This window comes from Pantoea stewartii (assembly GCF_011044475.1).
Taxonomy (GTDB): Bacteria; Pseudomonadota; Gammaproteobacteria; order Enterobacterales; family Enterobacteriaceae; genus Pantoea; species Pantoea stewartii.
This window is the reverse complement of the sequence record NZ_CP049115.1, coordinates 3,788,708-3,845,336: the sequence shown is the minus strand read 5'-3', so window position 1 is coordinate 3,845,336 and position 56,629 is coordinate 3,788,708. Positions and strand designations below refer to the sequence as shown.

Sequence of the window (56,629 nt, the reverse complement as noted above, 5' to 3'; positions counted from 1 at the left end):
ATGTCAGGACTGCACGACCTACGATTTTAAGTACGTCTTCATGCAAGATCTGCGGGATATTATTCAATGAAAAAATCCTCTGCCAGTAGTGATATCGATGTATCCTCCTCAATATAAAGGCGTTTACAAGTCGTTTTCATCTTCTCTTCTGGCGATACTTTTGCATTATTAATGCGTTAATTCCGTCGCAAATGCGGAATAATCTGATTAACTTTAAATTGTGTATTACAAAGAAAATATTAGAAAAAACATTCTTAATCTTAATGGCTTAGTCCATGTAAGCGGTTTCACATCTGACGTTTTAATTGATTAAAATTTCCCAACTAATCTTTTTCATCTTCAGTTTATTCTTAGATAAAAGCGCCGCCCGGCGCAGGGTTTGCAGGTTAACATTGCTGTTGTGTACGCTTTCTGACAGACTTGCGCTCGCAATGATGCCCCAACTTACAGCCGCAGAGGCCGCACCCGTGACCGCTTTTTCCTCGCTTAATTCTCTTCCCGATAGTCAGCTCGATAACCTGCGCGAGATGGGCTATACCCGCATGACGCCGGTCCAGGCCGCCTCACTGCCCGCTATCTTAGCCGGACGCGACGTTCGTGCGCAGGCAAAAACCGGCAGCGGCAAAACGGCCGCATTTGGTATTGGCCTGTTGCATCATATCGACAGTGCGCGTTTTCAGACTCAGGCGCTGATTTTATGTCCGACGCGAGAACTGGCCGATCAGGTCAGCAACGTTCTGCGGCAGTTAGCGCGCTTCACGCGCAATATCAAAATCCTGACCTTATGCGGCGGCCAGCCCATGAGTGCGCAGCGCGATTCGCTGGTGCATCCGCCGCAGATTGTGGTCGGTACGCCGGGCCGTATTCTTGACCATCTCAAGCGCGAAACGCTGCAGCTCGACAGTCTGCGCACGCTGGTGCTGGACGAAGCCGATCGGATGCTGGAAATGGGCTTTCGTGACGATATGGAAACCATTATCGCCGCCACGCCCGCCGCGCGTCAGACGCTGCTGTTCTCTGCCACCTGGCCAGACGGCATTGCAACACTGAGCCAGCGCTTTCAACGTGATGCGCTGAGCGTCGTGACGGAAGAGGTCAGCGAACTGCCGGCAATCGAACAACAATTTATTGAAGCGACGCACGGCGAAAAATTGTCGCTGCTGATTAGCCTGCTCAGCGAACGCCAGCCATCGTCCTGTGTGGTGTTCTGCAACACCAAACGCGAATGTGATGATATTGCCGCCGCGCTTAACGCCCGCGATATCAGCGCCCTGCCCCTGCATGGCGATCTCGAACAACGCGATCGCGAACGTGTGCTGATCCGGTTTGCTAACGGCAGTGGTCGCGTGCTGGTGGCGACAGACGTCGCGGCCCGCGGCCTGGACATCAAGTCGCTGTCGCTGGTGGTGAACTACCAGCTGGCGTGGGATCCCGAAGTGCATCTGCATCGTATCGGCCGTACCGCGCGGGCGGGCGAAGAAGGCGCTGCCGTGAGTTTTGTCGCGGCCGATGAAATGGCGCGCGCGCATGCGTTAGAAGATTTCCTGCAGCAGAAGCTGCCATGGGTTGCCGCCAGTGCGCTCAGGAAAAGCAGTAAGCCGTTGCCGGCAGCCATGATGACGATTTGCATTGATGGTGGGCGTAAGGCCAAGATTCGGCCCGGCGATATTCTGGGTGCGCTGACAGGAGAAGCAGGCTATCGCGCCGATCAGATCGGTAAGATTGATCTCACCCCGACGCATGCTTATGTAGCGATTGAAGCGGCTCAGGCAAAATCTGCGCTGGTCAAACTTAAGCAGGGCAAAATCAAAGGCAAAACCTGCCGGGCTGTACTGCTGAAAGACTAAAAGAAAGGGCGAGAATCATTCTCGCCCTGCCGATTATGGCTCATCGATCCGCATAACGTGCAGCGTGGTTTTGTCACCTTTTCCGTGCACTTTACCGCTGACGCGAACTTTGTCGTCAGCGGAATAGGTTTTGCCATCGAACGTTTTCTTCGGCGCAATAATGGTTAAAGTGCCGGTGCTGTCACGAAACTGATAATTATTGTCCGCGACTTTTTTTACGATATAACCTTCCAGCGTGACGTAACCGCCCTGGCGAAAGTCACGAATCTGATCGATGTGCGTCTGTCCTGTGTCTTCTGACCCTTTGTAGCCTGCATCCTGTTTATGCTGTGGCGGCGGCGTATCACCTGCCTTGAAGCCACCTTCTTCCGCGTAAGCCCCTGTGGTCGCTACCGCCAGTAAGGTCGCCAGTACTAATTTTTTCATCGCTTACTCCTTTATAGAGAAAAGTATCCATGCTGCGTTCTCACTGTTAAGCCTGGCACAATAATCGCTTAACGTGCGTTTTCCCCTCTCACCTTTTTCCGAAGGCTGCCGATAACTTCATCACACCCTTTTTCACCTGCTGCGCTGACGCTGAGGCAACGATGGATAATTTTCAGAAAGAGATCGATGAGAGAGCGAATCTCGCCTTATCGAATAAGTTTGAGCTGCTGCTGTTTCGCCTTGGCTCTGACCAGTTAAAAGGTAAATCAGAGCTGTTTGGGATAAACGTATTTAAACTGCGTGAAATTGTTCCGATGCCGCCGATTACGAAAGCTGCTGGCATGCGTTCGCCGTTGCTGGGCATGGCGAGCATTCGTGGACAGTTCATTCCTGTTATTGACCTGCCTGCGGTAGCCGGTTGCGTGCCTGAAACGGGCCTGAATCTGCTGCTGGTGACCGAATACGCGCGTAATACGCAGGCGTTTGCCGTCGAATCCGTTGAAAACATCGTGCGTCTTAACTGGAGCCAGGTTCATACCGCTGAAGCCGGTATCGGTGGACGTAACATCACCAGTATCGCGTGCCTGGATGACGACGAACAAAAAAGCAATCTGGCCATGGTGCTGGACGTCGAACAGATTCTCTATGACATCATCCCGTCCGTTCGTGGCGTGGAGCCTGAAGCGCCGAAAGAGCGTCAGTATAAAATGAAGCCCGGTTCCGTCGCGATTGTGGCTGAAGACTCCAAAGTTGCCCGCCAGTTGCTGGAGCAGGGCCTGAAGAGCATGGGCATTCCTGCCGTCATGTGTAACACCGGCCTGGAAGCGTGGGAAAAAATCAAAGCGATCCACCAGCAGGCTCAGTCGCAGGGTGAATCCATTCACGACAAGATCGCGCTGGTGTTAACCGACCTGGAAATGCCGGAAATGGACGGCTTTACGCTCACGCGTAACATCAAGCGCGACACCACGTTGCGTCATATTCCCGTCGTGATCCACTCCTCGCTTTCGGGCAGTGCTAACGAAGATCACGTTCGCAAAGTCGGGGCTGATGGCTATGTTGCCAAGTTCGAATTAAACGAACTGTCGGATGTCATTTTCAAAGCGCTGGAAGCCGCAAGTTAAAACGTAGCGGGCAGCACAACCCTGCCCTGCTGTCACCTAACGTTCAATACATGAGACTATGAAAATGCAGAGTGAAGCGCTTCCTGTCGTACGTAAACCCCTGTTCCGCGGGCGTTTACGTCAGCTGAGCTGGATTGCAATGGTGATAGCCTGTCTGGCGTTCTGGGCCGGCGTTCTTGTGCTGATGGTATAAGCGCAGCCTGGAAACCGGCTTCTACATTTCGCGAAAAGGGAATGAAAAAAGGCTGCCACTGGCAGCCTTTTTGATTACGGTAAATGCACAACGCTATAACGCTCTTTAGCCTTTTCAGAGCGCCTGTGGCTGACTCTGAGTTGCAATCCTTGTCGCGTTAATCTGAACAACGACCGTTTTGCAAAAAATGCATTTTGCTCCATGCGGGTTGGCTCTTGTCACATCGAAATGTGATGTACGGTACTGCGAGCCATTACAGTGAGGACACTTGAAACGCGTAATTTTCAGTCCTTAGAGACCAACAACGTTTGCAGCAGCTGGGCCTTTAGCACCATTTTCTACTGTAAATTCAACTTGTTGACCTTCATCTAAAGTACGGAAATCAGTACCCTGGATTGCAGAGAAGTGTACGAATACATCTTTGCTGCCGTCCTGAGGAGAGATGAAACCGAAGCCTTTCTCAGCGTTGAACCATTTAACGGTACCGCGGATTTTGTTAGACATGTTTAATTCCTTAAATAATTGAGCCTTCCGGCGTAATGGCCTGAGAACAGATTTCAATCAGAACGTAAGAGAAGACTCAAAAAGAAGGAATGTCTCGCGACAGGCTTAGAGATGAGAACTGCTGTAGATACTTACTTTGATAGCGTCTGTTAATCAAACCGACGATTCATTAGGTCACATCCTCGCGTTGCATGCAAGGGTTATTTTGAAATCGATGCAAACAGGGCAGATAAGCCAGACGACGTGCCTCTGCCCTGTTCTGCCCTCAGCCTTGGCGAATGTGGATTCTGTGGCCCTGCTCACCGGCTGCCAGATCGTCACGCAAGGTTAACTCGGGGATCGCGTAATCCCCGCCGTTTTGCCGATAATAGCCAACAGGTGCAGTAATAAACAGGTTATCGAGCCGCTTACTCAGTTCCTGACACAGCGCATCAAAACGTACGCTATCGATCCGGCCGGTACGGTAAACCGTGAACGGCGGCAGCACGTCAAAGCCGGGGTAAAACAGAATGCCATGCTGAATGGGAAACAAGATGTCATCAATATGCCCATTGATGCCGCGAGGACTGTAATGCGATGCCCATCCGCCCATCGTGACCACCAGCATGGCGCGCTTCCCTGCCAGCGTACCTTCACCGTAGCGATCGCCCCAGTGCGTATCTGAATGTTCGCCTACGCCGTAGGCAAACCCGCAGGCATAAACACGATCGATCCAGCCTTTCAAGATGGCGGGCATTGAGAACCACCATAACGGGAACTGCAAAATCACCGCATCGGCCCAGAGTAGTTTTTCCTGTTCCTGCTGGATGTCTTCGCTTTGAAAACCGCCTTCAAAAGCCTGAGTGGATTCCAGTGAGGGAGTAAACCGTTCGGCATGTTGGCGATGTTGTGTGTCGGCAGGCGATACGCGCGCCTCCCAGTTCATGGCATAGAGATCGGAAACGCGCACCTGATGGCCCAGCCGTTCCAGATGACTGACGGAAAAACGCGCCAGCGCACCGTTAAGCGAGCGGGGTTCAGGGTGAGCAACAACGATTAACACATTCATAAACTATCCCGTGTTGATAAAAGAGACAGGTAGCCTGCGCCTGATTGTGCTATCAGTAAAAGTAAAGGAACGGATAGTCGCTATAGACAGGACTGATACCATGAAGCCCGATCTGAATTTGTTGATCACGTTAAACGTCCTGCTACAGGAAAACAGCGTCAGCCGTGCCGCTGAACGGTTAAACCTTTCCCAGCCTTCCGTCAGTGCCCGGCTGGAACGCCTGCGTACTTTATTTAACGATCCGCTACTGATTCCGCTTTCCCATGGTATGCGCCCTACGGCACGAGCAGAAGGATTACGCCTTTCGCTTGAAGAACTGGTTACCAGGATCGATGAAGTCGTAGCCGAGCCGGGACCCTTTGTGCCCGCAGAGGCAGACATCACCTGGCGCATTGCCGCCACGGATTATGGTGCGCAGACGGCGCTGATGCCGTTGATGAATACCTTACGTCAGGAAGCGCCGGGCACCCGGCTTGCCATTCTGGATATGAAACCGGCGTTGATTGCACAGCAGTTAGAAAAAGGCACGGTCGATCTGGTGCTTCATCTGCGTGACGACGTGCCTGACGGGCTGCATGTCCGCCCACTGTTTCAGGAGCGCTATGTGGTAGCAGGCCGTCAGGGTCATCCCGCCCTGCATTCTGCTATCACCGCCGAAGCGCTCTGCGCGCTGGAGCATGTGGTGGTGTCGCCAGACGGCGGCGGCTTTCGTGGGGTGACGGATAGCGTGCTGGAAGCCAGAGGATTGAGCCGGAAAGTGGTACTCTCTGTACCCCACTTTTTGCTGATGGGCACCGTGCTGAGTACCAGCGATTTAGTGGCGTTGATGCCGGAGAGAGTGGCGGCGATGATGCCGGGATTAATGACCGTGCTACCGCCGATTACGATTCCGGGCTTTGAGCTGGTGATGCTGTGGCATGCGCGATCGCACCGGGATTTGGGGCACAGGTGGTTGAGGGAGCGGGTGGTGGGGAGGTTTCAGGATGGGAATATGGTGAGGTTCTGAAGTACTATTAAAGTAATTAATATCATAAAGGTGAGCGATATGGATAAAGAGATACACGCCGAAGCGAGTAAGTTTTTAAGTTACATTTTACGGCATAAACCTGAAACGATTGGGTTAACTCTCGACGCGGAGGGGTGGGCTGATATTGATACATTGATCCGCCTTTCAAAAGTAAAAGGCCATCAATTTGATAAGGACCTCATTCGCACTATTGTTGAAAAAAGCGCGAAGAAACGTTTTACCCTCTCTCCTGATGGCTTACATATTCGAGCCGCACAAGGACATTCTTCTCAGCAGGTGGATATCCGTTATGAAGAAAAAACACCTCCTGCTCTTTTATATCATGGGACTGCTACACGCTTTCTGGTATCTATCTTTGGGGAAGGCCTTAAACCTCAAAGTCGTCAATATGTCCATTTATCTGGCGATGAAAGTACAGCAATTCAGGTTGGCATGCGTCACGGAAAACCTGTCGTTTTGAAGATTCAGGCTCGGACCATGCATGAACAGGGTTTTACTTTTTTTCAGGCTGAGAATGGCGTCTGGTTAACAGAGAAAGTGCCTTATCAGTTTATTCAGCAATAATTACTATTCACCTCCGTCTCGCTCTGTCTTATAGCGGGATGATTCAAGGCTAGCCATTTTCAGCCATTCATTAAAGCTATCTACATAACCTCTATTTTCCCAGCCAGGCGAAGCAAAAGCATGTACATAATAGACTCTTGGATCACCTGTTGTGTTTGTACCATCAAAACAAGCTATATCGTTAGAGTAGTTTAATTTAGCAAATGGCACTAATTTTCGAGTAGGGTATCTTTCTTTTAATTCATTCATCCAGAATGAAGATGATTCCTGAGATTCACAAATAAAAGACCACGGCTCAATGTCAGGAATAATATCCATAGACATTATTTCAGCATAGGAAGCCGGATATCTAAAATCATCAGGAAGTTCGTCCTTTGTGTATAAATAAACACCCATTTATTACTTTCCTTTTCCTGTTACTCTGGGAGGTTCAGTTGATCCATAAGGATTATTGGTACAAAAGCCACCAAACTGTTTATTTATTCTACCTGTTATTGCCTCCCCCCAAGTTTGAGGAACAAAATCACGTTTTCTGTCTGCAAAACGTTCAACTTCAGAAGGTGTTAATGTCTCGTTATAGCTTCTTACATTCGCTTCAATATTTATACCTGCTTCTCTGGCAGCCCTGATCCTCGTGTTATCAATGCTGGTCCTTTTCCATCAGGAATTTTGATAACATCCACTGGTTCTCCCTTATTTCAGTAATTGTTTAGGAGTAGCAAACCCACATTCTTTATCTATGGAATAACGCCCTCCATCCCATCTATAAGCTTCAATCTCATTACATATTAATCTAATATTTGTAAAGGGATTCCCCTCATCATCATAGTTGCTAAAAACCCTCCAAATCATCTCACCATCTCCATTTAGATAATAAATATTCCGTGCGCACTCAACTTTCCCATATAGATCCTGCATATCTAATCGATTAATAACTACAATTTTTTTTCCATCATCAAGCAGAACTTCGCTCAAAACATTATCATTCATTATCACACTCTCACTTTATCGGTCCAGGAACACCAAAGCTAGTATCTGAAATTTGATCTAAAAGTTGATATTGCACATTTCCGCTTTCGGAAGCTCCAAATTCAGGTTGAGCGGCGACCTTAACAACTTGCATTCTTGTAACAGCTGGTACAGTAACCTCCGCAACTTGTGTTGGTACGTTTGGTAAGGCCAGATGTTGTTGAATTTGCTTAGGGGTCATTCCTGCAATTTCATCCGCCCGAACCAGAAATGCACCTATAGGGTTATTTGATGTAGAAACACGCACAAAAGTCAAATCTGATGTCATCGTGAATGTTCTAACCTGTGTTGCTGAATCATAAGGAGCATTCCAGCCTCTATTGATGAAAGGAGCATTTGCTTCGTCTGCACTTATGGCCTTAACATTAGATATCATGCTAATTTTAGATGGATATAATGTTGCTGCCGCAGTTTTACCGATACCTACTGCACCGCCAGCGCCAATACCGCCTGGTACTATAGCTTCCGATAACTGAATACCGATATTATGCAGACATATATACAGCTCGTCCTTACAGGTCTGTAACGCGACTTGCTCCATCCGTGCAATTGCAGGTGTAGCGGCGGCGAGTAAACCACCACCCAGACCGGCGGGGATCGCAACTGTCAGTGCATCATTTATCGCCTTACCACGCTCACACGCTGCACCAACCGGATTATCAGCACAGGATGCAATATCTTGACCGTGCTTTCTTACAAAATCTTTCTGACCTAGCTCTGTGCCGCCCCTCATTAAATTATTCTCAACCGTAACCTTCCCGGCCTGAGCAGCGGTAACCATATCTGCAGCCCCGCTCCCCGCCAGGCCCCCAGAAAGACCCGCTGCCAGTGTTGCCAGCGCCGATACGGTTTCTTTCTCCCTGTCATCCATCTCATAGGGCTGCTTGCCGTAGATTTCGCTCGCCAGCATGCCGGTCAGCTCGCCTGTCACCGCCTCTGCGGCCCCTGCTGCGATATTTTTGTCCTGTGCGGCCGCAAGCGCCGCATTGACAACCGCATGCGCCATTAACCGGCCGGCCGGGTCTAAATCTGAATGCCCGATCAGGTTGGCAATATAGGGGGCTGCGCCCCCGGCGGCGGCGCGGATATCACCCGAAGCCAGTCCCTGTACGGCAGCCGTTGCGGCTGTGACAATGCGCTGTACGCTGCCACCCACAGCGAAAGGCGAAGCACTGAGCGCACTATCGTAATAGCTCTGCCTGGCCTACTTGCTGATTTGCTCACTGGTCGGCGTCTTGCCCGGATTCGCTTTTTCCCAGTCCGTTTTAGCCTGCTGCAGTTTTTCCGGACTAGCCTGCTTCATGTCATTATTTGCAGCGCGCGTCGCTTCAATTGCGCCCTGCGTTTCGACAATATCGCCCACCTGGCTGCCAATCTCGCCAATCATCTGCGCGGTCTGCAGTCGCTGCTGTTCTTTCTCTTTGTTAAAGATCGGGCTGATGCTGTCGTTGGCATGTGCCGTGTCGCGACTCAGCGTGGCGGTATCCTGCTTCTGGTCAGCCTGATTACGCACCACTATCGTCCCGTCAGCCACCGCTGACCGGGTAGTTCCTTCAGCATGCCCTTTTCCGTCAGCGCCTGCCAGCATGGTGTTAGCCATATTCCCGGCGAACTGGCCCGCCATGCTGGCACCCGAGCTCATGCCGATGTCCTGATGTTCCGTTTTGTAGTCGGCCGCGTTATGCAGATCGGTAAAACCCAGCGTTCCCGTATCCAGACGGTTTTTATCCGCCCCGGCCTGAGATTTAACCGGACCTTGTTATAGAGACAAAAGTGAAGCTGCCGCATGAGCCATAACTGGACTCTTTCATGTCGCGCCTGACAGAGCGATTTTATTTACCGTAGGTAATGCTAAATCGCCACGCCCTGTCAGCTGACTGCCGTAATTAACTAAGTCTCCGTTGGCAGGGCCCATGACTTTTTCAGGTGGCGTTGATAATCCGATTCCGGCCTCAGTTATTAATTGAGCCGCTGACTAAATGAGATTGCAAAGTTGGTTCTGAGTTGTGTTGCTGTATTGAGAATGAAATGCTGATGCCAACGACGTTGGCTGGATCATCCTGTCCCTCACTGGCTGACAGATCTGTACACCAGTTAAAACGGCGTTCACCACCTGATTGGCAGCCAAACTCCTATTGCCCCTTTGACTGACCTACTGAGCCGCAACCACCGCCCTGTTAATAAGAAATTGATATTAAAATCAACGTACAATTGCGGTCTTTTAAGGGAAATAAAGCCCCCGAAGACCTCATCAGGGGCGAATGAAAAGCACTAAAGACTTCTGATCTGTTGCCCGGCGACATCTATCATCAGCCTGTCCTCTGGCTGAATGATATCCAGCATATCACCCTGCTGACAGAGAAAGGCAACACCGGCTTCGCGGGCAATAATGGCAGCGTGAGAGAGCGCACTGCCCTCCCGCAGGCAAATGCCTTTTATCTGCTTCACATCCAGACTGGCGACCGCAGAGGGAAAGATGTCATCGGCAATCAGAATCGCGGGGACATCCGGTGTTGGAAGCGTAATCTCACGACCGCTAAGGTGACACAGGGTGCGGTGCAGGATGTCTTGAATATCGATAAATCTCGCCTGCAGGTAAGCATCATCCAGTTGCCGGTATTGCTGACTCAGCGCCATGAGTACCTCATACCAGGCGGATTCGGCACAGCACCGCGCCGCACGAATCTTCTCGCAGGCTTCATCAAACATATCTGCATCATCCAGCAACGTGTGATGCCCGGCGAAAATAGCGGCTACCGCCTCGCCATAATTCGCTTCTGCCCGTTTATGCAGCGCATCCAGATCACAGAGAGTGTCAGCGATTGCCTGCTTCAGCCGTCGGCATTCCTGCTGCTCATCGGCACATGGACGCCGGTCAGGCTGCGCCAGCGGCAAGGGATAAAACACCGCTTTACCCTGCACCTGTCCCGTGTCCGGTACCGTTGTCCTGAGCGACATCGTTTCAGGTTGCTCGCCAAAATTTTCCGCTGCCAGAGAGGTGAACGCTTCCAGCGCAGCGCCCGCTTCGGGGCCACGTGCCGACAAGGTAATCTGATCGTTACAGCGCACCTGCAGCAGAGCAATCTGGTTGAGACTGTCTGGCGTGACACACTGGTTATCTTTTTTCAGTACCAACTCCGCATCAAAGCCAGCCAGCGTGGCCACAAGCCGTGAAGCAGGACGGACGTGCAGGCCATGGTGATTTTTTACGGTCACCGTGACCGATTGTGCGTCCTCGTGTGGGTTAACGGTGGCGACGCTGGCAACGGCACTATCAGGTGCAATACCCAGTTGTGCCTGCTTCGCCTCTAGCGCCTTCATGGCCACCGTCATCACCTTTTCGATATCGGCACCCGCCGCCGCACTGACGGTTGCCGCCAGCGTACCTTCCACCAGCGGTGCGGCACACAAACGCACTTTGGCCGCAATGGCAGGATCAAGCAGCTCAAGCGCCGTTTCTGCACTTAACAGCGCACTTCCCATATCCATCATGACCAGAACATGATCCGCATCTGCCACCGATTCGATCGCCGCCATCACTTTCACGGGATCCGTGCCAATCGGATGATCAGGATCGTCAATGCCGGCAGCGACCGCCAGCTTGCAGCGATCGCCGGTTAACATTTGTCGCGCCAGCATCTCCACGCCGTTACCCAGCAACGCACTGTGTGACACGATCACCAGATTTACCATGTGCTTCTCCTTAAGCTTTGGCGGCGGCAGCCAGCATCTGCATCATAAACATCACCGATGTTGCCCCCGGATCCTGATGACCAATACTGCGCTCTCCCAGGTAACTGGCGCGGCCTTTGCGGGCCTGCATTGTAATGGTGGCGTGAGCGGCCGTTTCTGCCTGCTCGCAGGCGGCATCCAGCGCGGCGATGACCGACATATTTTGCTCACTGGCGTGCCGCAGTGACGCCACCACCGCAAGCCAGACATCACACATCGTTTTATCGCCGGGTTCCGCTTTTCCTCGATTCACCACGCCTTCGGCCCCTTCGCGTATCATTTGATACAGCTCTTCCAGCGTCAGGCTCTGGTGTGCCTGTGTGACCTGCGCCGCCCGGATAAAGAAAGTGCCAAACAACGGCCCGCTGGCACCGCCCACATTGGAAAGCAGCGTCATGCCGGTATTTTTGAGGATAAAGCCAATATCCTTATCGGCAATCGCGGGCAGCTTCTCGACCACCTTACTGAAACCCCGGTGCATATTTAAGCCGTGATCGGCGTCGCCAATTTCGCGATCCAGGCCGGTGAGAAAATCACTTTCACGGGTAAAAACTTCACCACAGCGGTAAAGCCAGTTCACAATTTGGGCGCGGGTAAGTGACATGTCGAACTCCTTAACAGCCCCAGTTCAGGGCAGGTGTGTGTACCGGGGCATCCCACAGTGACAGGGCCTCATCATCCACGCTTAACAGCGTGATGGAAAAGCCCACCATATCCAGCGATGTGCAGTAGCTGCCCACCAGATTTCGCGCGATAGTGATGCCGCTTTCGTCGCAACGCTGAGCCAGGCGGTTATAAACACCATACAGTTCTGACAGTGGCGTAGCGCCCAGATTATTAACCAGCGCAATCACACGATCGCCGCGGGTTAATGCCTGCTTACTGTGTTTAACCTCTTGCCAGCTTCCGCTGTTTTGATCCCAGTGACGTAGGGTACGGCTGTAGTTGCCATTCTCCAGCAGCGTGTCGAACATCTCATCGGCCGTCTTGTCCAGCGAGGTAAAAGTACGGCGGTCGATGCCGGGTTCGCCATGAATCCCTACACCGAACTCCATTTCGTTGTCCTGAAGTTCGAACGAGCGTTTGCCGGCGGCGGGCACGGTACAGGCGCCTAACGCAATACCGATCGAGTGGCCCAGGTTATTGAGTTTACGTCCCAGCGCCGCACAGGCTTCCAGTGAATCGCCCCGCTCCGCTGCGGCGCCAAGCAGTTTTTCAATCAGTACCGTATTCGCCACACCACGTCGTCCTGTCGTGTAGAGACTGTCTTTTACGGCCACGTCATCGTCAACCACCACTGTGGTGACTTTTACACCGCTTTCGTGCAGCAGCTCGGTGGCGGTTTCGAAGTTGAGAATATCACCGGTGTAATTTTTGATTATCATCAGTACGCCTTCACCACCGTCAATTTTCATGGCGCATTCATACATTTTATCCGGCGTTGGCGAGGTGAAAATCTCACCCGGGCAGGCACCCGAAAGCATGCCCGGACCAATAAATCCGCAGTGCATCGGTTCATGGCCGCTTCCGCCGCCCGACAGTAAGGCAACCTTTCCGGCGACAGGCGCATCGGCGCGCGTCATACAAACTGGATCCTGATGCAGCGTCAGTTCAGGATGGGCACGAGCGAAGCCTGCAAGTTGTTCACTCAATACATCTTCCACACGATTAATCAGCTTTTTCATGGGTATGCTCCGTTAGCATCGGTTTGCCGCCGCTCTTGCCTTAGCAAAAGGGACAGCATTATCAGGAGAGCGAGACGGCGAAAAGCAGCGCGTCGGTGGAGTGATTCTTACGGAGTCGACAGGAAAAAAAATGCCCCTCTTCAGCGTTCCATAAGGGAACGTTTTGCTGCGTTATTATGTTTCGTTATGAAACGTTTTATCGCACTTACGGCGAAAAATGAGAGGCAAAGCAAGAAATCGGGATCGTTGCATGTGATCAATCTGTCTGAGCGATAAGCGTTTTATCCCCTCAGGCTGGCGCGCAGTCGCGTCCTTCCTCTCACATGGGTTCCGGGTAGTCTCTTAACCGCTAAGAGGCGATCGCGATCGCAACATGGCTTTTCGAGCGCGTTTATTGTTTCAGGATGGAACATAACTGGCCGTATGGCGTTCCATATAAGAACGTTGGCGTCAAAAATATTTCCCCTCACCGTTGATCGTAAAGTGAGTCGCGTACGCCGGTCATCATCCGGCTCACATCGCCAACTGAGCCAGAAAGATGCGCGCGTTCATCTTGCGAACATGTTCTTACTTGAGGGTGAAAGGAATGCCAAAAATTATTCAGTCTCCAGCGAAATATATTCAGGGCCCCGATGCCTTGTTGTCCTTTGGGGAATATGCCAAAAACCTGGCAAATCATTTTTTTGTGATTGCCGATGACGTTGTGATGAAACTGGCGGGCGATCAGGTCCTGTCCGGCCTTGCCAGCCACAGTGTGACCTGCCATGCCGAACGCTTTAACGGGGAGTGTTGCCGGACGGAAATAGAACGCCTGATGGCCCTTGTCGAACAGCATGGCTGCCGGGGCGTGATCGGACTGGGTGGGGGGGAAACGCTGGACACCGCTAAAGCCGTCGCCTGGTATCTGAAACTGCCGGTGGTGGTGATCCCGACCATCGCGTCGACGGATGCGCCTACCAGCGCGCTGTCGGTCATTTATACCGAATCCGGTGAGTTTGCTGAGTACCTGATCTATCCCAAAAACCCTGACATGGTGGTCATGGATACTACAATCATTGCCAAAGCCCCGGTTCGCTTACTGGTCGCCGGTATGGGTGATGCCCTGTCGACCTGGTTTGAAGCAAAAGCCTGTTATGACTCGGGCGCAACCAGCATGGCGGGAGGGAAATCGACCGCGGCCGCGTTAAGCCTGGCGCGTCTGTGCTATGAGACGCTTCTGGCTGAGGGCGAAAAAGCGCGCTGTGCCGCCCAGGCGGGCGTCGTCACGGAAGCCCTGGAACGTATTGTGGAAGCCAACACCTATCTGAGTGGTATTGGTTTTGAGAGCAGCGGTCTGGCTGCCGCTCATGCGATTCACAACGCATTTACCGTGCTGGAAGAGTGCCATCATCTTTATCATGGCGAAAAAGTGGCGTTTGGTACGCTCGCGCAGTTGGTACTGCAAAACAGCCCGACAGATGAGATCGAAACCGTGCTGAACTTTTGCCAGAAAGTGGGCCTGCCTGTCACGCTGGCACAGATGGGAGTGAAACACGGCATTGAAGAGAAAATAAGCGCGGTTGCCCATGCGGCCTGCGTGGAAGGCGAAACCATCCACAATATGCCGTTCCCGGTTAAACCGGACAGCGTGTACGCAGCCATTGTGACTGCGGATCTGCTGGGGCAGCAGTGGCTGTCACGTTAGCCGACTGCCGGTAACCGCTGGCCCGGGTATCACGGGCACCAGGCGTCCCTCTGACCGGATCTGTCAGAGGGATTTTCTATGGTTTTCTGGCGGAAAACGTGATGACGGGTTTACCTCCCCATAGCAATAATGACGGTTCAGTGGTGATTACGCAGTCATGGCAGCGCTGCAGTAAATATATGCAACGCGATAACTGGCAGACGCCACACCAGGCGCAGGGCCTGACCTATGAATCCATATGTCGACGCAAAGCCGCGTTGATAACCCTCGGTCAGGCGACGCTGGAGGATGCATGGGAATACATGGAAAACCGTGCCTGTGCGCTGCTCATTCTGGACGAATCAGCCTGTATTCTGACCCGCTGCGGCGCGCCTGAAACGCTGATGCAGCTTGACACATTAGGCATGCGGGATGGCAGCTATTGTGCGGAAAGCATTATCGGTACCTGTGCCTTATCGCTGGCGGCGCTTGAAGGTCAGCCCATTAAGACCCACGGCGAACAGCACTTCAAACGGGCCCTTCATCCCTGGTTTTTCAGCTCAACCCCAATATTTGATAATCATGGTCGCTTATTTGGCTCCATTTCTCTGGCCTGCCAGGACAAGACGCAGGCATCGTCAGATCTTTCTCTGACGTTAGCCATTGCCCGTGAAGTGGGCAACTCGTTACTGACGGACACTTTGCTTACCGAGTCCAACCGCCATCTGAATCAACTCAATGGCCTGCTGGAAAGCATGGATGACGGCGTGATGGCCTGGAACGAGCAAGGCGTGTTGCAGTTTCTCAACGCCCGGGCCGCACGGATGTTGCATCTGAATGCGCTGACCAGTCAGGGAAAAATGCTGGCGGATTTGGTGATCCTGCCTGCCCTGTTGCGTCGGGCCATCACCCAGGTTCAGGCGCTGAAGCATGTAGAAGTCACGTTTGAAAGCCAGCACCAGTTTGTGGATGCCGTCATTACGTTGAAACCGATTGTTGAACCCCAGGGCAACAGTTTTATTTTGCTGCTTCATCCGGTTGAGCAGATGCGCCAGCTGATGACCAGTCAGTTAGGCAAAGTCAGCCATACGTTTGAACAAATGCCTGAAGAAGATGCGGAAACACGACGTTTGGTTTGTTTCGGCCGTCAGGCCGCAAAAGGCCGCTTTCCGGTCTTACTGTGTGGGGAAGAAGGCGTGGGGAAAGAGCTACTCAGCCAGGCGATTCATAATGAAAGCGACCGGGCGAGTGGTCCCTACATTGCGGTTAACTGTCAACTTTATGCCGACAATTCTCTGGGAGAGGATTTTACAGGCAGTGCGCCCGGCGAGGATGAAGATGGCCGGTTAAGCCGACTGGCGCTGGCCAGCGGCGGCACGTTGTTTTTGGAAAAGATTGAATATCTTACTCCGGCTCAGCAGTCTGTGCTGCTTCAGGTCATCAAACAGGGCGTACTGACCCGGCTGGATGCCCGGCGGCTTATTCCTGTTGATATCAAAGTGATTGCCACAACGACCACTAATCTGGCCCATCTTGTGGAACAGAATCGTTTTAGCCGTCAGCTTTATTACGCCTTACATTCCTTTGAAATTGCCATACCGCCTCTGCGGGCGCGCCGTCACAGCATTCCCTGTCTCATTAACACCCGGTTGCGCAGGCTGGAAAAGCGGTTTTCATCACGTTTTAAAGTGGATGACGAGGTTATCACGCAGTTAATGCAGTATGGATGGCCAGGCAATGACTTTGAGCTCAACAGCGTAATCGAGAATATTGCGATCCGCAGTGAAAATGGCCATATCCGGCTAAGCAACCTGCCTGAATCACTGTTTTCTGAACAGGCTGATAATACTGCCGGCACGGCGTTGTTGCCGGATGATTTGTCTTTTCGCGCCATTGAAAAAGAAGCGATTCTTCAGGCAGCCCGAATGACGCATGGCAAGGTACAGGCTATGTCGGCGATGCTGAATATTGGACGCACCACCTTATGGCGAAAAATGAAACACTATGCGATTGATGCCAGTGAGTTCAAACTAAAGTAAGGGCTGTCGGTTATATTCGCCAGCCAATGAGGCGGTCAGTCTGCGCCTGACCGCCTTGTTATTTTGCTACATCATACCCGGGACAATGATTGCCAAAAAGATCAGGGCAATTAAGCTATGTTTTACCCAGTAATAAAGGGTCCGGTTACGCTTTTTCAGCTTCTGTCCGGCATCGCGAACAGCATTAACGTATTTAAAAATCCGGTTAATGAATCCCGTTTTGTCATTCTCATCATTGGGCGAGGCGGCTGCCGACATTAATGTATTGCCAACCCAGTGATTAACCGCCTGTGCCCAGCGCCATTTCATCGGCCGCTCAATATCGCAGAACAGAATAATGCGCGTTTGCTCGCTTTCATTCTGCGCCCAGTGCACATACGTTTCGTCAAAAATCACCGCCTGACCATCGCGCCAGCTATGGCGCTGGCGATCCACTTCGATGAAACAACGGTCGTCATTGGGCGTCACCAGGCCAAGGTGATAACGCACCGATCCCGCGTAGGGATCGCGGTGTTTACCTAAATGACTGCCTGCAGGCAGTTCTGCAAACATGGCTGCTTTGATGGACGGGATCTGACTCACCAGTGCCGTGGTCACAGGACACAGCTGCTGTGCTGAAGGGTGCACATCGCTATACCACTTAAGGTAAAAACGTTTCCAGCCACGTTTAAAGAAGGTGTTAAAACCTGCATCATTATGGCTTTGTGCCGCTTTGATGTGATCCTGAAGCCGTATCGCCTCCTCACGGATAACCTCCCAGTTATCGGTAAGCTGACGAAGTTCAGGAAAATCATCCGTCGGGAAATAAGGCTGTTTTGCCGGCAACCTGGAGAAGCCCGTCATAAACATATTGATGGGCGCCATAAAGGTCGAGTGATCAAATAACTGACGTGAAAACTTTTGCTTTTCTACACCGCGTGAGTGCGCATAGATAACGCTAATAATAAAAATACCAATGATAATGGCAGCCACCATACAACGTGTTCCTTGTGTTGCAAGAATGGAGTGTTTCTTGCGAAGAGTTATTGGGACTTTAATTTTTAGTATTGAAACGTAAAAATTTTTGTCATGCAGTGCGCTTTGCGTTATCACTCATGGCGAATAACGGCAGGTTGTTTAGTAAAGGTTTATAAAACGGAAGCGATCTGTCCGCACAGCGCGTCAGATCATCGCAATAACACTTCAACATCTGCCAGCATGTAAATAAATGTCGCGAGGCCGAAGCCTCGCGAATGTGTATGCATGCTAATCGTAATACGCTACCTTGCGATCGACGCCGTTTATATTCATCAGCACAAATCCGGTCGGCGTTGTTTTATTTGTCGGCGAGCCTTCTGCGGTCGCCAGGGTTACCACCCCTTTTTCATTGGCACCCAGCCCCGCTACACCATTGTGAAGACCAAAGCGCGCAGCGGGTTTTAGCGTCCCGACTTTTGTGACGTCATCAACCTGAGACATATCACTCTGGAAAAGTGAGCAGGATCCGGTGTCAAAGCGCGTCGGCCCGGTCGTTTTCAGGTTAAACATGGTCTCACCGCTGTTAGCGCGCAGCTTGACCCACACGCCAGCATAGGTGGTGCCCACCCGGTTGTAGCGAATATCCATAACAGCAGGTTGACCCATGTGGCAGGCATCCGCCCAGACGGTATCCAGCCGTTGTAGGTTGATCCACGTTTTCCCTGTACCCGGCATGTTAACGGGTGACGTAGCAGTCCCCGAAGGCGTGGTGTTATCCGCTTTGCCAATCAACTCAATAACCCATTGCTGATTGGGTGAAGGGAAAAACACCTGGCCCAGGCGATACCAGTTATCCGTCGCAGTATTATTCACGACTTTATAGCCACTGAAGTACCCTGCCCGTAGCGATCCACTCATAAACGTGCCGTAGTTCTCGTCGCGGCGATAGCCATACTCGAAAGTAGAAAGCCATTTGCCCGTGACCAGATCCTGGCTGAGCTTTGCGCCCGCCTGCAGGTTAATATGGCGCATTACCACGCGCGCATTATTGAGGATTAAAGGTGCACTACAGTCTTCGACGTTGAGCGTATCAATTGTCCAGCCGCCATCAGACAGATCGCCGGGATTACGCGTATGTTCAATCCACACGTTGCGCATAATCGCCTGTGTCATGCGCGGCATATAAAGCGTGGCATCGCCATAGCCTGTCTGGAAATTCGCGTTGCACAATTCAACCGCCGTGGAGTGATCCCACACGCCATTGGGCGAATTTGACCAGCCAATATCAAACACCCGTGAGTAGGTGGTATTGGTGTAGATTTGCTCAAACTTACTGTCGAGCGTGTCCTGCAGTTTAAAAATCGTGCCGCCACTGCGCTGGCCGCGAAAACAGCTAATATTGACGATTTGCCCTTCCACACAGATATTTTCAAAGAAAGGCTGAGTGTTGCTGCACATCTCAGGGGTGATGGTGGCTTTATTGGCAACAATATCCGCGCTGGCTTGCCCGTCCCAGGTGATACCACGGATCGTCGTCCTGCGGGCTTTAACCTTAAACAGCGTATTGGCGCTTTTGTCGGAGATAAGGGTTGTGCCAGGCAGAGAACCCAGCGCCAGGTCATCGCCGGCCAGACCAAAGAACGGCATTTCTGTATCACTCAGGTCCATTGGCATGATCAGGAAACGTCCGCCGGGAAAACGGACCGGTAAACCTTTCATATTTTGGCTGTAAGTTTGTGACCAGCCAAGAATACGTTTAAACGCATCGGTGTCATCGGTTACGCCATCGCCTTTCGCGCCAAAATGCAGGATGTTAACTTCACGTGGATCGTTAATCGAACGCTTCCAGTAAAAGTTATTGCCAACGGCGACTGTACCGCCATCGTCTTTTAACGTGGTGGTGCCGGTGAATCCCACAAAATCACCGCCGCCCCGGAAACTGGAGTCTTTGTCGTAGTAGCGTTTTAACACGGCAATTTCACCTGCTTTTGACGGCACGGTAGTACGCAGCTCAGCAAATGAGTTGACTTCAATCATGATATCCTCCTCAGGATAAGGGTTTATAAATCAATTAGTTAACTATTTTGACGATGAGGGGTGCCCACAGAGGGCATCCCAGAGATCGTTATGGGCATTGATGGCGCGCACAGTGCGAATGTCTGCCTTCTGCGCGTCATCGCCATGGGTGTAAATAGGGGAAAAGAGAATGCAGGCTGAATCGTTAGAGATGATGGGTTCAGGGCTGGTTATATTTGGACTGCTGCAACTTGTCGCGAGCAGCAGCATCATCAAGATTGAGGTTATCAGTCGCCACACGCTTCGCCTCCTCACTATTGTGTTGCTGTTGATGAGTAATCTTCGTCAGGCGGTCTGCCTCTTGCCTGGCCCCCTCGGCTTCTGACTGCGCCTGCTGTTGCACCTTGCCAATTTTTTTGCCACCAAAGTAACTGGCTCCCAAAGCCGCCATCAGCGCACCCAACGCAGCCAACCAGTGCCAGCCGCCGTTGGTTAACAGAGAAAAAAACGTCATGACTCCATCTCCTTACTTTGCCGTTTTTCATTGAGCAGGGTTTTCTGGCGAACAAACTGCGCAATCACGCCCATCGCCACCATGAAGGCACCGATAAGACCCAGATAGTTGTGGGGAAGAATGCTTTTTACGTCCTCCGGTAGCGTTTGCCAGGCATTGAGCGCAGAAGACGGAAACGACTGAACCCAGGCACTGAGCATCGATCCCAGCGAGGCAAGCCATACAGACCAAGTTTTAAACAACAATTTGGCGTGAGAAACAAACTGAAGCGTGGTGAAGCGCTGCATTAACAGCAAAATAATAATGACGCTTAACACCGCGATAATGAAAAGTAACCATCTCATAGTAACCCCCGGTAGACGTCATAGTTTCCGCTGCGCATCACTTCGGCATGACGCCGGACACGGCCCGGTGTCTGCCGCGCCCACAGGCTGTTGAGCATGGCCTCACCGGCCTCAACAAAGTTTTCCTGAGCAATCGCGTTGAGCATGTTTTTAAACTGCAAAATGCCATCTACGCCAAGCTGATAGGCCATACTCATCAGAACATCGGTACGCGCCTCATTACATTTCTCCAGCGCCAGCTTAATGGGCGCACGGCTTTGCATATCTGTGATCTTGTTTTCCAGAATGCATTGCTTCCAGACATCCCCGACCCGCCGGGGAACCCGCATGACATAGTTACTTAGCGATGCGCCTTTCGGGCCAATACGGATGCCGCCTGCAACGGTAGGAAACCCCAGCGTATCGAGATACGGCATTTCTGCGTAACCCTCTTCAAAATTCAGAATTGCAATAATCTGGCTCATAAAAACTCCTCATAGACGATGCAGACATAACCGACCGGACTGACAAAACATAAAACAAACTGATTAGTGCAGGGATAAACGCAGCGGCGATGTCGGGTGAACATGCAGCAGCATTGAAGCATTTACAAAAGGTCAGAAAGGATGGAGATGTCTGCGACAGGCGTAAAATCAGTGACGAAAAATTCGTTCAACGGACCGCATAGAGATGAACATGTGGCAGGCAGCAATTATCAAATCCTGATATCTCCTGGCTTCTCAGGCGCGGTGCGGCAATCGCGCGATCAACAGCCGATATCACTTGCCGCTGACAGATTTGCTCTGCGCGGCGAAGCGTGCGGGTTTCGGGTGGACAGTTAAGTGCTTCGTCAATACTGTGTTTGAGACGGTTAAGAGGTTGACGCCGCTGATGACGGCGAGTTCGTGCATTGCCTGTAAAAACGCTTTTGCCATACTGGATTATCGCCATAACTCCTCCTGTGAATGAGTCTTTGGCGATAGGGTGGCAGGCAAGCATTTTCGCTCCGTTGAACACGCCTGAACGTCGCGGAATGCTGTTCACAGGCACTCCTCCCGGCTGAATAATCAGTCAGGTGGAAGGGTAAGCAAAGGGTTCGGGCGGCATCTGATGACACTGCACGGTACGCATCCACCCCATCCCAAAGCTCATTAGCGTTGGGGGGTTGATTCGCGCTTGTGCAGCGCCTCAATTGTTTAAGAGCGTTTCATCCTGGAGGTAACAACTTTCTTCGTCCCTGCTCAAATTATTAACAGGTTCTTATGCTTTATCAAACACCACTGGTTAATTTATTTTTTACCATAAGTTAACTTTTTGAATTTAGACCGATTATTTTTTTCACTTAAGGATCATCAGTCTGACTGAATTGCCTAACCCAGAATATGATACTGCCTGGCCTGGCTCATGATCACCTTTGCCAGAACGGTTAAACTGCCCGCATCATTCCGGTCCAGATACCAGGTTTCGTAACGTTTATTATCTGAGATAACAGCAATTCTTTTATGCTGCAGTTGCAGGCGTTTGAGGTAAAGTCTGTCGTCCAGCGTAAAGATGTAGATGCCATCTCCGTCGAATGTCTGCACGCTAATGTCCACAAACAGCTGATCCCGTGGGGCAAATGTGTCTGACATGGCATCGCTGTTCATTGCGATTAACCGAATATGATCGGCCGGGCGGCCGCTGAACAAGATGCGGGCTTCCTCCTGCCCGTATTCGATAGCCTTAATCGTTTCAACGAAGTCATCCCCGACGGGAACCCCCATTGCTGACGTTTGCCCCAGGTCAAAACTGTTAACGCGAAACGTGCTTTTTTGGCACGGCATATCCTGCAGTAAATACGGTTCCGGGGTCTGCTCCATGCCATATTGCAACCATTCTACTCTGACACCCAGTAACTGGCTGAGCGCCAGAAGATTGCCGTTATCGGGCACGGACTGCGCGTTAAACCATTTCCACACGCCGGGTGCGGAAATCTGACAACCCTGCTGTTGCAGCGCACAGGCGACCTGCTTATTTCGGCCATGACCGGTGATGCCCGCACTTTCACACGCGGCGATCAGCCTGGCAGTGAACGCTTGTTTGATACTCTCTTTTTTAACCATCAGTTAATAATCAACCATGAAAGAGGTGCTGAATGTTATTTTCGTTATTGCTACCAGTTCATTTTATATTACCGCCCGTTGACTACCTAACGGCATTGCCAGGCATTTTTGATTATTGTTAACCGTTATTATGCCAAGCGAAGCATAAAATCAGGCGCTAAGCCGCGTCTGACCTCACCTTTCAGTAATCTTGTGTAAAAAATTGCGCCCTACCTTCATCGTTTCTGATGAACAACCTCCCTCTTACTGACTAAAAAGCGGCCAACAGGCGAAAAACTCTACCATTGAGTGGTGCGAAAAAAGCCATCTAAAAAAAACGGGAGCCTGCACAGGCTCCCGTTTTATTCACTAAAATGCGGTTATGCACGCAGGCTGTCGTCTCCCCAGCCAATCCATTTATAGGTCGTCAGCGCCTCCAGGCCCATTGGACCACGGGCATGCAGTTTTTGCGTACTGACCGCGACTTCCGCGCCCAGACCAAACTGTGCCCCGTCGGTAAAGCGCGTGCTGGCGTTGACGTAAACAGCAGACGAGTCAACCTGCTTAACAAAGCGCGCGGCATTTTGTGTGCTGCGTGTCAGGATAGCGTCTGAGTGCTGCGTGCCGTGCTCGCGAATATGCGCGATAGCTTCATCCATATCGGCAACCCGTTTAACGTTGAGATCAAGCGACAGCCATTCATCGTCGTAATCGCCCTGTTGGATGGCGGTAACGCTGGCCGGTCCCTGCTGCAGTTCACTCAGGATACTGGCATCAGCATGCAGCGGAATGTTCTCCTCTGCCATGCGGGCCATAAAAGCGGGCAGAAAGCGCGCCGCCATGGCCGCGTCGATCAGCAGAGTTTCGAGGGAGTTACAGGCACTCGGACGCTGCTTCTTGGCATTTACGATGATATCCAGCGCGGCGTCGATATCCATCGTGTCGTCGATATACATATGGCAAACGCCAATGCCGCCAGTAATCACCGGAATAGTGGAGTGTTCGCGACAGAGTTTGTGTAGTCCGGCGCCCCCTCGCGGAATCAACATATCCACATAGCGGTCCAGTTTTAGCAGTTGATTGACCAGTTCCCGATCCGGATTCTCAATCGCCTGAATGGCAGCTGATGGCAAGCCGTGCTGCTGCAAAGCGTTTTGTATTACCCGGACGGTAGCCGCGTTCGTCCGCCATGTCTCTTTCCCTCCACGCAGGATGGCCGCATTGCCGGTTTTCAGGCACAGGCTCGCCACATCCACCGTGACGTTCGGACGCGCTTCATAAATGACGCCGATCACCCCTAACGGCACCCGGCGGCGCTCAATGCGCAAGCCGCTGTCCAGTAAACCACCATCGATCACCTGCCCTACCGGATCGGCGAGCCGACAAACCTGGCGAACATCGTGGGCAATCGCACTGAGGCGCGCGGGCGTCAACGTCAGGCGATCGAGCAATGCGGCGCTCATGCCGTTCTGCCGCGCCTCAGCCAGATCCTGCTCGTTTGCCGCCAGGATCCCCTCGCTTTCTGCCTCAAGCCGATCGGCGATAGTCAGCAAAACCTGATTTTTTTCTGCCGCAGACAGATCCGCCAGTTTCCAGGCCGCGGCGCGCGCCGCCTTTCCCATTTCTTCAAGCATGTGTACTCCTTAACTGACGATCATGTCGTCGCGATGCACGGCAACCGGCCCGTATTCGTAGCCCAGAATCTCGCTTATCTGTTGACTATGGTGACCCGCAATCATGCGCATCGCATCACTGTTATAGCGCGAGACGCCGTGCGCAATATCGCGCCCCTGCAAACTGCGGATACGGATCACTTCACCACGGGAAAAATTCCCCTGAATCTCGCGGATCCCTTTTGGCAGCAGTGAACTGCCGCGCGCAATAATCGCAGCAAGCGCACCGTCATCCACGGTGATCTCTCCGGCGGGCGGCGCACCGAAAATCCAGCGTTTACGGTTTTCCAGCGGCGTCTGCTGAGCATGAAACAGTGTACCGACGGGCTTGCCCTCAATCACATCGTTGATCACGCCATGACGACTTCCGGCCGCAATAATGACATCAATACCGGCCCGGCAGGCGACATCGGCAGCCTGCAGCTTCGTCGACATGCCGCCCGTGCCCAACCCGGATACGCTTCCGCCCGCCAGTGCGCGCAGTGCGTCGTCAATGATATGCACATCGCTGATTAACTGGGCATCCGGATTACTGCGCGGATCGGCGGTAAACAATCCCTGCTGATCGGTCAGTAGCAACAGTTTGTCTGCCCCGCCCAGCATTGCCGCCAGCGCAGAGAGATTGTCATTATCGCCCACTTTAATTTCCGCCGTGGCAACGGCGTCATTTTCATTGATGACCGGCACAATGTGGTTGTCCAGCAAGGCCCGTAAGGTATCGCGGGCATTGAGGAAGCGTTCGCGATCTTCCATATCAGCACGGGTCAGTAACATCTGCCCGATATGAATACCGTAAATGGAAAACAGCTGTTCCCACAACTGGATCAGACGACTTTGCCCCACCGCAGCTAACAGCTGCTTTGAGGCGATGGTAGGCGGCAGTTCGGGGTAACCCAGATGTTCACGACCGGCCGCCATCGCGCCGGAGGTCACAATCACAATACGATGGCCGGCGGCGTGCTGCTGCGCGCACTGACGCACTAATTCCACCATATGTGCCCGGTTTAACCGACGCGAACCGCCGGTAAGCACGCTGGTACCCAATTTGACCACAAGGGTCTGACTGCCACTCATGTTGTCCTGCCGTAAAAAATTTCTGTGAACCGACTTTTTAACAGGTGCGGTGAGGGAAGCCAACAGCCAGTAAGGGAAAAGCTGCAAATTTTGCAGAGTGCGGAGTAGACCAAAAGTTCCCCTTTAACAACAAAACATAAAAGTTGTCATAAAAACTTCATCATTCATCGGTAAAAAGTCGGTGTTTTACAAATATTTTCACTAATGCCTCAAAAGTTTTCTTGATGTAACAAGGCGGCAAATGAATGCCCCCTGGTGCGTTCACTGAGCGACCGGAGAATAAGGCAGCCCTGCCTGCAGCAAGAAAATAGTGAGGATATAAGCATTTTACTCATTGGGATTGATAGCAAATGAAGAAAAGTACACTGGCAATCGTTGTCTCTGCTCTGGCGCTGACCTCTGCCGCTCAGGCCGCTGAAGTTTATAACAAAGACGGTAACAAGCTGGATTTCTACGGTAAGGTAAAAGCCGAGCATTACATGAGCGATAATGCTGGTCAAAATGGCGACAAATCTTATGTGCGTATCGGTTTCAAAGGCCAGACGCAGATTAACGATATGATGACCGGTTATGGCCAGTGGGAATATCAGTACAATGCTAACAACTCTGAAGGCAGCGATGCTAATACAGGCAACAAAACCCGTCTGGGCTTTGCCGGTCTGAAATTCTCTCAGTACGGTTCATTCGACTATGGCCGTAACTACGGCGTACTGTATGACGTTGAATCGCTGACTGACGTCTTCCCGGAATTTGGTGGTGACGGTACAGCCCGTACGGATAACTTTATGGCGCAGCGCGCTTCTGGCGTCGCCACTTACCGTAACACCAACTTTTTTGGTCTGGTCGATGGTCTGAAGTTTGCCCTGCAGTATCAGGGTAAAAATGACTCGACTTCCGCAAACAGCCGTACCGATATTACACGCCAGAATGGTGATGGCTATGGTGCCTCACTGGGTTATGCGATTGCTGACTCTGGTGTGAGCGTACTGGGTGCAATCACTTCTTCTGACCGTACCAATTCACAACAGGCGGGTGCCTATGGTCATGGCGATAAAGCGACATCATGGGGCACGGGCCTGAAATATGATGCCAACAGTATTTATCTGGCCGCGATTTATACCGAAACCCGCAACATGACGCCTGTCAGTGGAACAAACCGTGTCGCTGGCGGCTCCGTTTCGGGCTCAGCCAACAAAGCAGAAAACCTGGAGCTGGTTGCACAGTATCAGTTTGACTTCGGCCTGCGTCCTTCTATTGGCTACGTGCAGACCAAGGGCAAAGATATCGAAAACGGTATCGGCAACGAAGACCTGGTTAAATATATCGACGTGGGCGCCACCTACTACTTCAACAAAAACATGTCGACGTTTGTGGATTACAAAATTAACCAACTGGATAAAGACAACAAGCTGGCGCTTAACAACGATGACATCGTTGCTGTCGGCCTGACCTACCAGTTCTGATGAATCTGAGCTTCGCCTGACGAGAGAGGCTGTCGAAGGAATGACGGCCCGCGTGATGGAGAGGTTTAGTGCTTTACCCTCAATGTGAATGTGTCTGTTAAAAGGGCGAGTGACCATCACTCGCCCTTTCCTGTAGGGCAATCTGAGCGGGATCGATCCTGACAACAAAGCCCCCGCAGGGGCTTCAGTTTCAGGCGCTGAGTTTTATCGGTTTTTCATCGAAGTCACTGGCGGGCACCAGATCCAGTTCAAACTCTTTCAACGTCTCTTTTAAACGGCCATGGAAATTACGCAGCGTTTCTTCCACGCGGGCTGAATTATCTTTGCCCTTGATCGTGGCGACAGACCAGTCGCCCTCTTTATCAAACAGGCCAATATGATACACATAGGTAACGTGATCGGCTTGCGCTTCCAGCTCCATCCACCAGCCCCAGAACTCTCGCAGCTCAGGCGCAGGTTTAACATTTACGCAGGCAGCCAGGCAGTCGAAGAAGAAGCGATTTTCACTACATTTTCCATCGCGTATGTAAGGTCCCAGTTCCGTGAAGCGTTTAAGCAGGCGACTGCGGGGATGACCACTCGGTAACGTCATGCTAATTCTCCATTAGGACAGGCTTTATATCTCGAACCGCAGCAGCCATGCTGCATTGTCTTGCAACGATCCGAATGATTCCAGCTAGTAGTTGTAGCAAACACTGTCAATTTTGCCAGCTATCTTTTTAAACGTTGTGCAAGCCAGTCGCAGATTTCATTCAGGGCGCTATCGAAACTGGCCGCTACCGGTTTTACCGGAATTAACAACGCTTTACCTTGTGGTGAAGAGCTGGCAATCAGTTTGCTTTCCTCCTCAGGGCTGAAGAGATCGTTGGACCAGTATGCGGACAGCATGGGCGTGGCAGTTCGACGTCCCAGTAGCCCCTGATTTTTCAGCGAGTAGCTGAGCAGTTCCGCCCGCAAAGCGCTGTCTGTACTGCCTGCCATGCCAAGCCGACTGGCCAGCATGTCCATATACATATCCGGTACTTTGTTCTGCAAGGTATTTTGTGTCAGCAGGCTGTGTACGATGGGCCCGAGACAGGCTACGGCTCGCAGACGCGGCGCTTCCAGATAGGCCAGACGAACGGCGACATTGGCACCGAAGCGAAAACCCAGCGCCGCTACGCGCGTGTGATCGATCCACGGAACAGAAGCCAGATCGCGCAGCACCTGCTGATGCAGAAAGCTGGTATCCTGGCTGAGCTTCCACTTGATGGCGTTCCCGACGGACGGCATATCCAGCGTCAGCATAGCGATGCCGCGCGGCGCAAGATAATCGTGGAAGAGACGATAGTGGTCAGTTTGCAGCGAGTCCAGCGCACCGCAAAACATCACGGTGGGATAAGGGGCTTCCACGCCAGGCGGCATATGCAAAAAACCGCTGACGGGGCTGCCTCCTTCAATGTGGAAGGTCAGCGTTTTGAGTTCCCCGGGTAAGCGGCGGGTCGCTTCTTCATAAGCGCGGCTGGCCAGGGCCTGCGCCTGATCCGCCAGTTCATCGCCTTTAATATAGGGGTACGCGGCCACACTGTAGAGATGAGACGCGTGCAGCCAGTCATGCCCGGCCTGGTCGTGGGCGTCCTCTTTCGCGTCCAGTGCACGTTGTTGCCAGCGACCTGCCTGTCTGCTCCACTCGTAGTTCCAGTTACCGTTGCGATAACCTATTACCGTATCCAGTAGCGCAGGGTTGGTGTGCTCAACATCGCTGATTGCAATACGCGCCAGTACCTCGCTGATCTCCTGCGCGGGCACGCCCCGCCATGTCCACATCAGCTTATTAAGCATCCGATACCAGCCACGCCGACTGTCGCCATCCAGGGCAGAATGCACTTCATGCGTGGCATGCCGACGCAGGCGTACCAGCGACGACGTTTCGGGATGTTTAAAGCGAGGTTTAAACAGCTCAACGCTCAGGTTTTTGCCAGACATATCACCTCTCTAACAACACAGACAGCAGCAGTTAAGTTTACTGTACTGCACGGCAAGTCGCGAGGCGCAGAAAGCACAACGCCCGGAAAACCGGGCGTTGTTTGTGTTGCGTCAATCAGCCTTTGACAATCGGTGGAATATAAACCACGCCCATGTCCCATGGCTGTTCGATCCAGGTGTTCTGCGGAATATCAACGATATAGTCGTCAACCAGCGCACGTCCGGCAGGCTTTGCAAAGATGGTGCAGAAGCGCGCTTTCGGATACATCTCACGGATGGCTTGTGCGGTACCGCCGGTATCCACCAGGTCGTCAATCACGATAAAGCCTTCACCATCGCCTTCGGCGCGTTTCAGGACTTTCATTTCACGCTGATGATCGTGGTCATAGCTGGAAATACACACGATATCGACATAGCGAATACCCAGTTCACGTGCCAGCAGCGAAGCCGGTACCAGACCGCCGCGACTCACTGCAATAATGCCTTTCCACTGTTCAACAGGCAGCAGGCGTTGAGCCAGTTTACGGGCATGAATCTGCAGCATGTCCCAGGTAACGACGTATTTTTCGCTCATAAATAGGAATCCCAGCCAGTCAGTGTGGCTTAAAAAATGTGCAACGGGGAAAAGGTTGCGCGAGATTATAAGGACATGACGCGCTAAAAACCAGCACCTGGCGGCTGGTTGCGGTTTTTTAGCGCGGTGAATGACACACAGAACGAAAAACAGTGATATTCTCGCCCTATCTCGTCAGTTCACTGACGGCGATCTTTCACTGGAACTTCGCACTGTCCGGCAAAGCCGGCGCACTGACACAGGAGACTTGTCGTGTCTGAATTGTCTCAACTCTCTCCACAGCCGCTGTGGGATTTTTTCGCCAAAATCTGCTCGATTCCTCATCCCTCTTTTCATGAAGAAGCGCTGGCTAACTACATTGTTAACTGGGCCAAAGAACAAGGCTTCTGGTGTGAGCGCGATCAGGTCGGCAATATCCTGATTCGTAAACCTGCGACCGCCGGTATGGAAAAACGCACGCCCGTGGCCCTGCAGGCACACCTTGATATGGTGCCGCAGAAAAATAACGATACCGTTCACGACTTCACCAAAGATCCTATTCAGCCGTATGTCGATGGCGAATGGGTGAAAGCGCGCGGGACGACGCTGGGCGCCGACAACGGGATTGGTATGGCCTCGGCCCTTGCGGTACTGGCGGACAACAGCCTGACCCATGGCCCGCTGGAAGTCCTGCTCACCATGACCGAAGAAACCGGTATGGACGGTGCTTTTGGTTTACAGCCAGGCTGGCTGCAGGCTGACATTTTGATCAACACCGATTCGGAAGAAGAAGGTGAGATCTACATGGGTTGCGCAGGCGGCATCGATTTCATCACAACCCTGCCCCTGACGCGCGAAGCGGTTCCTGCCGGTTTTGAAACCCTGAAGTTCACCCTGAAAGGGCTGCGTGGCGGTCACTCGGGTGCGGATATTCATATGGGCCTGGGGAATGCCAATAAGTTGCTGGCCCGTTTCCTGACCGCGCATGCGGCAGAGCTGGATCTTCGCCTGATTGCGTTCACCGGCGGTACACTGCGCAACGCGATTCCTCGCGAAGCCTTTGCAACCGTTTCTGTCGACAGCAGCAAAGTGGATAACCTCAAATCAGCCGCCGCCAGCTTCCTGGCTGCGGTACAGAATGAGCACGGCGTGAAAGAGAAGAATATTGCTTTCGTCAGCGAGCCGGTTGCCCATCAGGGCGAGGCGCTGAGCCGTGAAAGCCGCGATCGCTTCCTGAATTTGTTAAACAGCACCCCGAACGGCGTGATCCGCAACTCTGATGTCGCCAAGGGCGTTGTGGAAACCTCACTCAATGTGGGCGTTGTGACGATGGATGCCGACAAAGCGGAAATTAACTGTCTGATTCGTTCGTTGATCGACACGGGACGTGATTATGTGGTGCAGATGCTGACCTCACTCGGCCAGCTGGCGGGCGCGCAGACCAAACCAAAAGGCGGCTATCCTGGCTGGCAGCCCGATGCCGACTCGCCCATCATGGCCCTGACGCGTGAAACCTATGTCGCCCTGTTTGGCAAAACACCCAATATTCAGGTGATCCACGCGGGTCTGGAATGTGGCTTGTTTAAAAAGCCCTATCCCAACATGGATATGGTTTCGATCGGCCCAACCATCACAGGTCCGCACTCCCCCGATGAGCAGGTCCATATCGAAAGCGTTGGCCTGTACTGGAAGCTGCTGACTACACTGCTGAATGTGGTGCCGGAGAAATAAAATCCGTACGCCATAAGATTAAGGGCTTATGTTCTGCATAAGCCCTTTTTTTGCGCCTCGCTCGCCTTTCCGCCGTCACACTTGCCCGAGCATTAGCTTTCGTCACCCGTCGCTAAAACAGTTTAAAGCGTTTCTCCGGGGTGCAGATTGGCATTTTCTGTTGCAACGCCAGTGTAATAATGTCGGGAATCCCTCTTTTCCCGGCCGCGTTTTAACACCCTTGCGCTAGTCGGGAATCGTTCGTCTGACACGACCCGAGGACGCATGAAGACCTTATTACTCACCAAAGAAGATGTCCGACAGCTCATCAGCATTGATGATGTCATTGAAGCCGTCGACGAAGCCTACAGGGCCTTTAACGGCGGCCTGGTGGAACAGCCTGACTATATCGGCCTGCACCTGCCCGCCCCCCGTGGCGAGATTGATTTTAAAACCTGCTATTACCGCACCAACGAACTGATTTCGATGAAAGCCTCCTCCGGCGGTTTTTCAGAAAACCCGTCCCGTCCTGGTCTGCCGGGCAGTATGGGCACGATCATCCTGTTTGATGCCCAAAGCGGCGCCCTGTGCTGTGTGATGGACGGTAGCCTGATTACCGGTCTGCGAACCGGTGCGTCGGGCGCTGTTTCCGTCAGAGCACTGGCACGTAAAAATGCCAAAAAAATCGCCGCGATTGGCACTGGCAATCAGGCGAGAATGCAAATCCAGGCGATCGCCCGGGTAATGGATATTGAGGAAATCCATGCCTGGAGCCGAACGCCAGCCACCCGTCAGGCTTTCAAAGCGGACATTGAAAGCACCACAGGTATTCCGGTCATTATCGCGGACAGCTGTCAGGCGGCGGTCGGGCAAGCCGATATTCTTATCACCACCACCCGGGGCAAAGGACCGCTGATTGAGGCCGACTGGATTCCGCCCGGCACGCATATCATCGCCATTGGCACCGATCAGCGCGGTAAACAGGAGTTTGACCCGCAGATTTTTAGTCGGGCAAAAGTGATCGTGGATTCCCTGCCCCAGTGCACGCAGAAAGGAGAAACCTGGCATGCGCTGGACAGAAATATCATCAGTGAAAACGCGATCCATGCCGAAATCGGGGAAATTTTGTCCGGGATGAAACCGGGCCGGGAAAACGATCGGGAAATTATCTTCTTTGACTCCACCGGGCTTGCCATTCAGGACAACACGACAGCCGGGCGCATTTACCGCAAGGCCCTTGAAAAAGGCTACGGAACCGGATTTGCATTTTTTGAATAACGTTTCGTTCAGACGAAGGTAATGTATATGACGCGTTCGTACCCCACCCTGCAGGACATTCATGACGCACAGCAGCGCATCGCTGCCCATATTCGCCATACGCCGTTACTCCGCGCTGAAAAAATTGAAAAACGGGTCGGCTGTGAGCTTTACCTCAAGCCGGAGACGTTGCAGATTACCGGCGCGTTTAAAATACGGGGCGCACTGAATAAGGTCCTTTCTCTGCCCGTTGAGGCGTTTGCCAACGGCATGATTTCCAGTTCATCAGGCAATCATGCCCAGGGCCTGTCTTATGCAGGCAGAATGCTGGGCGTAAAGGTCATTCTGGTGCTGCCGGTCACAACGCCGAAAATCAAAATCGACAATACGCGCGCCCTGGGCGCAGAGGTGATTCTCTTCGATGGCGACAATGCGTCCCGCTGGAAGAAGGTGTATGAAATTGCCGAGCTCAACAATTATGCGGTGGTGCATGGCTTTGAAGATCCGATGGTCATGGCGGGCCAGGGAACGATCGGCTGCGAAATCCTGCATGATTTGCCGGATGTGGATACCGTGATTGTGCCGCTGGGCGGTGGCGGACTTCTCTCCGGTGTGGCGACCGCAATCAAAGAAAGCCGCCCTGCCGTCAGAGTGATTGGCGCGGAACCCGCTCTGACCCCGAAATATTACCAAAGTCGGATCAACAAACAGCCAACGTCACTGCCGCTGCTCAATACTATTGCGGATGGCTTAAGACTCAGCGTGCCGGGCCGCAATCCCTACCCGATTATTGAAAAGTACGTAGATGAGATTGTGCTGGTTGACGACGAGCATATTACTCAGGGCATGCGGGTGCTGGCCAGTGAGGCAAAATTGATTGCCGAGCCCGCGGCCTCCATCGGCCTTGGCGCGTTGCTGGCGGGAGCGGTCAGCCTGAAGCCCGCTGAGAAAGTCTGCGTACTGTTAACAGGCGGTAACTGGGATCTGGCCGACCTCGCCGAAATTTATGCCGTGAAGTAACCGCGACGGATGCGATGCGTTCTTGCGCGTGGTGAAGTCTGCGACAAAACCACGTCGCATTTTCCGATCCTGAGATAAAAGCGCATCCGTTTAAAAAAGACTGACGCCCAGGCGCAGCATAATCCGCTGGGTTAAGGCGACTTCTTACCGTTAAATCACCAACTTGCCGCGCTTAGTCAGCTTTAGCCGCCATTATGTCCAGATGTCTGGATGGCTAATAAATTTCTGTGCTAACTTATGCGCTTTCGTTAGTTGCCGCACCGGTAGCTTCGGGAAAAAATGCGATCAGTGACTTTAATGGAGAGCTCCGTGATGCGTGCAGTCAATCGCCTTGAGATGCGTAACATCTCTATCGATTTCGGCGGATTTGCCGCGTTAACCTCAGTGGATTTTCTGACGGAAGGTCACTCGGTTCATGCCCTGACCGGGGCCAATGGCGCGGGTAAATCCACCCTGATGGCGGTACTCTCCGGTGCCCACAGCCACTATCACGGTGAGATTCTGCTGGACGGCCAGCCCGTGTCGATTCGCAGCCCGCGTGACGCCAAAAAGCTCGGCATTCACCTGGTGCAGCAGGAAGTGGATGTTGCGCTGGTGCCCCAGTTAAGCGTGACCGAGAACATTCTGCTGGATCAGCTGGCCGAACCGGGCCATGGCTTTCGCTGGGGCGATATGCGTCGTCAGGCGCGAGACCTGCTGGCGCAGCTGGATGCCACGATTGATGTCAGACGCCCGGTCGAACGTTGTTCGCTGGCGGAAAAGCAGCAAATCCTGCTGGCCAGAGCCCTGTCGCACCACTGCCGCTTTCTGATTCTCGATGAACCCACTGCCCCACTCGACCAACACGAAAGCGAGCGCCTGTTCGCCGTAGTTCGTCGCCTGCAGACCAGCGGTATTGGCGTGATATTTATCTCTCACCGTATTCACGAACTGAAAGCCATCTGCGATCGCCTGACGGTACTGCGCGATGGCCGCCTGGTGGAAAGTAGCCCAATGGCTTCCCTGAGCGGTGAGCAAATCGTTGAAAAAATGCTGGGTCATCCGTTGACCGATATCTATCCTCCGCGCCGGCCATTGCAGTCCTCATCCGTACTCATGGCGGTGGAAGGATTACATGATGAACACCTGCTCCAGGATATCTCACTGCGTTTACACAAGGGCGAGATTCTGGGCATTGCCGGACTGGCCGGGGCTGGCAAAACCGAACTCTGCAAAGCGTTATTTGGTGCCAGTAAAAGCCGGGTTGCCCACGGTGAACTGCACGGTAAACGCTGGAAACCGCGATCGCCACACGATTCCGTGAGTCAGCGCATGGCACTGGTGCCGGAAGAGCGCCGCAAAGAGGGCATCTTCATTGACGAATCGGTGGCGATGAACCTCAGTATCAGCGCAGACGACAGTTTTTCCCGCTGGAGCCTGTTCGGCCATCGTCAGGCCTGGCGCTGGGCGGAAGCGGTGATCCGTCGTCTTAACGTGCGTACGACTGGCCCCGCCCAACCGTTACGTCGGCTTTCCGGCGGCAATCAACAAAAGGTGGCGATTGGCAAATGGTTACGCAATAACGCCGATGTCCTGATTTTCGACGAACCGACCAAAGGCGTGGACATAAAAGCCAAAACGGAACTGTTCACGCTAATCAGCAACCTTGCCCATGAAGGCAAAGGGATTATTTACGCCTCTGGCGAATTTTCTGAACTGGTCGGCTTATGCGACCGTATTTGTGTGCTCTGGGACGGACGTATTGTGGCGGAATTAGACGGACAACGCGCCACGGAAGAGACACTTTTGCTCTATTCCACCGGAGGAACCCCTGCGTGAGCAGTAAAGAGTTAGCCCTGAATTCCGCATCGCCATCGCTGCGCCATCAGCTGTTCGATTTCCTCTATAAGTGGGGCATGTTGCTGACAGTGGTGATATTGATCGCTGCCTTTGGCCTAGCTTCCGACAGCTTTCTGGAGCCGAACAATATCATCAATATTTTGCGGTCTATCGCCATCGTAACCGTGATTGCCGTGGGCGTTTCTGTATCCCTGACCGTTGGCGGCTTCGACCTTTCGGTGGGCTCTACCGCGTCACTGGCAAACGCCCTGGTCATTTCGCTGTTTGTCTGGTACGGCTTCGATACCACGGCGGCGATCGCCATCACTCTGGCGCTGTGCACGCTGGTGGGACTGTTTAACGCCTTTCTGATCGTCGTGCTGCGCATTCCCGACATGCTGGCCACGCTGGCCACCCTGTTTGTGATTCAGGGCGTTGCCATGACCTACAGCTTTGGCGGCTCGATTACGGAAAACATGGTGCTGCCCAGCGGCGATATGGCGGAAGGCACCATTCCTGCTGCCTTTAACCTGCTGGGTCAGGTACCCACGATCGTGATTATCATGCTGGTGGTGACCGTGGTGGCGCAGCTGGCGCTGTCGCTGACCAAACATGGCCGCCGCATGTATGCGCTGGGCGGAAATCCCGAAGCCGCCCGGCTTTCCGGTATTCGCACCACGCGTTATCGCGTTCTGGCTTATGTGATTGCCTCACTACTGGCCGGACTGGGCGGTATTCTGCTGGCCTCACGCATTGGATCGTCCCAGGTTAACGCCGGTAGCGGTTATCTGATGGACGCCGTGGCTGCCGCCTGGATCGGTTTTTCACTGGCCGGCTCCGGTAAGCCGAATGCGCTGGGTACGCTGGTCGGGGCCATCATTTTAGGGGTTCTGCAAAACGGCCTGGTAATGTTATCCGTGCCCTATTACGCCATGGACATTATCAAAGGATTAGTGCTGGCCTTAGCGCTGGCCATCACTTATGTACAGCGTCGTTAAGACGCGTTCTTCTACTGGAGTTAAGAATAATGAAAAAGATAACACTCTCGCTGCTGGCCCTGAGCCTGTTAAACGCCAGTGCCGCGTTTGCCGACACCATAACACCTGTTCCTGCCGCCATCGCCAACCATGAAGGGCCGATTCGTATTGCCGTCATCCGTAACCTCGGTTCCGACGACAACACGACCCAGTTTGTGGCAGGCGCGATTCAGCAGGGTCGCCAGTTGGGCTTCAAAGTCAGCACCTTCCTCAGCAACGGTGATGACGCGCGTTTTCAGGATTTTGTTAATCAGGCGATCAGCCAAAAATACGACGGTATTGTGCTGTCACACGGCAAAGCGCCCTATGCCAGCGCACTGGTAAAACGCATCGCTGACGCGGGCATTAAAGTGTCGGTATTTGACACACCGGTAGACAACCCGATTCCCGGCGTGACGGTGACCGCCCAGGATGACGCCTCGCTGGCGCAGCTCTCCCTGGGGCAGTTGATCAAAGACTTCAACGGCAAAGCGAACATCGTGAAGTTATGGGTCGCCGGTTTCCCGCCGATGGAACGCCGTCAGGTGGTGTATGAAAAATTATTAAAAGAAAACCCAGGCATTCATCAGCTGGAGTCCATTGGTGCCGTATCAACGGATGTCCAGGGCGACACGGCCAACAAAGTGGGCGCGATTCTGGCGAAATACCCGAAAGGCAAGATTGACGCCATCTGGGGCGCATGGGATGCCTTCAGCCAGGGCGCGTATAAAGCGTTGCAGGAAAATGGCCGCACCGAGATCAAGCTGTACAGCATTGATGTTTCCAATCAGGATTTGCAGCTGATGCGCCAGAAAGGCAGCCCGTGGGTGCAGACCGTCGCGGTCGATCCGAAAACTATCGGTGCCGTGAATATGCGCCTGGTGGCGAACAAGATCGCCGGGGAAACCACGCCTGCGACGTATGAATTTAAAGCGTCGTCGATTTCACAACAGGCGCTCGACAGCCATCCTGGCGCAGTGAATGTCGCGTCGCTTAACAAGATCATTCCGGGCTGGGGCAGCAATAACGATTTTGTCCAGCCGTGGTTTGCGACGCTGGAAGCAAAATATAAGAAGTAATGGGTTGTTGGTGGCGCTTACGCGGGGCGGTTAATTCGCTGCGCGAGGTGGCTGGTTTGTGTCGCTGACGGCTTGTGAAGCGCTGAGGGGGGTTCGCTCGCCAGGCGGCCGGGAGTTTCAGTCTGCCCTGTGCGGGCGACTAACAAGGGCTCCCGTCCTGCCCAACTCCCCCGCTTTGAGATTTGCGTCTGTTCAGCCGTTTTTATTGCTTTGGATACAGATAATGAGTTGCAGTGATGCTTGCGCGAGCAGGCGTTGAGAAGGTTTGAGTCGCTGACAGCTTATGAAGCGCTGAGGGGGTTTCGCTCGCCAGGCGGCCTGGAGTTTCAGTCTGCCCGGTGCGGGCGACCGACAAGGGGCCGCCAGCCGCCGCGGCCCCTTGACCCCGGGCTCCCGTCCTGCCCACCCGCCGCTTCGCGGTGCCTTCGCTCCTTCAGGATTTCTGCGGACCGCCAGGACGCGCCATCCGTGGCGCGGCCCGGCTCTCGCCGACGTCCTGTCGGCTCATCCGGAAATCCCTCATCCGCTCAGCGGGTGGGAAGGCCGCCCAACTCCCCCGCTTTGAGATTTGCGCCCGCTCAGGCGTTTTTATTGCTTTGGATACCGATAATGAGTTGCAGTGATGCTTGCGCGAGCAGGCGTTGAGAAGGTTTGAGTCGCTGACAGCTTATGAAACACTGAGAGGGTTTCGCTCGCCAGACGGCCTGGAGTTTCAGCCAGGCCGGTGCGGGCGACCGACAAGGGGCCGCCAGCCGCCGCGGCCCCTTGACCCCGGGCTCCCGTCCTGCCCGCCCGCCGCTGCGCGGTGCCTTCGCTCCTTCAGGATTTCTGCGGACCGCCAGGACGCGCCATCCATGGCGCGGCCCGGCTCTCGCCGACGTCCTGTCGGCTCATCCGGAAATCCCTCATCCGCTCAGCGGGTGGGAAGGCCGCCCCAAACCCCCGCTTCACTATCTCTGTGTTAAAGCCACTTCCGGTGTCGCTGTAGGTGACCGGAAAGTCCTACAGTCTGCTGGTTTTGAATCAATGCCTGTTTATAAAAACTTTTTTGAATCCCACTGTACACATTCACTACAGACAACACCCGCTTTTAAAAGAAACCAGGACTGACAGGCGGGGGTTTTGCTGCCGGCATCCGGCGCGCTGAGGAGGGAACGGAGGCCAGGACGGAGCGGCAGGGATGCCGCGCAGAGGACGGCTGCGCCAGGGACGGCGCATCCGGACGGTCCGTCAGGCCGCAGTGAGTGACGAAGGAACAGCGACGGCTGACGGCCGCCGGGATTGTTAAGGGGCTGGCGCGAGCCCCTTAACCCGGCCGCCTGCACGGACTGGCTGAAACTGCCATCGCCTGGCGGGCGGAAAACTCCCGGTGTACGACCGTAATCACCTCCGCCCCTTGGACAAACAGACAAATCCTCAGACAACACCACATCAGTAACACGATCACACAGGCAGGGGTTTCCTGGCGGCATCCGGCGCGCTAAAGAAAGAGCGGCCGCCGGGATTTTTAAGGGGCTGGCGTAAGCCCCTTAACCCGGCCGCCTGCACGGACAGGCTGAAACTGCTATCGCCTGGCGGGCGGAAAACTCCCGGTGTACGACCGTAATCCCCCCCGCCCCTTGGGCAAACAGACAAATCCTCAGACAACACCACATCAGTAACACGATCCCACAGGCAGAGGTTTCATGGAGCCGGAGCACAACCGTAATCCCCCCACTCAACACGAAAGCGCCCCCTCTATAATCCCAGCAGCAACTGTCTCTCCAGCTGCGGATCCACCAGCGTCACATGCAGCCCCACCAGCCGGACGCCACGTCCGGCGCGGCGCTCGTCCCAGGTCTTACGGGCCACGGCAATCATGTCCTCTTTATTGAGCACGGGCCAGACATGTTCCTGAGTGGTCTGCTGGAAATCACTAAACTTCAGCTTCACGCCCTGGCGCGCAATGTGCTTATCGGGTCGAATCTGCGTCAGGCGACGATCAAGCTCGGCATAGAGGTAATCAATAATTTCCAGACAGCGCTCCCAACTGTCGATATCGTCAGCCAGCGTCCGCTCCACACCCAGCGATTTCCGTTCGCGTTCAACCACCACGCCCCGTTCGTCAATGCCGTGACTGCGCTCCCATAACACTCTGCCGAACTTGCCAAAACGCTTAAGCAGCAGCGCCAAATCGGCTTTTTGCACGTCCGCGCAGGTGTGCAGACCCAGCTCTTCGAGCTTTTTTGCTGAAACTTTTCCTACACCGGGAATTTTTGCCAGCGGTAAGGCCAGCAAGAAATCGGACATCTGGGCCGGTGTAATCACATACTGACCATCAGGCTTGTTTAAATCGGAGGCGATCTTGGCAAGGAATTTTATGGGCGCGATGCCCGCAGAGGCGGTGAGCTGCGTTTCGCGAAAAATGGTGGCGCGGATGTCCTGCGCGATAAGCGTGGCCGATCCCTGACAGTGCTGGCTGTCGGTGACATCCAGATAGGCTTCGTCCAGTGAGAGTGGCTCAATGAGCGAGGTATAACGCGAAAAGATGGCGCGGATCTGACTGGAGGCTTCTTTATAGACGTCATACCGTCCGGGCAGTAGACGCAGATGCGGACAAAGCTTTAAGGCCATACCGGTCGGCATCGCGCTGCGTACGCCATATTTGCGGGCCGGATAATTAGCGGTACTGATAACGCCACGTCGATCGCGGCTGCCGCCGATGGCCATGGGAATATCGCGTAATGAGGGATCGTCACGCATTTCCACCGCCGCAAAAAAGCAGTCCATATCAACATGAATGATCTTACGCATCGCCCCTCCAGTACTGGATAAGTATACAGTTCGGAAAGGCTTGTGCAATATTTCTTGCAATAACAAACAAAGTTTACAAATTTTTGGCGTCATTCCGCCAAAGAAATAGACATTTTGCGCCGTGCTGTATTGCTAAAAAAACAGACAATGTTTAATGTTGCGCTGCGGTAGCGGAAAGTTCCGATAATGCAAACAGAGGCGCACATAACGCGCCATTGTTCTTCTTCACTTCAAGGTATACACAGCATGGGCAAAATCGCACTTCTGTTTGCGATGCTTTTACTGCCAGCCCTCAGCATGGCAATGACTCCCGAGCCGGTTCAGCAACTGGCCCCTGTGAGTAAAGAGTTAAAGAAACAGCTAATCGGCACGCCGGTTTATATTCAGATCTTTAAGGAAGAGCGGACACTTGAGCTGTACGGCAAGATTGGTAACGAATACCGCTTGCTGGATACTTACCGCATCTGCAATTTTTCGGGCGGTCTGGGTCCAAAACGCCGTGAAGGCGATTTTAAAAGCCCGGAAGGTTTCTACAGCGTAAAACTGAATCAGCTTAAACCGGACAGCCGTTTCTATCGCGCGATTAATATTGGCTTTCCGAATCAATACGACCGTGACCAGGGCTACAGCGGCAACTACCTGATGATTCACGGCGACTGTAAGTCAATTGGCTGCTACGCCATGACCAATGCCTATATGGATCAGATTTTCACGTATGTGAACGCGGCATTGCGTAATGGTCAGCAGGAAGTGAACATTGCAATTTATCCGTTCCGCATGACGGACAGCAACATGCAGCGCCATCGTTATTCGACCTACGCGGATTTCTGGAAGCAGCTTCAGCCGGGTTATGTCTACTTTGCGAAGTACCATCAACCGCCGACAGTCAATGTCGCCAGCGGCAGATATGTGATGAACAGCAGCCCGGTCATCACCCAACCCGAAGCGGCATCACAGTCGTTCCTGGCGCTCTCCAAGGTAAAATAAGGCCCACTCGCCTGGCACGATCCGGTGCCAGGTTTCATTCCCCGTCAGCGGCTGTGTGGCAATGACCGTGACCACGTCGTTCGCCCCGGTATGTTTCTGGAAATCAATTTCCACATCCTGATCGAGCAACTGCGCCCGGCCAAAAGGGGCACGGCGGGTGATCCAGAACAGATTGGTCGAGCAGAAGGCCATCAGATAGCGCCCGTCCGACAGCAACATGTTGAACACGCCCTTTTGCCGCAGCTCGCTCGCCAGCTCGCCGATGTAGCGGAAGACCGCAGGCCAGTTTCCCGGCGTGCGCGGATAGCGCGTGGCCAGCTTATGCAGAATCCAGCAAAAGGCCTTTTCGCTGTCGGTTTCGCCTACCGGCCGAAACGTGCCGGTTTCCAGTTGCCGGTAACCTTTCAGTTGTCCGTTGTGGGCATAGGTCCAGTTACGTCCCCATAACTCCCGGGTAAACGGGTGCGTATTTTCCAGCGAAACCGGGCCGCGATTCGCCTGGCGAATGTGCGCCACGACGGAATGGGATTTGATGGGATATTCCTGCACCAGGCGCGCAATGGGGGAATTAAAACTCGGCAAGGGATCTTTAAAGGTGCGGCACCCTTTATCTTCATAAAACGTAATGCCCCAGCCGTCTTTATGCGGCCCTGTTCCGCCGCCGCGCTGCACCAGTCCGGTGAAACTAAAACAAATATCGGTGGGAACGTTAGCGCTCATCCCGAGCAATTCGCACATAGCAACCGCCTTAGAGTAAAAGCCTCCTGTCGCTCAGGAGGCGACACACGCTGTTACCTGACCATCTCTTTTTCAATTAGCAGCATCAGGATATGAATCACTTTGATGTGGATCTCCTGAATACGGTCAGCATAGCCGAAATGGGGCACACGAATTTCAATGTCCGCGCTGCCGGCCATTTTACCGCCGTCTTTACCGGTCAGCGTGATCACTTTCATCCCCTGGGCGCGCGCCGCTTCAACGGCTTTGATGATATTAGCCGAGTTACCTGAGGTTGAAATCCCCAGCAACACGTCGCCCGGGCGCCCTACCGCTTCTACATAACGGGAAAAGACATGGTCATAACCAAAATCATTACTCACACAGGAAAGGTGGCTGACGTCTGAAATGGCAATCGCCGGGTAGCCCGGACGATTTTCACGGTAACGGCCCGTCAGTTCCTCCGCAAAATGCATCGCATCACAGTGTGATCCGCCGTTGCCACAGGAGAGCACTTTGCCGCCCGCTTTGAAGCTGTCCGCCAACATCACCGCTGCACGCTGGATGGTATGAATGTTCGCGTCGTCACTCAGAAAGTTATTCAACGTTTCTGCAGCTTCGTTGAGCTCTGAACGAATAATGTCCTGATACATAGACTTGTCCTTTGTAGGAGAGGGTAATCGCAGCAAGTTTAACGGAATGGCTGACGCACGCATAGCATCACACCGCCGGATCCTTTTCGCGCCGCGCTTTTTCCCGACCACAGCCCGGGCGTTGCTCGCGCTTTCGCTGATTTTGTGAGTCAGGTTGTAATTGCGATGTAAACAAATTGATAAATGCCCTCATCTGAATTACACCTTCATCATAACAGGTCAGACCTCTTACTACTTACGGAGCACTTCATTATGATGGTTGTCTCGATTCTTGCGACAGTGCTGCTGACTGGCGCACTGTTCTATCACCGCATCTCGCTGCTGCTCAGCAGCGTCATCCTGTTGCTGTGGACCGCAGCAATGGCGGTGGTCCATCTCTGGACGCCGTGGCTGCTTGTGCCGCTGGCGATTATCCTGTTACCGCTGAATCTCACCAGCCTGCGCCGCAGCCTGTTTTCCAAACCAATGCTGCACCGCTTTCAGCAGGTGATGCCGCCGATGTCTCGTACGGAAAAAGAGGCGATCGATGCGGGCACTACCTGGTGGGAAGGCGACCTGTTTCAGGGCAAACCCGACTGGCAGAAACTGCATAACTACCCGCAACCGCGACTGACACCGGAAGAACAGGCGTTTCTTGACGGGCCGGTAGAAGAAGCCTGTCGTCTGGCGAATGATTTCCAGATTACCCATGAACTGGCCGATATGCCGCCAGAACTGTGGGCGCATCTGAAAGCCCATCGCTTCTTTGCCATGATCATCAAGAAAGAGTACGGCGGCCTGGAGTTCTCTGCCTATGCACAGGCGCGCGTGTTGCAGAAACTGGCCGGCGTCTCAGGCATTCTGGCGATTACCGTGGGCGTGCCTAACTCACTGGGCCCTGGCGAACTGCTGCAACATTACGGAACGGAAAAACAGAAAGACCACTATCTACCGCGTCTGGCGCGTGGCGATGAAATCCCCTGTTTCGCCCTGACGAGCCCGGAAGCAGGTTCAGATGCGGGAGCGATTCCGGATACGGGCGTTGTGTGCATGGGCGAGTGGCAGGGCCAGCAGGTGCTGGGCATGCGCCTTACCTGGAACAAGCGCTATATTACGCTGGCCCCGATTGCCACTGTGCTGGGCCTGGCGTTTAAACTTTCCGATCCCGACCATCTGCTGGGCGACAAAGACGAACTGGGCATTACCTGCGCCCTGATCCCCACCAGCACACCGGGCGTGGAAATCGGCCATCGCCATTTCCCGCTTAACGTACCGTTCCAGAATGGCCCAACCCGCGGTAAAGATATTTTCGTGCCGATCGATTTCATTATCGGTGGCCCGGAAATGGCCGGACAGGGCTGGCGGATGCTGGTGGAATGTCTGTCGGTGGGCCGTGGAATCACCCTGCCGTCTAACTCAACCGGCAGCCTGAAAAGCGTAGCGCTGGCCACAGGCGCCTATGCGCATATCCGCCGTCAGTTCAAACTGTCTATCGGTAAAATGGAAGGGATTGAAGAGCCCCTGGCGCGCATTGCTGGTAATGCCTATGTGATGGACGCTGCCGCGACGCTGATTACCACCGGCATTATGCAGGGCGAGAAACCTGCGGTGCTGTCTGCGATTGTGAAATATCACTGTACCCACCGCGCCCAACAGTCAATTATCGATGCAATGGATATTGCCGGGGGTAAAGGTATCATGCTGGGCGACAGCAACTTCCTGGCCCGGGCTTATCAGGGTGCCCCTATCGCCATTACCGTGGAAGGCGCGAATATCCTGACCCGCAGTATGATCATCTTTGGCCAGGGTGCTATCCGCTGCCATCCGTATGTGTTGCAGGAAATGGCGGCCGCCGCCAGCAATGATGTGGCGGGCTTTGATAAGGCGCTGTTTAGCCATATTGGCCACGTTGGCAGCAATGCGATGCGCAGCCTGTGGCTGGGCCTTCTGGGCGGACGCACCAGCGCCGCGCCAACGCGTGATGCCACCCGTCGCTATTATCAGCACCTGAACCGTATCAGTGCCAATCTGGCGTTACTGTCTGACGTGTCCATGGCGGTGTTAGGCGGTAGCCTGAAACGTCGCGAACGTATGTCAGCCCGCCTGGGCGATGTGCTGAGCCAGCTGTATCTGGCCTCGGCGACGCTGAAACGTTATGAGGATGAAGGCCGTCATGAAGCCGATCTGCCGCTGGTGCACTGGGGCGTGCAGGATGCCTTGCACAAAGCCGAGAAAGCTATGGACGATCTGCTGAGCAACTTCCCGAACCGTCTGGTCGCTGGCGTCATGCGCCTGGTGGTCTTTGCCGGTGGTCAGCACTGCCCGGCACCGTCCGATCGCCTGGATCATAAGCTGGCAAAAATGCTGCAGGTGCCGTCGGCGACGCGTACGCGCTTAGGTCGTGGTCAGTATCTGGCTCCCAGCGAGCATAATCCGGCGGGCCAGTTAGAGCAGGCGCTACAGGATGTGATGGCGGCTGAGGTGATTCACGATCGCCTGTGCAAACAGCAGAAAAAACACCTCTCGTTTACGCGCCTGGATGCGCTGGCTAAACAGGCGCTGGAACAGGGCTGGATCGATCAGAAAGAGGCAGAGGTGCTGAAGCGTGCCGAAGAGAGCCGTCTGCGTTCAATCAACGTGGACGAGTTTGAGGCCGATGCGCTGGCCGTGCCGGTCAGACAGGATGTGACTAAGCCCGCGCGCCCCAGCGAGGCGGCATAACCCATCAGGCCGACATCACATCGGCCTTTTTTTATCCCGCCTGACGGATGCGGGCAATCAGTGCATCCACATCGTCCACATGCCCGGCCGCCAGAATCAGGGTGCGGCCCAGGGTAATCGCATTGCGAATGCAGTCAGTCCGCATCTCCTCATCCCGAATCAGTTTCATGTCCGCCACATGCGACATGCCAACGGTTCTGCGAATCAGTTCGGTGCCACAATAGCCAATGGTATCTGCCCACACTTTACGCAGAAACGCCTGCGCATAGCCGGGATAAGCCATGGCCACATCCTGCGTCTTGCTCTCCGCCAGCGCCAGAAAACGCGTTTCAAAGGTCTGCCAGACATCATGCACGTCGCTCAGGCGCTGCTCGCGCGCATCCGCGGCTTCACGGGGCGGCAGCAGCCCTGGTAAGCCACAGTAGTTAATCAGCAGATTGCCCAATGCCGTACCGACATCAAATCCCATCGGTCCAAAATAGCCAAACTCTGCGTCGATCGCTTTTAAGCTACCGTCAGCCACAAAAATGGAGCCGCTGTGGATATCGCCATGCAGTAAGGCTTCTGCATGACTGAAGAAACGGTGCTTCAGCCCGGCGACAGCAATGCGCAGCGCCTCATCGGTACGAAGCGATGCCACCAGGGGTTCCAGCGCCTCGGGATAGCTGTTACGCACATGGTCGGTATAGGGATCGTTGAAAAAAAGATCTTCTGTGATTTCACACAGTTCGGGATTGATAAAGCGCGCCACTTCGGCTTTTTTCACATGCGGATGCAGGATGAAGTCTGAAGTATGGAACAACGTCTGGGCCAGATATTCGCCAAGCTGACGCGGCGCCTCCGGATAGTAAGCGCCCTTCACCAGCTCGCTGCGCCAGATACGGTGACTGGACAGATCTTCCATGATCATCACCGCCAGGTCTGCATCGTAATGCGTGACGTTGACCGTGTGCTGCGGGCAATATTTGTAATGCTCGACCAGCGTCTGCGCTTCAATACGCGCACGATCAAGAGTTAACGGCCAGGATTCGCCCACACAGCGCACATAGGGCAACGCCTGCTTGACCACAATGCGGCTGTTGCCCTGGTCGTCGTAAATTTTGAACACCAGGTTGAGGTTACCATCACCAATCTCTTCCGCACTGCGTAAAACCGAGGGATCTTCCAGCCCACCAAACTGTTTGGCATATTCAACCGCATCAGCAGCGGTGAACGTACGGTATTGCGACATTGACCTTTCCTCATCAACAAACGCCGGTGTGCGCCGGAGCTGATTAATCTTTCGTAACAAGCCGTTCAGACGTCTATACATCCGTTACGCATGTTGGCACAATATCCGTCATCAACGCAACATGGATTTCACCGACAATGCAGACATTCCAAACCACAAGCTTACAGGTTCGCAACAACCAGCTCTGGATACTGGATCAGCAGGCCCTGCCTCAGCAAAAGAACTGGCTGCCCGCCCATACTGTGGCGCAGTTGGTTGACCATATTCATGCCCTGCGGGTGCGCGGCGCGCCGTTAATTGGTTTATCTGCATCACTGCTGCTGGCTCTGCTGGCAGAACAGGGGGAATCACGCGAGCAACTGGCGCAATCGCTGGACACCCTGCGGGCCGCCCGCCCTACTGCCGTAAACCTGATGAATAACCTTGATCGTATGAAACAGGCGCTGGCGCAGCCAGAAATGGCAACGAGCCTGGTGGAAGAAGCGTTGCGTCTGGTGCATGAGGATAAACAGCTGTGCGATCGCATCGCCGATGCCGGCAGTGCGCTGGTCAAACCCGGCAGTCAGTTGTTAACCCACTGCAACACCGGCGGTCTGGCGACTGCGGGTGTGGGTACGGCACTGGGCGTTATCGCGCGTGCGCATCAACAAGGCCATGTTCACAATGTCTGGGTTGATGAAACGCGCCCACTGTTGCAGGGAGGACGCTTAACCGCCTGGGAACTGGGCGAGCTGGGTGTGCCTTACCAGTTGATCACGGATTCGATGGCCGCCAGCCTGATGGCGGCGGGCAAGGTTGATGCTGTCTGGGTCGGCGCGGATCGTATTGCCGCCAATGGTGACGTGGCGAATAAAATCGGCACCTACAGCCTGGCGGTACTGGCGCACTATCATGGTATTCCGTTTTATGTTGCCGCGCCGCATACCACGCTGGATCGTCAATGCCCGACGGGGGATGCCATCCCGATTGAGCAGCGTGCCGCCAGTGAAGTTACCGGTGTGTCGGGAAGCTTCGGCAGCGTGCAGTGGGCACCCGCGGATGCGCAGGTTTCTAATCCGGCCTTTGATGTCACGCCTGCGGCGCTCATCAGTGGTTGGGTACTGGATACCGGCGTGATTACACCGGCGCAGGTGGCTGCTGGTGTTTTTCAGCCACAGTAAACAAAACGGGCGGCTGAGTCAGCCGCCCGCAGAACGCACCGTCATGATTACGCCAGGCGCGGATAGGCATCGGCGATCCTGTCGCCTGTGAAGTTGGCGATCCAGCCTTCCTGATTATCAAAAATACGAATCGCCGTGAAATGCGGGGATGATCCCATATCAAACCAGTGCGGCGTGCCTGCGGGCACCGAGATCAGATCGTTCTTTTCGCACAGGATCTGCAGGATTTCACCGTCCAGATGCAGGCAGAACAGCCCGGCGCCTTCGACAAAGAACCGCACTTCGTCTTCACCGTGCGTATGTTCTGAGAGGAATTTCTGGCGCAGCACGTCTTTTTGCGGATTGTCTGCCCGCATACTGATGACGTCCCAGCTCTGATAGCCTTTTTCGGCGACCAGGCGGTCAATAGCGTGCTGATAGGCGTTGATCACCGTTTCCGCATCGGGATTCTCGCCCAGATCGCGGTCTGCCTGCCAGCGCTCGAAGCGAACGTCTTTGGCGTTCAGACGCTCACGGATCGCCTCGGGATCGGTGCTGTGCCACAACGGCTGGCTCGGATCGCTATCGCTAAAAATGGTCAGTGCACTCATTTCAAATCGACTCCGGGTTAATCTGAGAAAAATCAGCGACCTGACGATGATGGCTGTCATCATCCGCCGCGTCACGAATCAGCTGCAACGTGTGCCAGCCAGCCTGTCTGGCGGCGTCCAGCTCCTGATGAATATCAGAGAGGAACAGCAATTGTCCGGCCGGCAAGCCCGTTTGCGCCGCGATGTTTTGATACGATGCCACCTCGCGCTTGGCGCCCACGTGGGTATCAAAGTAACCGCTAAACAAACCAGTAATATCACCTTCATCGCTGTAGCCAAATAACAATTTCTGCGCGGCAACCGAGCCAGAGGAATATATATAAAGTTTAATGCCTTGCGCGTGCCAGGCCGTGAGCGCAGGCAGGACATCCGGATAAAGGTGCCCCGTAAAACGCCCGCTCAGATAGCCCTCGCGCCAAATCATCCCCTGCAGCGCTTTCAGGCCGGTCGATTTGCGGTCCTCATCCATGTAAGAAAACAGGATGGCGATCACGCTGTCGACGTCGGCATCGGGCTGTCCGGCCTCCGTACGCACGGCATTGAGCGCGTCCTGAACGGCGGGCTGCGCCTGATGCTGGCGCACATAGTCGGCCAGATGGGCACGGGCATAGGGAAACAGGACGTTATGTACAAAACGGATATCGCTGGTGGTGCCTTCAATATCGGTAACAATGGCCTTAATCATGCCTTCTCCAGCAAGCGACGTTGACGTTCGCATTCAAATAAAAACTCCAGCCCTTCCAGATGGCGGCGCGCTTCTGCCACATCGTTGCCCCAGCAGGTCAGGCCATGGCCACGCAGCAGAAAGCCGTAACGCAGCGGAAAACGGGCTGCATAATCTTCAATTTCTGACGCCAGCGCGGCAACATCCTGGCGGTTATCAAACACCGGAATCGCCACGGTATCCTCATGCGTGGACTGACCGCTCAGCGACTTTTGCATCTCATAGCCGTACAGCAGTAGCGCCGCGCCCTGCTCTACGCGCGACAGAACGGTGGAATTGACCGTGTGCGTATGCAGTACTGCGCCCGCCTCCGGAAACAGGCGGTAGATCAGCGTGTGCAGTGCGGTCTCGGCAGAAGGCCTGCGACCCGAGGGGGCCTGGCTGGTGGCAATGTCGACCTGAATAAAGTCATCCCGCGTCAGGCTGCCTTTATCTTTGCCTGACTCGCTGAGCAGGCAGAAATGCGCATCCTGGCGCACCGACATATTGCCGCCGGTGGCGGGCGCCCAGCCCTTCGCACCTATCCAGTGACAGGCGGCAACCAGCTGATCTAAAGCATGAGAATCGGACATTACTCTTCCTTTTAGCCGTCTAAGCGTCTTGATTGCCAAATACTAGCATCCTGTTTATAGTGGCAGCAACTCAGCGTTTCTCCGTAACCGTTTTTGCGCGTAAGGCAACCTAATCATGACGCAATCCATCCTCACGCCTGAGAGCAAGTTACCCGCCCTCGGCACCACGATATTCACGCAGATGAGCGCGCTGGCACAGCAGCATAACGCCATCAATCTTTCCCAGGGTTTTCCGGATTTTGATGGTCCGCGCTACCTGCAGGACAGGCTGGCTTATCATGTCAGTCAGGGTGCCAATCAGTATGCCCCCATGACCGGCGCACAACCGTTACGCGAAGCCATTGCCGAAAAGACCGCTGCGTTGTACGACTATCGTCCCGATGTGAACAGCGATATCACCGTGACCGCAGGCGCAACCGAAGCGCTGTATGCCGCGATCACTGCCCTGGTTCGCCCGGGTGACGAGGTGATCTGCTTCGATCCCAGTTACGACAGCTATGCGCCCGCGGTGCAACTGGCGGGCGGCGTACTGAAACGCCTCACCCTGCAGCCGCCCACGTTTGCAGTTGACTGGCCGGCGTTCTCCGCGCTGTTAAGCGATAAAACCCGACTGGTTATCTTAAATACGCCACATAATCCCTCGGCCAGCGTCTGGCACCAGGCGGACTATGCGGCCTTATGGCAGGCGATTGCTGACCGGGAAATCTATGTGCTGAGCGATGAGGTTTATGAGCACATCTGTTTTGCCCAGGACGGTCATGCAAGCGTGCTGGAGCACCCCGAACTGCGTCAACGTGCGGTGGCGGTTTCCTCGTTTGGCAAAACCTTTCACATGACCGGCTGGAAAGTGGGTTACTGCGTCGCCCCCGCGGCGATCAGCGCAGAAATCCGCAAGATCCATCAGTACCTCACTTTTTCCGTCAACACACCCGCTCAGCTGGCGATTGCCGATATGCTGCGCCAGCATCCTGAACATTATCGTGAGCTGCCCGACTTCTATCGCGCGCGCCGAGACCGGCTGATACAGGCACTGAGCCGTAGCCGTTTCCGCATTTTACCGTGCGAAGGCACCTACTTCCTGCTGGCGGACTACAGCGCTATATCGGCGCTGGATGACGTGCAGTTTTGCCAGTGGCTGACGCGCGAAGTGGGCGTGGCCGCGATCCCGCTGTCGGTCTTCTGTGAAGCGCCTTTCCCACACAAACTGATCCGGCTGTGCTTTGCAAAACAGGAAGCGACGCTCGACGCCGCAGCGGAGCGCTTATGTCGTCTCTAGCCATTACGTTGTTGCAAGCGCCGCTGACGTGGATGGATGGCGAGGCTAACCTGCGCCATTTCGATAATCTGCTGGCTGACATGACAGACCGGGATGTGATTATTCTGCCGGAGATGTTCACCACCGGTTTTGCGATGGAGGCTGCACAGCAGGCCCTGCCGCAACAGCAGGTCGTGACATGGTTACACCGCCATGCGAAGCGCACGAATGCGCTGGTGGGCGGCAGTGCTGCGATACATACGCCAGCGGGTGCCGTGAACCGTTTTTTACTGGTTGAGCCGAATGGCACGCTGCATCACTATGACAAGCGACACCTGTTTCGCATGGCGGATGAGCAGCAGCATTACGTCGCGGGCACGGCGCGCACGGTGATTCAGTGGCGCGGCTGGCGCATTTTGCCGCAAATCTGTTACGACCTGCGCTTTCCGGTCTTTTCGCGCAACCAAAATGACTACGATCTGGCGTTGTATGTGGCCAACTGGCCTGCGCCGCGCGCGCTGCACTGGCAGGCGCTACTGCTGGCCCGGGCGATTGAGAATCAGGCGTTTGTCGCGGGCTGCAATCGCGTGGGCAGCGATGGCAACCAACATCAGTACAGTGGGGACAGCCGAATTATTTCACCGCAAGGCGAGGTGCTGGCTGCAGGTGAGCCCTTTACGGCAGGTAAGGTTGAGACGTCGCTGTCGCTTGCCGATCTGCAGGCTTATCGCGAGCGGTTTCCGGCGTGGCGCGATGCGGATGGCTTTACGCTGGCAGAATAAAAGCGCCCCCGGCCAGGCCGGGGGCGCTTCAGTCAGTTATTGCAGGTCGAAACGGTCCAGATTCATCACTTTTGTCCAGGCCGCCACGAAGTCAGTAACAAACTTCTGTTTCGCATCGCTGCTGGCATAGACTTCCGCCAGGGCGCGCAGGATGGCGTTGGAACCGAACACCAGATCGGCACGCGTGGCGCTGAACCTGACTTCGCCACTCTGACGGTCACGGCCTTCAAAGATCTCTTCACTGCTGTCGGTCGCACGCCAGGCGGTGCGCATATCCAGCAAGTTTACGAAGAAGTCGTTACTCAGGACGCCGACGCGGTCAGTAAAGACGCCATGATGGCTGCCGTCAAAGTTGGCCCCCAGCACACGCAGACCACCCAGTAACACCGTCAGTTCCGGCGCGCTCAGCGTCAGCTGCTGTGCTTTGTCCAGCAGCAGGGTTTCGGTTGACGAGCCGCCTTTCACGCGACGATAGTTACGGAATCCGTCCGCCAGCGGCTGAAGCACGTTAAAGGATTCGACATCGGTTTGATCCTGACGAGCATCCACACGACCTGGCGTAAAGGGGACCTGCGCGGCCACGCCCGCAGCGGCGGCGGCCATTTCGATACCGACGCTGCCCGCAAGGACGATGACGTCAGCCAGCGAGGCCTTGCCGGATTCCTGCTGAATCTGCTGCAGTTTCGGTAACACGTCGTTAATCACGCTGGCGTTCACAGCCCAGCTATTCTGCGGTGCCAGGGCCAGACGGGCACCGTTCGCTCCGCCACGTTTGTCGCCACCCCGGAAGGTTGATGCCGATGCCCAGGCCGCTGAAACCAGCTGGCTCACGCTCAGACCTGACGCCGCGATTTTCGCCTTCAGCTCACTGATATCCGCTGGCGTGGGCTGATGAGTCGGCTGCGGTAACGGATCCTGCCACAGTAAATCTTCTTTCGGCACTTCTGGCCCGATGTAACGTGCTTTTGGCCCCATATCGCGGTGCGTCAGTTTAAACCAGGCGCGGGCGAAGGCTTCGTTAAAGGCCTGCGGATCGTTAAGGAAACGACGAGAGATTTTCTCGAACTCCGGATCAAAACGCAGCGTCAGGTCCGTAACCAGCATGGTGGGTTTACGCTTTTTCTCAGGATCGAACGGGTCCGGAATAATGGCTTCTGCGTTAACGGCTTCATACTGAATGGCCCCTGCCGGGCTATGGGTTTTCACCCACTCATATTTAAACAGGTTCTCAAAGAAGTAGTTACTCCACTGAGTTGGCGTCTGCGTCCAGACGACTTCCAGACCCGACGTAATCGCATCGGCACCGACACCGCTGCCGTAGCTGTTGTTCCATCCAAAGCCCTGAGCTTCGATGGGTGACGCTTCCGGATCGACGCCAACATGGCTGGCCGCCGCCGCACCGTGGGTTTTACCCAGCGTATGCCCGCCTGCGATCAACGCGACAATCTCTTCATCGTTCATGCCCATGTTGCCAAAGGTGGCGCGAATCGCTGGCGCGGCAGACGCCGGATCGCCGCTGGCTTCAGGCCCCTCTGGGTTCACGTAGATCAGCCCCATTTCGGTTGCGCCCAGCGGGGCGTTAGCCAGACTTTCGGGATGACGGTGGGCCAGCCACTCGGTTTCGTTACCCCAGTCCACGTCCATATCCGGTTCCCAGACGTCTTCACGACCGGCACCAAAACCAAAGGTACGGAAACCTGAGTTTTCCAGCGAAACGTTACCCGCAAGAATATAGAGGTCGGCCCAGGAAATTTTCTGGCCGTATTTCTGTTTGACCGGCCACAGCAGGCGACGGGCTTTGTCCAGGCTGACGTTGTCAGGCCAGGAGTTCAGCGGCGCGAAACGCTGCTGACCACGACCGGAGCCGCCACGGCCATCGATAGTGCGGTATGTGCCGGCACTGTGCCACGCCATGCGGATGAACAGACCAATGTAGCTGCCCCAGTCGGCAGGCCACCATGACTGGGAGTCGGTGAGCAACGCCCGGATATCGGCTTTCAGTGCGGAATAGTCCAGTTTGCTGAACTCTTCGCGGTAGTTGAAGTTTTCGCCGAGGGGATTAGAGCGGTTGGAGTGCTGGTTCAGCAGATCCACGCGCAGCATATTTGGCCACCAGTCGCGATTGCTGGTACCACTACCGGCTCCACGAGCCAGAACGCTTTCTTCTTCCGATTTACCGTGATGAAAGGGACATTTACCTGAAGCGGCTACATCATTATCTTTTGGCGTGCTCATTATCGGCTCCGTTGCCTTCACATTGTCATCGCTAAGATAACCCTGGCGTTAGCAGGAATATAGTCGGATGGGCCGAAGGTATTGATAGCCATTAGCTTTCAAGCGCAGCGAAAAAAAAGCTGCGCCCGATGGACCCGTCAGCTGCCGCGATAGGTGGACCAGCTCCAGGGGGATATCAAAAAGGGCAAGTGGTAATGGCTGCCGCTTTCCGTGAGGACAAAATCAATTTGTGCGCTGACGTATAAGGTTTCCCGTCCGTCCGCGCGAAAGTAGGCGCCAATATCTGCCGTGAGGCGGTACTGCCCCGGCGCAAGTGGCTCAGGCGTCAGATCCTTCAGACGACCATCGTTATCTGTGACGCCTTGTGCACAGGGAGTCCAGCCTTGTGCCGTGTGCTGTTCCAGCAACATGGCAACGCCCGGCGCGGGTTTTCCCAGCGCCGTATCCAGAATGTGAGTGCTGATGGTGCTCATGAAAAACTCTCCTTTAAGCGCAGCAGGGTGATTTCCCGCAACTGCGCCAGGGCTTCCTGTTGCTCGGTTTCCGGGCTGTTGTCCAGCCGCCGCGTGAGTTCATCAAGCAGCATCTGTGCGCTGCGTCCTTTGGCCCGAATCAAAAATACCCGATTAAAGCGCGCCTCATATGCCTGATTGCCCCGCACCATGGCCTGATGTAACGCGTCGTCTGCGTGTTGCATGGCCGCCTGTTCGCTACGCGACAACTGTTTTTCCTTCTCATTGCCCTGCGCCTTTTCCCCGATACGTGGATGAGCGGAGAGCGCCTGATTCAGATCGTCCTCCTGCCAGTCCTGTGTCAGCCGTTGTGCTTCAGCCAGCAGGGCATCAAGGCTGTGAAACGGGCGGGCCGCCACCAGCGCCAGCTGCCAGTGCGGCAGCGCAACGCAGTGGGACAGGGCAAGCTGTGCAGCGGCTTCCGGTAACTGGTTAAAGGTCTCCAGATCCATATTAATGCTGCTCCGCAAGGTGGCAAATCGTCTGCAAATAGGCCTGAACCGCTGGCGCGACATCGGCTTCATTCACCGATTCTGCCGGATGGTGGCTGATGCCGCGGTGGTTACGCACGAACAACATCCCCACCGGCCAGCGCTCTGCAATGGCAATAGCATCATGACCCGCACCGCTGGGCAGCGCCAGGCAGCGTCCCTGAACGGTTTCTACCGCGTGGCTCAGCGCCTGTTGCAATCCGGCATCGCAGGCCGTTGCCGCGATACGGTAATACTCCTGCGCGCTAAAGGTTAAACCGCGACGTAGTGCAATGGCTTCCGCCTGGGTCAGCAACGAGGACAGCAACGATTCAAGCGGCGCGTCCTCGGGTCCACGCACATCTAGCGACAGATGCACCTCCCCCGGAATGACGTTCACCGCGCCCGGCGCGCAGTTCAGCGAGCCCACTGTGGCGACCAGCGGTGAAGTCTGCTCGCGCGTGGTATGCTCGATGAATACCATCCACTCTGCGGCAGCGGCCAGCGCGTCTTTACGATGCGCCATGGGTACGGTTCCGGCATGACCGGCCTCACCGGTGAAACAGCAATTGAGGCGACGGGCACCGTTGATCGCGGTAACCACACCCAACGCGAGATCTTCCTGCTCCAGGCAAGGCCCCTGCTCTATGTGCAGTTCAAGATAGGCCACGATGTCGCTGACGTTACGCGCGGCGCGTGAGATCTGGCTGGCGTCCAGGCCGACATCCTGCATCGCCTGTGCCACCGTAATGCCATTGCCGTCAGGATGGGTCGGCCAGCTGTCAGGCCAGGTGCCGGTAATGCCGCGACTGCCCAGCAGGGTAATGCCAAAACGCGTGCCTTCTTCATCACCAAAGCCGATGATTTCAATGGCCAGGGGCAGGCGACGCTGGCGATCGTGGAGCCACTGCACGGTTTCAATCGCGCTCAGCACGCCCAGCATGCCGTCATAGCGGCCCGCATTACGAACCGTGTCCAGATGCGAGCCCAGCAGCAGCGCAGGTGCGCCAGGCTGGGCGGCGTCGTAGCGGCCGCAGATATTGCCGACTTCATCCTGCCAGACCGTCATACCGGCGGCCTGCATCCACTCACCGACGCGCGCGTTGGCACGCAGGTGTTCCGGCGACAGATAAACCCGTGTCAGCCCTTGTTCGCTTTCACTGATCTCAGCCAGCGCATCACAGCGCGCCATCACGCGCCGGGCGGCAACCTGAGCCTCGCTGGCATTCATCATCATGCATGGCTCCCGTAGTGGTTCCATGCCGCCTGCGAGCCCGCGCCCTGTGGCGTGCGGTGACCGACATGCGACAACACCATTTCCAGCGCGGCCAGGGTTTGCATCACGCAGTCTTTGCGCGCGTTGTAACCCATCGTGCCGATGCGCCAGACTTTGCCGTGCAACGGACCAAACGACGTGCCGATTTCAATGCCGAAATCTTCCAGCATCAGCTTACGGACCTCATCGCCATTGACGCCCTGAGGGATCACTACGCCCAGCACGTTACTCATTTTGTTGCTGAGATCGCCAAAGGTTTCCAGCCCCATCCCCTGAATGCCTTTTAACATCGCTTCGCCGTGCAGCTTGTGGCGCGCAATCCCGTTATCCAGCCCTTCCTGCAGAATCAGACGCGCGCATTCACGCGCGCCGAACAGGGCGCTGGTCGCTTCAGTGTGATGATTGAGGCGTTCCGGGCCCCAGTAATCCATGATCATGCCGAGATCGAAATAGTTGGAGTAGATCATCTCGTCATCGCCATCCTGGTGCGCATCCGTGCGGATCCCCTGCTCTACGCATTTGCGCTGGCGGATCACCGCTGCCATCTCATCGCTCAGCGTGATCGGCGAAGT

Annotated in this window: 54 protein-coding genes (1 of these 54 only partly in view); 19 read left to right on the top strand and 35 right to left on the bottom strand. The window is 54.4% G+C overall.

Annotated features, from left to right (window positions below; all coding sequences use genetic code 11):
• Positions 1-467: 467 nt before the first annotated feature.
• Positions 468-1,847 (top strand): ATP-dependent RNA helicase DbpA, encoded by a 1,380-nt coding sequence (gene dbpA, locus G5574_RS18050; RefSeq protein ID WP_110268633.1) that lies wholly within the window; start codon positions 468-470, stop codon positions 1,845-1,847.
• Between the two features lie 33 nt (positions 1,848-1,880).
• Here the strand turns inward: dbpA and G5574_RS18045 are convergent, their stop codons facing one another.
• Complete coding sequence (locus G5574_RS18045) at positions 1,881-2,273, bottom strand: YgiW/YdeI family stress tolerance OB fold protein (RefSeq protein WP_006118076.1); 393 nt, start codon at positions 2,271-2,273, stop codon at positions 1,881-1,883.
• Positions 2,274-2,434: 161 nt separating this feature from the next.
• Between G5574_RS18045 and G5574_RS18040 the strand changes: the two genes are divergently transcribed.
• Positions 2,435-3,397 carry a chemotaxis protein gene (locus G5574_RS18040; protein ID WP_006118075.1) on the top strand — a complete coding sequence of 321 codons (963 nt, stop codon included), beginning with the start codon at positions 2,435-2,437 and terminating at the stop codon, positions 3,395-3,397.
• 58 nt (positions 3,398-3,455) lie between these two features.
• Complete coding sequence (locus tag G5574_RS23905; RefSeq protein WP_255421330.1) at positions 3,456-3,590, top strand: hypothetical protein; 135 nt, start codon at positions 3,456-3,458, stop codon at positions 3,588-3,590.
• A 114-nt stretch (positions 3,591-3,704) separates the two neighbouring features.
• Here G5574_RS23905 and ymcF read toward each other — a convergent pair whose 3' ends face one another.
• The 3 genes from ymcF to G5574_RS18025 all read right to left on the bottom strand — a co-directional run bounded on the left by ymcF (position 3,705) and on the right by G5574_RS18025 (position 5,142).
• Positions 3,705-3,878, bottom strand: a complete 174-nt coding sequence (gene ymcF / locus G5574_RS23770) for a cold shock small protein YmcF (RefSeq protein ID WP_110268586.1) — start codon at positions 3,876-3,878, stop codon at positions 3,705-3,707.
• Between the two features lie 3 nt (positions 3,879-3,881).
• A complete protein-coding gene (gene cspE / locus G5574_RS18030) occupies positions 3,882-4,094 on the bottom strand; it encodes a transcription antiterminator/RNA stability regulator CspE (protein ID WP_006118073.1) in 213 nt (70 codons plus the stop codon).
• 265 nt (positions 4,095-4,359) lie between these two features.
• On the bottom strand, positions 4,360-5,142 hold the full coding sequence (locus G5574_RS18025) for an NAD(P)H-dependent oxidoreductase (RefSeq protein WP_054634428.1): 783 nt from the start codon (positions 5,140-5,142) through the stop codon (positions 4,360-4,362).
• Between the two features lie 100 nt (positions 5,143-5,242).
• Here G5574_RS18025 and G5574_RS18020 point away from each other — a divergent pair, with 100 nt between their 5' ends.
• Entirely contained in the window at positions 5,243-6,148 is a 906-nt protein-coding gene (locus G5574_RS18020; protein ID WP_164483002.1) for a LysR family transcriptional regulator, read from the top strand.
• A gap of 39 nt (positions 6,149-6,187) precedes the next feature.
• Positions 6,188-6,733 (top strand): RNA 2'-phosphotransferase, encoded by a 546-nt coding sequence (locus tag G5574_RS18015; RefSeq protein WP_133745034.1) that lies wholly within the window; start codon positions 6,188-6,190, stop codon positions 6,731-6,733.
• A gap of 3 nt (positions 6,734-6,736) precedes the next feature.
• Here the strand turns inward: G5574_RS18015 and G5574_RS18010 are convergent, their stop codons facing one another.
• From G5574_RS18010 to dhaK, 7 genes are all read right to left on the bottom strand, one after another.
• Positions 6,737-7,129, bottom strand: a complete 393-nt coding sequence (locus G5574_RS18010) for an SMI1/KNR4 family protein (RefSeq protein WP_133745033.1) — start codon at positions 7,127-7,129, stop codon at positions 6,737-6,739.
• A 297-nt stretch (positions 7,130-7,426) separates the two neighbouring features.
• Positions 7,427-7,723 (bottom strand): DUF7957 family protein, encoded by a 297-nt coding sequence (locus tag G5574_RS18005; protein ID WP_164483001.1) that lies wholly within the window; start codon positions 7,721-7,723, stop codon positions 7,427-7,429.
• A gap of 10 nt (positions 7,724-7,733) precedes the next feature.
• On the bottom strand, positions 7,734-8,768 hold the full coding sequence (locus tag G5574_RS23900) for a VENN motif pre-toxin domain-containing protein (RefSeq protein ID WP_280530481.1): 1,035 nt from the start codon (positions 8,766-8,768) through the stop codon (positions 7,734-7,736).
• Between the two features lie 198 nt (positions 8,769-8,966).
• Complete coding sequence (locus tag G5574_RS23895; RefSeq protein WP_269751041.1) at positions 8,967-9,404, bottom strand: hypothetical protein; 438 nt, start codon at positions 9,402-9,404, stop codon at positions 8,967-8,969.
• A gap of 629 nt (positions 9,405-10,033) precedes the next feature.
• On the bottom strand, positions 10,034-11,455 hold the full coding sequence (gene dhaM, locus G5574_RS17995) for a dihydroxyacetone kinase phosphoryl donor subunit DhaM (protein WP_058708257.1): 1,422 nt from the start codon (positions 11,453-11,455) through the stop codon (positions 10,034-10,036).
• A 10-nt stretch (positions 11,456-11,465) separates the two neighbouring features.
• On the bottom strand, positions 11,466-12,098 hold the full coding sequence (gene dhaL / locus G5574_RS17990; RefSeq protein ID WP_006118067.1) for a dihydroxyacetone kinase subunit DhaL: 633 nt from the start codon (positions 12,096-12,098) through the stop codon (positions 11,466-11,468).
• A gap of 10 nt (positions 12,099-12,108) precedes the next feature.
• Positions 12,109-13,179, bottom strand: coding sequence for a dihydroxyacetone kinase subunit DhaK (dhaK, locus tag G5574_RS17985; protein ID WP_058708256.1), 1,071 nt, complete (start codon positions 13,177-13,179; stop codon positions 12,109-12,111).
• A 586-nt stretch (positions 13,180-13,765) separates the two neighbouring features.
• Between dhaK and G5574_RS17980 the strand changes: the two genes are divergently transcribed.
• The gene (locus G5574_RS17980) at positions 13,766-14,863 is read left to right on the top strand and encodes a glycerol dehydrogenase (protein WP_164483000.1); all 1,098 of its coding nucleotides are present in this window, start codon (positions 13,766-13,768) and stop codon (positions 14,861-14,863) included.
• Between the two features lie 101 nt (positions 14,864-14,964).
• Complete coding sequence (gene dhaR / locus G5574_RS17975; RefSeq protein WP_164482999.1) at positions 14,965-16,881, top strand: dihydroxyacetone kinase operon transcriptional regulator DhaR; 1,917 nt, start codon at positions 14,965-14,967, stop codon at positions 16,879-16,881.
• Positions 16,882-16,947: 66 nt separating this feature from the next.
• Here dhaR and lpxO read toward each other — a convergent pair whose 3' ends face one another.
• From lpxO to proB, 9 genes are all read right to left on the bottom strand, one after another.
• On the bottom strand, positions 16,948-17,856 hold the full coding sequence (lpxO, locus tag G5574_RS17970) for a lipid A hydroxylase LpxO (protein ID WP_033738574.1): 909 nt from the start codon (positions 17,854-17,856) through the stop codon (positions 16,948-16,950).
• A gap of 270 nt (positions 17,857-18,126) precedes the next feature.
• Positions 18,127-19,875, bottom strand: a complete 1,749-nt coding sequence (locus G5574_RS17965; protein ID WP_033738573.1) for a glycosyl hydrolase family 28-related protein — start codon at positions 19,873-19,875, stop codon at positions 18,127-18,129.
• Between the two features lie 199 nt (positions 19,876-20,074).
• The gene (locus G5574_RS17960; RefSeq protein WP_033738571.1) at positions 20,075-20,368 is read right to left on the bottom strand and encodes a hypothetical protein; all 294 of its coding nucleotides are present in this window, start codon (positions 20,366-20,368) and stop codon (positions 20,075-20,077) included.
• The gene (locus tag G5574_RS17955) at positions 20,365-20,712 is read right to left on the bottom strand and encodes a DUF7940 domain-containing protein (protein WP_006118062.1); all 348 of its coding nucleotides are present in this window, start codon (positions 20,710-20,712) and stop codon (positions 20,365-20,367) included. Before G5574_RS17955 ends, G5574_RS17960 begins: the two co-directional genes overlap by 4 nt.
• A complete protein-coding gene (locus G5574_RS17950) occupies positions 20,709-21,176 on the bottom strand; it encodes a lysozyme family protein (protein ID WP_033738569.1) in 468 nt (155 codons plus the stop codon). The genes G5574_RS17955 and G5574_RS17950 overlap by 4 nt, the downstream gene beginning before the upstream one ends.
• Before the next feature lie 187 nt (positions 21,177-21,363).
• Positions 21,364-21,642: a transcriptional antitermination N peptide gene (locus G5574_RS17945; RefSeq protein WP_072193621.1), complete on the bottom strand. Its 279-nt coding sequence runs from the start codon at positions 21,640-21,642 to the stop codon at positions 21,364-21,366.
• A 419-nt stretch (positions 21,643-22,061) separates the two neighbouring features.
• Positions 22,062-22,793: a S24 family peptidase gene (locus G5574_RS17940; protein WP_039338546.1), complete on the bottom strand. Its 732-nt coding sequence runs from the start codon at positions 22,791-22,793 to the stop codon at positions 22,062-22,064.
• Between the two features lie 359 nt (positions 22,794-23,152).
• Positions 23,153-24,406: a glutamate-5-semialdehyde dehydrogenase gene (gene proA, locus G5574_RS17935; protein ID WP_006118058.1), complete on the bottom strand. Its 1,254-nt coding sequence runs from the start codon at positions 24,404-24,406 to the stop codon at positions 23,153-23,155.
• Positions 24,407-24,415: 9 nt separating this feature from the next.
• Positions 24,416-25,519, bottom strand: a complete 1,104-nt coding sequence (gene proB / locus G5574_RS17930) for a glutamate 5-kinase (RefSeq protein ID WP_058702747.1) — start codon at positions 25,517-25,519, stop codon at positions 24,416-24,418.
• 350 nt (positions 25,520-25,869) lie between these two features.
• Between proB and ompC the strand changes: the two genes are divergently transcribed.
• Positions 25,870-26,982 (top strand): porin OmpC, encoded by a 1,113-nt coding sequence (gene ompC / locus G5574_RS17925; protein ID WP_110268574.1) that lies wholly within the window; start codon positions 25,870-25,872, stop codon positions 26,980-26,982.
• A gap of 190 nt (positions 26,983-27,172) precedes the next feature.
• On the opposite strand, the gene crl is transcribed toward ompC, so the two are convergent.
• The 3 genes from crl to gpt form a co-directional block, all read right to left on the bottom strand.
• Complete coding sequence (gene crl / locus G5574_RS17920) at positions 27,173-27,574, bottom strand: sigma factor-binding protein Crl (protein WP_006118055.1); 402 nt, start codon at positions 27,572-27,574, stop codon at positions 27,173-27,175.
• A gap of 119 nt (positions 27,575-27,693) precedes the next feature.
• Positions 27,694-28,947 (bottom strand): esterase FrsA, encoded by a 1,254-nt coding sequence (gene frsA / locus G5574_RS17915; RefSeq protein WP_110268573.1) that lies wholly within the window; start codon positions 28,945-28,947, stop codon positions 27,694-27,696.
• Between the two features lie 115 nt (positions 28,948-29,062).
• Entirely contained in the window at positions 29,063-29,521 is a 459-nt protein-coding gene (gene gpt / locus G5574_RS17910; RefSeq protein ID WP_164482998.1) for a xanthine phosphoribosyltransferase, read from the bottom strand.
• A gap of 252 nt (positions 29,522-29,773) precedes the next feature.
• On the opposite strand from gpt, the gene pepD reads away from it, so the two are divergent.
• From pepD to G5574_RS17880, 6 genes are all read left to right on the top strand, one after another.
• The gene (pepD, locus tag G5574_RS17905; RefSeq protein ID WP_033738557.1) at positions 29,774-31,231 is read left to right on the top strand and encodes a beta-Ala-His dipeptidase; all 1,458 of its coding nucleotides are present in this window, start codon (positions 29,774-29,776) and stop codon (positions 31,229-31,231) included.
• 264 nt (positions 31,232-31,495) lie between these two features.
• A complete protein-coding gene (locus G5574_RS17900; RefSeq protein ID WP_164482997.1) occupies positions 31,496-32,488 on the top strand; it encodes an ornithine cyclodeaminase family protein in 993 nt (330 codons plus the stop codon).
• A 27-nt stretch (positions 32,489-32,515) separates the two neighbouring features.
• Positions 32,516-33,487 (top strand): threonine/serine dehydratase family protein, encoded by a 972-nt coding sequence (locus tag G5574_RS17895; RefSeq protein WP_164482996.1) that lies wholly within the window; start codon positions 32,516-32,518, stop codon positions 33,485-33,487.
• Positions 33,488-33,799: 312 nt separating this feature from the next.
• Positions 33,800-35,305, top strand: coding sequence for a sugar ABC transporter ATP-binding protein (locus tag G5574_RS17890; RefSeq protein ID WP_164483255.1), 1,506 nt, complete (start codon positions 33,800-33,802; stop codon positions 35,303-35,305).
• On the top strand, positions 35,302-36,303 hold the full coding sequence (locus tag G5574_RS17885) for an ABC transporter permease (protein ID WP_164482995.1): 1,002 nt from the start codon (positions 35,302-35,304) through the stop codon (positions 36,301-36,303). The genes G5574_RS17890 and G5574_RS17885 overlap by 4 nt, the downstream gene beginning before the upstream one ends.
• Before the next feature lie 29 nt (positions 36,304-36,332).
• Positions 36,333-37,400: a sugar ABC transporter substrate-binding protein gene (locus G5574_RS17880; protein WP_039338561.1), complete on the top strand. Its 1,068-nt coding sequence runs from the start codon at positions 36,333-36,335 to the stop codon at positions 37,398-37,400.
• Positions 37,401-39,137: 1,737 nt separating this feature from the next.
• On the opposite strand, the gene dinB is transcribed toward G5574_RS17880, so the two are convergent.
• Positions 39,138-40,193, bottom strand: a complete 1,056-nt coding sequence (gene dinB, locus G5574_RS17875) for a DNA polymerase IV (protein ID WP_006118046.1) — start codon at positions 40,191-40,193, stop codon at positions 39,138-39,140.
• A 246-nt stretch (positions 40,194-40,439) separates the two neighbouring features.
• Here dinB and dpaA point away from each other — a divergent pair, with 246 nt between their 5' ends.
• Positions 40,440-41,180 carry a peptidoglycan meso-diaminopimelic acid protein amidase gene (dpaA, locus tag G5574_RS17870; protein ID WP_033738547.1) on the top strand — a complete coding sequence of 247 codons (741 nt, stop codon included), beginning with the start codon at positions 40,440-40,442 and terminating at the stop codon, positions 41,178-41,180.
• Here the strand turns inward: dpaA and G5574_RS17865 are convergent.
• Together G5574_RS17865 and lpcA are read right to left on the bottom strand one after the other, a co-directional pair.
• A complete protein-coding gene (locus G5574_RS17865; RefSeq protein WP_006118044.1) occupies positions 41,145-41,918 on the bottom strand; it encodes a class II glutamine amidotransferase in 774 nt (257 codons plus the stop codon). The two genes, dpaA and G5574_RS17865, sit on opposite strands and share 36 nt — an antisense overlap.
• A gap of 53 nt (positions 41,919-41,971) precedes the next feature.
• Positions 41,972-42,550, bottom strand: coding sequence for a D-sedoheptulose 7-phosphate isomerase (gene lpcA / locus G5574_RS17860; RefSeq protein WP_039338565.1), 579 nt, complete (start codon positions 42,548-42,550; stop codon positions 41,972-41,974).
• 252 nt (positions 42,551-42,802) lie between these two features.
• Here lpcA and fadE point away from each other — a divergent pair, with 252 nt between their 5' ends.
• Positions 42,803-45,250: an acyl-CoA dehydrogenase FadE gene (fadE, locus tag G5574_RS17855; protein ID WP_006118042.1), complete on the top strand. Its 2,448-nt coding sequence runs from the start codon at positions 42,803-42,805 to the stop codon at positions 45,248-45,250.
• A 31-nt stretch (positions 45,251-45,281) separates the two neighbouring features.
• Here fadE and mtnK read toward each other — a convergent pair whose 3' ends face one another.
• Positions 45,282-46,481, bottom strand: coding sequence for an S-methyl-5-thioribose kinase (gene mtnK, locus G5574_RS17850; RefSeq protein ID WP_039338567.1), 1,200 nt, complete (start codon positions 46,479-46,481; stop codon positions 45,282-45,284).
• A gap of 137 nt (positions 46,482-46,618) precedes the next feature.
• Here mtnK and mtnA point away from each other — a divergent pair, with 137 nt between their 5' ends.
• On the top strand, positions 46,619-47,641 hold the full coding sequence (gene mtnA, locus G5574_RS17845) for an S-methyl-5-thioribose-1-phosphate isomerase (RefSeq protein ID WP_033738539.1): 1,023 nt from the start codon (positions 46,619-46,621) through the stop codon (positions 47,639-47,641).
• A 47-nt stretch (positions 47,642-47,688) separates the two neighbouring features.
• Here mtnA and G5574_RS17840 read toward each other — a convergent pair whose 3' ends face one another.
• Genes G5574_RS17840 through G5574_RS17830 form a run of 3 tightly spaced genes read right to left on the bottom strand, consistent with a single transcriptional unit; the run spans position 47,689 to position 49,527 of the window.
• Positions 47,689-48,231, bottom strand: coding sequence for a 1,2-dihydroxy-3-keto-5-methylthiopentene dioxygenase (locus G5574_RS17840; RefSeq protein ID WP_039338570.1), 543 nt, complete (start codon positions 48,229-48,231; stop codon positions 47,689-47,691).
• 1 nt (position 48,232) lies between these two features.
• The gene (mtnC, locus tag G5574_RS17835; protein ID WP_164482994.1) at positions 48,233-48,916 is read right to left on the bottom strand and encodes an acireductone synthase; all 684 of its coding nucleotides are present in this window, start codon (positions 48,914-48,916) and stop codon (positions 48,233-48,235) included.
• Entirely contained in the window at positions 48,913-49,527 is a 615-nt protein-coding gene (locus tag G5574_RS17830; protein WP_006118037.1) for a methylthioribulose 1-phosphate dehydratase, read from the bottom strand. Before G5574_RS17830 ends, mtnC begins: the two co-directional genes overlap by 4 nt.
• Positions 49,528-49,642: 115 nt before the next feature.
• On the opposite strand from G5574_RS17830, the gene G5574_RS17825 reads away from it, so the two are divergent.
• Together G5574_RS17825 and G5574_RS17820 are read left to right on the top strand one after the other, a co-directional pair.
• Entirely contained in the window at positions 49,643-50,803 is a 1,161-nt protein-coding gene (locus G5574_RS17825) for a pyridoxal phosphate-dependent aminotransferase (RefSeq protein WP_164482993.1), read from the top strand.
• Entirely contained in the window at positions 50,791-51,564 is a 774-nt protein-coding gene (locus G5574_RS17820; RefSeq protein WP_164482992.1) for an amidohydrolase, read from the top strand. The genes G5574_RS17825 and G5574_RS17820 overlap by 13 nt, the downstream gene beginning before the upstream one ends.
• 36 nt (positions 51,565-51,600) lie before the next feature.
• Here G5574_RS17820 and katG read toward each other — a convergent pair whose 3' ends face one another.
• The 5 genes from katG to G5574_RS17795 form a co-directional block, all read right to left on the bottom strand.
• On the bottom strand, positions 51,601-53,799 hold the full coding sequence (gene katG / locus G5574_RS17815; RefSeq protein WP_164482991.1) for a catalase/peroxidase HPI: 2,199 nt from the start codon (positions 53,797-53,799) through the stop codon (positions 51,601-51,603).
• 137 nt (positions 53,800-53,936) lie between these two features.
• The gene (gene uraH, locus G5574_RS17810; RefSeq protein ID WP_006118033.1) at positions 53,937-54,272 is read right to left on the bottom strand and encodes a hydroxyisourate hydrolase; all 336 of its coding nucleotides are present in this window, start codon (positions 54,270-54,272) and stop codon (positions 53,937-53,939) included.
• Positions 54,269-54,763, bottom strand: coding sequence for a 2-oxo-4-hydroxy-4-carboxy-5-ureidoimidazoline decarboxylase (gene uraD, locus G5574_RS17805; protein ID WP_164482990.1), 495 nt, complete (start codon positions 54,761-54,763; stop codon positions 54,269-54,271). Before uraD ends, uraH begins: the two co-directional genes overlap by 4 nt.
• Position 54,764: 1 nt before the next feature.
• Positions 54,765-56,018 (bottom strand): allantoate amidohydrolase, encoded by a 1,254-nt coding sequence (hpxK, locus tag G5574_RS17800; RefSeq protein WP_164482989.1) that lies wholly within the window; start codon positions 56,016-56,018, stop codon positions 54,765-54,767.
• Positions 56,015-56,629, bottom strand: the 3' portion of a protein-coding gene (locus G5574_RS17795) for a pyridoxal-phosphate-dependent aminotransferase family protein (RefSeq protein ID WP_164482988.1). It continues 621 nt past the right edge of the window; 615 of the gene's 1,236 nt are visible here — the last part of the coding sequence; its start codon lies off the right edge, out of view — the gene reads right to left on this strand; the stop codon is at positions 56,015-56,017. The genes hpxK and G5574_RS17795 overlap by 4 nt, the downstream gene beginning before the upstream one ends.

What these genes read in the sequence shown, in the direction of transcription:
- G5574_RS18045 (WP_006118076.1), bottom strand. Translation starts at nt 2,273, where the DNA reads ATGAAAAAATTAGTACTGGCGACCTTACTGGCGGTAGCGACCACAGGG.
- G5574_RS18040 (WP_006118075.1), top strand. Translation starts at nt 2,435, where the DNA reads ATGGATAATTTTCAGAAAGAGATCGATGAGAGAGCGAATCTCGCCTTA.
- G5574_RS23905 (WP_255421330.1), top strand. Translation starts at nt 3,456, where the DNA reads ATGAAAATGCAGAGTGAAGCGCTTCCTGTCGTACGTAAACCCCTGTTC.
- cspE (WP_006118073.1), bottom strand. Translation starts at nt 4,094, where the DNA reads ATGTCTAACAAAATCCGCGGTACCGTTAAATGGTTCAACGCTGAGAAA.
- G5574_RS18025 (WP_054634428.1), bottom strand. Translation starts at nt 5,142, where the DNA reads ATGAATGTGTTAATCGTTGTTGCTCACCCTGAACCCCGCTCGCTTAAC.
- G5574_RS18020 (WP_164483002.1), top strand. Translation starts at nt 5,243, where the DNA reads ATGAAGCCCGATCTGAATTTGTTGATCACGTTAAACGTCCTGCTACAG.
- G5574_RS18015 (WP_133745034.1), top strand. Translation starts at nt 6,188, where the DNA reads ATGGATAAAGAGATACACGCCGAAGCGAGTAAGTTTTTAAGTTACATT.
- G5574_RS18010 (WP_133745033.1), bottom strand. Translation starts at nt 7,129, where the DNA reads ATGGGTGTTTATTTATACACAAAGGACGAACTTCCTGATGATTTTAGA.
- G5574_RS18005 (WP_164483001.1), bottom strand. Translation starts at nt 7,723, where the DNA reads ATGAATGATAATGTTTTGAGCGAAGTTCTGCTTGATGATGGAAAAAAA.
- G5574_RS23900 (WP_280530481.1), bottom strand. Translation starts at nt 8,768, where the DNA reads ATGGCGCATGCGGTTGTCAATGCGGCGCTTGCGGCCGCACAGGACAAA.
- G5574_RS23895 (WP_269751041.1), bottom strand. Translation starts at nt 9,404, where the DNA reads ATGAGCTCGGGTGCCAGCATGGCGGGCCAGTTCGCCGGGAATATGGCT.
- dhaM (WP_058708257.1), bottom strand. Translation starts at nt 11,455, where the DNA reads ATGGTAAATCTGGTGATCGTGTCACACAGTGCGTTGCTGGGTAACGGC.
- dhaL (WP_006118067.1), bottom strand. Translation starts at nt 12,098, where the DNA reads ATGTCACTTACCCGCGCCCAAATTGTGAACTGGCTTTACCGCTGTGGT.
- dhaK (WP_058708256.1), bottom strand. Translation starts at nt 13,179, where the DNA reads ATGAAAAAGCTGATTAATCGTGTGGAAGATGTATTGAGTGAACAACTT.
- G5574_RS17980 (WP_164483000.1), top strand. Translation starts at nt 13,766, where the DNA reads ATGCCAAAAATTATTCAGTCTCCAGCGAAATATATTCAGGGCCCCGAT.
- dhaR (WP_164482999.1), top strand. Translation starts at nt 14,965, where the DNA reads ATGACGGGTTTACCTCCCCATAGCAATAATGACGGTTCAGTGGTGATT.
- lpxO (WP_033738574.1), bottom strand. Translation starts at nt 17,856, where the DNA reads ATGGTGGCTGCCATTATCATTGGTATTTTTATTATTAGCGTTATCTAT.
- G5574_RS17965 (WP_033738573.1), bottom strand. Translation starts at nt 19,875, where the DNA reads ATGATTGAAGTCAACTCATTTGCTGAGCTGCGTACTACCGTGCCGTCA.
- G5574_RS17960 (WP_033738571.1), bottom strand. Translation starts at nt 20,368, where the DNA reads ATGACGTTTTTTTCTCTGTTAACCAACGGCGGCTGGCACTGGTTGGCT.
- G5574_RS17955 (WP_006118062.1), bottom strand. Translation starts at nt 20,712, where the DNA reads ATGAGATGGTTACTTTTCATTATCGCGGTGTTAAGCGTCATTATTATT.
- G5574_RS17950 (WP_033738569.1), bottom strand. Translation starts at nt 21,176, where the DNA reads ATGAGCCAGATTATTGCAATTCTGAATTTTGAAGAGGGTTACGCAGAA.
- G5574_RS17945 (WP_072193621.1), bottom strand. Translation starts at nt 21,642, where the DNA reads ATGGCGATAATCCAGTATGGCAAAAGCGTTTTTACAGGCAATGCACGA.
- G5574_RS17940 (WP_039338546.1), bottom strand. Translation starts at nt 22,793, where the DNA reads ATGGTTAAAAAAGAGAGTATCAAACAAGCGTTCACTGCCAGGCTGATC.
- proA (WP_006118058.1), bottom strand. Translation starts at nt 24,406, where the DNA reads ATGCTTGAAGAAATGGGAAAGGCGGCGCGCGCCGCGGCCTGGAAACTG.
- proB (WP_058702747.1), bottom strand. Translation starts at nt 25,519, where the DNA reads ATGAGTGGCAGTCAGACCCTTGTGGTCAAATTGGGTACCAGCGTGCTT.
- ompC (WP_110268574.1), top strand. Translation starts at nt 25,870, where the DNA reads ATGAAGAAAAGTACACTGGCAATCGTTGTCTCTGCTCTGGCGCTGACC.
- crl (WP_006118055.1), bottom strand. Translation starts at nt 27,574, where the DNA reads ATGACGTTACCGAGTGGTCATCCCCGCAGTCGCCTGCTTAAACGCTTC.
- frsA (WP_110268573.1), bottom strand. Translation starts at nt 28,947, where the DNA reads ATGTCTGGCAAAAACCTGAGCGTTGAGCTGTTTAAACCTCGCTTTAAA.
- gpt (WP_164482998.1), bottom strand. Translation starts at nt 29,521, where the DNA reads ATGAGCGAAAAATACGTCGTTACCTGGGACATGCTGCAGATTCATGCC.
- G5574_RS17900 (WP_164482997.1), top strand. Translation starts at nt 31,496, where the DNA reads ATGAAGACCTTATTACTCACCAAAGAAGATGTCCGACAGCTCATCAGC.
- G5574_RS17895 (WP_164482996.1), top strand. Translation starts at nt 32,516, where the DNA reads ATGACGCGTTCGTACCCCACCCTGCAGGACATTCATGACGCACAGCAG.
- G5574_RS17890 (WP_164483255.1), top strand. Translation starts at nt 33,800, where the DNA reads ATGCGTGCAGTCAATCGCCTTGAGATGCGTAACATCTCTATCGATTTC.
- G5574_RS17880 (WP_039338561.1), top strand. Translation starts at nt 36,333, where the DNA reads ATGAAAAAGATAACACTCTCGCTGCTGGCCCTGAGCCTGTTAAACGCC.
- dinB (WP_006118046.1), bottom strand. Translation starts at nt 40,193, where the DNA reads ATGCGTAAGATCATTCATGTTGATATGGACTGCTTTTTTGCGGCGGTG.
- dpaA (WP_033738547.1), top strand. Translation starts at nt 40,440, where the DNA reads ATGGGCAAAATCGCACTTCTGTTTGCGATGCTTTTACTGCCAGCCCTC.
- G5574_RS17865 (WP_006118044.1), bottom strand. Translation starts at nt 41,918, where the DNA reads ATGTGCGAATTGCTCGGGATGAGCGCTAACGTTCCCACCGATATTTGT.
- lpcA (WP_039338565.1), bottom strand. Translation starts at nt 42,550, where the DNA reads ATGTATCAGGACATTATTCGTTCAGAGCTCAACGAAGCTGCAGAAACG.
- fadE (WP_006118042.1), top strand. Translation starts at nt 42,803, where the DNA reads ATGATGGTTGTCTCGATTCTTGCGACAGTGCTGCTGACTGGCGCACTG.
- mtnK (WP_039338567.1), bottom strand. Translation starts at nt 46,481, where the DNA reads ATGTCGCAATACCGTACGTTCACCGCTGCTGATGCGGTTGAATATGCC.
- mtnA (WP_033738539.1), top strand. Translation starts at nt 46,619, where the DNA reads ATGCAGACATTCCAAACCACAAGCTTACAGGTTCGCAACAACCAGCTC.
- G5574_RS17840 (WP_039338570.1), bottom strand. Translation starts at nt 48,231, where the DNA reads ATGAGTGCACTGACCATTTTTAGCGATAGCGATCCGAGCCAGCCGTTG.
- mtnC (WP_164482994.1), bottom strand. Translation starts at nt 48,916, where the DNA reads ATGATTAAGGCCATTGTTACCGATATTGAAGGCACCACCAGCGATATC.
- G5574_RS17830 (WP_006118037.1), bottom strand. Translation starts at nt 49,527, where the DNA reads ATGTCCGATTCTCATGCTTTAGATCAGCTGGTTGCCGCCTGTCACTGG.
- G5574_RS17825 (WP_164482993.1), top strand. Translation starts at nt 49,643, where the DNA reads ATGACGCAATCCATCCTCACGCCTGAGAGCAAGTTACCCGCCCTCGGC.
- G5574_RS17820 (WP_164482992.1), top strand. Translation starts at nt 50,791, where the DNA reads ATGTCGTCTCTAGCCATTACGTTGTTGCAAGCGCCGCTGACGTGGATG.
- katG (WP_164482991.1), bottom strand. Translation starts at nt 53,799, where the DNA reads ATGAGCACGCCAAAAGATAATGATGTAGCCGCTTCAGGTAAATGTCCC.
- uraH (WP_006118033.1), bottom strand. Translation starts at nt 54,272, where the DNA reads ATGAGCACCATCAGCACTCACATTCTGGATACGGCGCTGGGAAAACCC.
- uraD (WP_164482990.1), bottom strand. Translation starts at nt 54,763, where the DNA reads ATGGATCTGGAGACCTTTAACCAGTTACCGGAAGCCGCTGCACAGCTT.
- hpxK (WP_164482989.1), bottom strand. Translation starts at nt 56,018, where the DNA reads ATGATGATGAATGCCAGCGAGGCTCAGGTTGCCGCCCGGCGCGTGATG.